Source organism: Mesorhizobium sp. L-8-10 (assembly GCF_016756635.1).
Classification (GTDB): domain Bacteria; phylum Pseudomonadota; class Alphaproteobacteria; order Rhizobiales; family Rhizobiaceae.
In genome coordinates this window covers 2,267,591-2,322,372 of sequence record NZ_AP023263.1, presented here as the reverse complement: position 1 = coordinate 2,322,372, position 54,782 = coordinate 2,267,591, and the positions used below count along the sequence as shown (strand labels likewise).

Here is a 54,782-nt window from a genome sequence, read left to right as displayed (position 1 = left end):
CGCCCATCTCGGTGTTCAGCGAGGCCGAGCGTGGGTCGAAGTTGAAAGACCCGATGAAGCCCAGCCGGCCGTCGACGGTGAAGGCCTTTGTGTGAAGGCTGGCGCCCTTTGAGCCGATCATCTGAAGCTCGAGATTGCTGACCTGGGGCCTGAGTTCAAAGAGGCGCACGCCGACCGCCAACAGGCGCGTCCGGTACCTGGAATAGGCGCCATGCACCGCAGCCACGTCGGTCGCCGCCAGGGAGTTGGTAAGCACTGACACGGCGACACCGCGTGACCTCATGCCGAGCAGTTGTTCGGTTCCTTCATCTCCCGGGATGAAATAGGGGGAGACGACTTCGAGACGGTGCTCGGTAGAGGTGATCGCAGGCATCAACTGCGACAGAAGCCAGTTCTCCCTCTTGGCGCCGGCAGCCTTTTCAGGGGGATCCGATACGACCTCCACGGCTTGCGTCCATTGGATGGCATCCGGGCCGTCGAACATATCGTTGAGCGAGGCGCGCTTGCGGACCCGCGCCGCATAGGGAGCCACGCGATCGCCGGCGGAGAGCCGTGCAAGCGACTTCCGCAGTCGGCGGAGCCTGTGTTTGCGCAGCCGGGCCAGCGCACGGATCGGGATAGCCGCGTCGCTGTTCCAGAACGCGTCGAAGACTGCCTCGGTCTCTTGTACGGCGGGTCCAAAAAGCGCGAGATCGAGGTCCTGGAAATTGGTCTCGGCGGCATCGAAATATTCGTCGCCTATGTTGCGGCCGCCCACGATCGCCACAGTTCCGTCAGCGATCCATGCCTTGTTGTGCATGCGCCTGGTAGCCGAAAAGGCGCGCAGCGTCATTTCGAGGCCACGCCGCAATGTTCCGCGTCTTGCCCGGCTCGGATTGAACAGTCGCACCGCGATGTTGGGATGGCTGTCGAGCGACAGGTAGGCCGTGTCGCTGCCGCGCGAGTTGATGTCGTCAAGAAGAAGCCGCACCCTCACGCCGCGATCGGCCGCCTTGATCACCTCGTTCACCAGGAGGCGCCCGGTGAGATCGCTGTGCCAGATGTAATACATCAGATCGAGGCTCTGCCCGGCATGTCGCGCGGTCAGCACCCTTGCGGTGAACGCGTCGAGATTCTCGGACAGCATGGCCATGCCGGTCCTGCCCTTCCTGCCCTCCGATAGCCGCATCGCGGCGCGGCCGATCTCGGTGGCCTCGGCGGGAGGCAAGGCATTGGATGGCTCACCCTTGGCGTGGGCTGCGAAAAGCCCATAGGAAAAGGCGGCAAGGAGAGAGGCGAGACCGAAGAGGGTAAGGAATGCAGCGACGGTGAGAAGGATCAGCATGGTACGCGCTGCAGCGCCGGCGCGAGATCGACCCGCGCCTTGAGCGGCAGATGATCGGATGCCATGCGCGCCAGCGGCGTATCATGGATCTCTATCGTGGTGATCAGTTCATGAGGGCTCGCCAGGATGCGATCGAGCGCAAGCAGGGGGAACCTGGATGGAAAGCTCGGTATCGCCGCGTCGATCGGCCCAAAATCCGGCAGCAGCGTTTCCAGGGAGGAACGCCGGCCGACCCGCCATTCGTTGAGATCGCCGAGCAATATGGTCGGACGCTGCCCCGCGAGGGCGTGTTCGAGCAGGTGTGCCGCCTGCAACGCGCGCGAACGGCGCAACAGGCCCAGATGGGCCGCTATCACACGGAAGACGAGCCCTTCCCTTTCGACGTCGACCACCAGCGCGCCGCGCGGCTCGACACCTGGCAGTCTCAGATGCTCGACATGGCGTATGGCAGCCGCGCGGACCAGAAGCACGTTTCCATGCCAGCCATGCCCCTTGGAGTGCATGGGCGGCTGCACAGGCACGAGATCGGTGTCTCGCTGAAGACGATGCAGGTCCAACAACCCGGCTCGGTGGCCAAAGCGTTCGTCGGCCTCCTGCAGGGCCACGATGTCGGCGTCGATCTCGCGGATAACGGACGCGACGCGTTCCGGGTCGAACAGATTGTCGACGCCAACGCATTTGTGGACGTTGTAGGAGGCGACCGCCATGCAGGCGCCGCGCGCATCGGATTTCGAGTAGCGGACCGGCGTCTTCTGCAGCGCGGCCAGCAGTGACTTCGGCAGGGTTCTGGACCGTTGTTCGATGTTCATGAGCAATCCTGCGCAAAGCCCAGAGATAGGCGATTCTCGCGATCACGCCACAGAAAAGAGCACGCCTTCCGCGAGAATGTCGAACCAACTCGATGAAGGACCGGTGTGGCAAACTGTTGACGCTCCAACATCAACCGAACGTACAAGGTTCGCGGAGGTTCAACGCCTGAGGAGACATCGGAAAATAATCGCTTCGCTTTGCGCCGCCCCTCGAAAGCGGGAACCGGTTTTGGAACCAAAGAGCGCAGAGCGAGTTTGAAGTATCGCGACGCGCTCTAGCCGCCACTCTCTTCTGCCCGCACGCCCTCCAGTGTCTTGCGCGCCTCACGAATGAGCGTCCCCAGGTCCGGTTCATCGATCAGGAACTCGGCCTGATCAGGCTCAACCCAGCCGCGAACACGCTGCGTGCTTTCACGGAACTCTTCGGCTTCCGCCTCTACTTCGAGGGCGAAGACGGTCACAGTTATGGGCACGAAAGCGTCCTTGAGCCGCTTCCAGTATCGGTAGTGTCCAATCGGGCGACCGCCGATCCTACCCGTCACACCGGCCTCCTGCTCCGCCTCTTCGGCTGCGGCCTTGGCGTCGGATCTACCCTTCATCGGCCAGCCTTTCGGCACGATGAACCGGCCCGTCTCGCGCGAGGTCACCAGCAGGAACTCCACCCCTCCCTCCGGGCGTCGCCGGAAGGGCAGCGCCGCTACCTGCCTGATCTGCTTGCCTTTCTTCGCCTGGGCTTTCGCCTTTTTCTTCTTCATTTGCCGCCGAACGATTCGCATGGACGCCGCAGAGCTGTCACCGCGGCAGTTGGACCAGGGCATAACACGAAGCAGAGATCGGGGTCGAATGCTTGGCTAAGAGATTGAGGAAAACGCCCTTCCCGGGGAAACAGGGTGCGGAACCAGCACATCATGGTCTGTCCGTCTCCTCACTCGAAAATACTTATCCGGCTCACAATATGGGAGAATACTCGCGGCGCGGATAGCGGTCGCGTCGCTCTATCCAGAGATCGCTGCAACAAAGGTCACCGTGCGAGCAGGAACGGTGGCCTCACCCCTCGGCCTTTACCGGCCAGGTGCGGCCGTAGCCGTGATGAGGGCTCGGGGTCGTGCCTCGGAACCGCAGATCGCGAGCGATCCCGGATTTTCCTAGAGCCGCTCGCGGCAGAAATTGATCGAGCCGGGTCGCGGCCTTTCAAATCATCATTGAGCCACATCTTTCTTTGGCGATCTCCGGGAACGAACTCAGACTGCCCCCCGGGAACAGAGCCTTAGGCGCGCCGGGCGGCATCGCCCGGCTCCGATGCTGCGATGCCCGGGGCACCGATCACGGGGTCACCGCTTGAAGTGCAGCGCCAGTGCATTGCAGAGCGTGCGTGTCGCCCCGATCAGATTGAAGATCGGCTGCTCCTGGACCACAACGAGATCGAGCGCGGCCCACAGGTTTTCCGAGCGCGTGGAGTCCTGCGCCTCCTGGATCGCCCTGCGCGCGGCTGCATAGCGGGCTGTCGCATTGGCGCACCATCGGATGTAGTCGTCGGTCACGACATCCCTTGGTCGACCGGATGACTGATTGTCGACCACGGCATTCGGGGCCTTGATCGCCTTGAGATACTCGTCGCGCAGATCCTTGAACCGCAGCGCGGCTTCATGCTGCGTGCCCGAGAGCCCGTCGGAGCGGCCCAGCATGGCGAGATAGCCGAGGAACGACCCGGCACGCGGGTCCCTGGCGCGCTCCTCGGAGACACCCAGCATCTTGGCGCGCATCGCCATCGCCAGCTTGTCGATCGGCTCTTCGGCTCTCGACGAACGGCCATTCGGCTCGCGGAACGGGACGTTCTTCCTTGGCCGTCCCCGTCTTGCGGCACGTTTCTGGGCTTGGCTGCGGGCCTTCATCATGGTCTCTTCCTTGTCATGCGATGGAGTTGAATGTTGGTTCCGAGTTCGCCTCCGCGGCCGAGCGTTGCTGGCAGGCGCGTTCCTGTGTCCCGGGTCTCGACGTCGAAGTTCGCCTCGCGGGCTCCCACGCGACCGGCTGGCGACGGCGCGTCGCGCCATCCGCGCTTCGGCCGCTTGCCGATCGCTGAGCCGTCTGCCGGAGGACCGTGTCGACCCTGCCGGCCAGTCGGCACGGGTGGGGCCGACCAGCATGGTACGCTTCAAGGCGGCACAGTACCCGGAGCCGCCCGTTCACATGCGAACGTCCAGCCTCGACCCGCGAGACAAATCCCGCGTGGATGAGCTTGCGCAGTGCCCTGTGGAAGACGACGGGGGTGGCGAACCCCAGATCCCCCATCGCTTCGGCGCGTCGGAGCACAAACCCCTCGCCGACAGGCGCGAGGCCCTGCAGATAGGACAGCAGTTCTTCCTGTCGTGGACCGAGACCGCTCTTCGGCAAACCTGGAGCTCCGCAGGCCAGCGCGCCGGGTGGTCCGTCACCGACAACACGATCGGGGACGTCGGGCTTGTGTGTTGCTTTCGTCGACATTCCCTATCGATAGTAGGAATTTTGTCCTTATACAAGAGGAAAATTCCTATTTGACAAATAGGATTGATTTTGGAACTGATAGGCAATGGACGAAATCCGCCAGCGCATCCGGGATGCGGTCGATGCGAAGCTGACGACCTACAAGGATCTGTCGGCCGCGATCGGTCGCAACCATGCCTATGTCCAGCAATTCGTCGAGCGAGGCACCCCGCAGGAACTGCGGCAGCGCGACGCGGAGACCATTTTGGGCGTGATCGACGGCGCTGGCAGTCGCCCCGCTCCGCGCAGAGGCTTCGCTCCGGTCCTCGTCCCTGGCGAGCAGTTGGTGAGGGGGGACCGCCGGCTTCCGGTCTATGCAGCCGCCCGCGGCGGCGACGGCCATGTCATCGTCACCTTCGACCCGGTCGAATATGTGAAGATGCCGACCATCCTGGAAAGTGTGAGGGGCGGATACGGACTGCTGATAACGGGCGACTCGATGGTTCCCGCCTATTGGCCCGGCGACACTGCGCTGATCCACCCAAGCCTCCCTGCACAGCGCGACACCGACGTCGTGCTCTATCATACCCCACCGGAGCCGAAGGGCGGGGACGAAGCCATGATCAAGCGCCTTGTCGGCATGAGCGAGCGCGAATGGACGCTGCAGCAATACCAGCCGGCCAACATTTTCAAGGAGTTCCGCGCCGACTGGCCGGTTTGTCATCGGGTCGTCGGCAAATATAACTCGCGCTGATTGCCCGATCGGAAACGGGAAGCAGCTTCGGACCGTCGGCCCGGAGAGATCCCGGGAGTGAGCGGCCGCCGGACCCTCCGGAAAGAACAGCAACATGGGCGTTCGGCCAAGCCGCACGCCCGGTTCGCACTAACCAGCCAGCAACGTCTGCTCGCCTTCCGAAAAATTGCCGTACATTGCCACGATCACAGCATCCTCATAGTCGCCCGTTGCCGGAGAACCTCTCCTCGAAAAGGCCACGACCCCGGCCTTGACCCGCGACAGCCGTTCCGCCATGCGTATGGCTTGATCGAGCCCTTGCGCCTCGACAGGCTGGTCGGCGATCAGCGACCCTCTCTTGCCGCGCTCGAAACTCTGGACGACGAAGTAGGTGAGCACTCGATCCCTCCGTTGCTTCGGCAGGACATTGGCCCCGCCCACCGAACAAATCAAGAACATAAGGGCGATATCAAGGATTGGAAATCTACCCGCGCACTGGATCGCAGACGGGGTTCTCGCCCAACGGCAGCGGGCTTCTCCTAAATGATAGGATTTTTCCTATTGACTGCAGGATAGGAAAACGCCTATCTTACGACGCCTTCGGGGAGGTGCGCTTGACGTTCTTTCTTCGCGATATTCTCGATGAAAAGCTCAGGCGCAACGAAGCCGACGCGGATCTCTTCCGCGCGGTGGTGCAGTATGAGTTCGCCTCCGGCTTGAACGCCACGGTGGAGGGCGCAGCCGCTGCCATGCGGCGTTGGGTGAAGGCGAGGCCTGCCTGGGTAAGCGATGTCCAGCAGGCCCGTCGTCTTGCGGCCCTGGCGGCCATCGAGGTGGCGCTGTCGGCACAGGGGGAGGATGCCGGCTCGTCGGTCCCAGCCATTGGCACCGGATCAGGGAAGTGGCGGATCACTGAAGGAGACCCTGCATCCGAGCTTCGGTTAGCCCAGAAGTGCGATGCCCGGCTCACTGAAGAGGGCGACGGAGCCGCTCTCTTGGTCTACCAAAGCGAGTAGCGCAGCCCGATTCGAACTTCATGCGACTGCAAGCCCGGGTCCTCACCCTGCGTGCCGGATGCTCCGGCAAATTGCGACGCGCGGTCGAAGGCGAACATCGGTCCGCCCTCGATGCTGCGGTAGCGATAGCCCAGATCGACCTTGAGGTTCTTGGTCAGGTCGTAAGCCATGCCCGCCATCAAGGCCCAGGAGAAGCGCCAGCTCTTCTCGCCGTCCGATTCGTTCGACCCGACAAAACCAGCCGGGCAATCAGCTCCCACGCAATAGGCACTGCTGTTGAGCTGGTCCCAATTGACATAGGTCATGCCGAGCCCCGCCCCGACATAAGGGGTGAAGCCGACATAGGTGCCGAGATCGACATAGCCGTTGGCCATGAGGTTGTAGGCCGTCGCATCGGCCGAATCTGCAGTTCGACAGCTCGTCCCCACCAGCAATGGCGCGCAGGGCTGCGCCGCCGACGTCGTTCCATCGAACGAAGTGCGGAAGACGTCGAAGGTCAGGTCGGCGCGTAGATAGTCGGTAAGATTATAGCCGAACCCGATACCCCCCGTGACATTGTTGCCGAGCGAGGCACTATCGAACCGGGCGGTATCATAGGTTCCGGTAAGCGCATCGAAGGTTCGGTAGTCGAAGTCACCTGCCTTGACACTGAAATTGTAGCCGACGTCGCCGCGCAGATACCAGCCCGACCCGATCTCGACCGGCACATATTCCTCCACCGGCTGATCAACGAAGACGGGCGGTTCATAGTCGGCGGCCCGCAGAGAGCCCGCAGGCAGGATTGCAATCGTCGCCGCGGCAAGAACGACAGAGGTCTTGAGGCTCATCTGCAGGAACTCCCCGATACCACCGGACGGCTTCGCCCGGATGCCCATGGAGCCATTGTTAACCATAGAGGTTAAGTGCCGGTTAACCCTGATGCCAGAAATCGTCTTTAGAAAACAAGCTGTTCGCTCTGACGTCATTCCGGCCGCAGGTCCGAGAGGCCGCGCTCGCCGAAAGAAGGCGCGCGCGTGACAAGAACAATCGCGCTACTGTTCTTGGAGGGGCACCCGCCTGCGGCTGGCAGCCCGAACAAGGGAAACGCAATCATGTATCGGCTTTGGTTCGACACGATGATGCTTGGACTGGAAGCCCAGCAGGTCATCTGGCTGCGAGCGCTGCATCTGGCCCGCGGCGGCAAAGCCGGCGAACGCGAAGCCAGGCGCATGGTCACCGAGAAAGTGATCGCCGCAACACAGGCGGCAGGAGCGATCGCAGCCGGAGCCGGCGGCAAGGACGTGGTGCGCGGCTATCGCAGAAAGGTACGGGCAAACAGGCGACGGCTGTCGCGCTGATTGTCCTCGGGACGACGCATTGATAGGGACCGCCAGGCCCCGGGGGCCGGGCGGTCATGATCGAAAGAGACCTACTTGGTATAGATCGGCTCGGGCGGCACGTAGGCCACCGGTTCGGAGCACTCGTTGCGTCCACCGAACTGGTAGCGCAGACCGGCGCGCACCTCATGTGTGTTGAAGCCGTTGTCGTAACCTGGTCCCGCCCCGATTCCGCCGAGCGTGGGCGTGGCATATTCGAACATACGCCCGCCGTTGATGTGGCTGAAGCGGTATCCGGCGTCGAGCTTGAGCCGGTCGGTCAGACAGTAGGAGGCACCGGCCATAAGGGCGTAGGCGAAACGCCAGCTTTGCGCGCCGGAATGGATATCGGTAGTACCATCGATCGTGTTTGTCAGGTCGTCCCACTGCACCCGGGCGCCGCCTATACCGGCGCCGACATAGGGTGTGATCCCATAATAGGTGCCGAGGTCGACATAGGCGTTGGCAAGCAGCAGCCACGCGCTGTAGGCGGAACTGTCCGTCGAAACGCAGGCGACGCCGCCGCAGACGCCGCTCGTACTGCCGGTGAAGTCCGACGAGAACCAGTAGTCCAGCGTCAGGTCCGTGCGGAAATATCGGTTGACCTGGTAGCCGACACCCGCGCCGATCGAGAAGGCGCCCTTGAGGTCGCCGGTATCGAAACTCCCTGTCCCGGGCTCCGGCACCACACTTCCATAGGTAATGTAGTCCGCGCCGCTGAAATCCGACCAATGATAGTCGAGGTCGCCACGTATGTACCAACCGCCGTAGTCGACTTCCTGATAGACCGGCGGCGGCGCCTCGATGATCGGCGGCTCAGCGATGTCTGCTGCGAATGCGGATCCTGCCATGCCGGCGACCAGCGCGGCCAAAAGGCCTGGTCTGGCAAATCTGTACATTGCTCTCACCTTTGCGAAGACGGACCCGTCCCCCGGCTCCGTTGGTTACAACCCGGTTTTGGATAATGAGTTGCAAAGGTTAAGGCCGGCTTAACCGTCTTTCTTAACCACGTTCGCGAAAACGCTTGCTGGGCAAGCCTTTGCCGATGGCGTGCGCGCGCTCCTCACGACCGATAGCCCACGTCAAGGTTGAGGTTTATCCGGGCGGCTTCCGGTGACGCCGACGCGAGCACGCCTTGCGATGTCCGTCCCCACAAGGAACGCCGCCGAGGACGACAGGCGTCAGGAACAGCCAGTGCCTGCTCCGAAGGCCTGCCGACCTGCTCCAGAACCATCCCAAGGGCACCTGATATTCGCAGAAGGTCGGATGCAGTCTGTTGCTCACACACTCCGTCATTGCCCCGTATGGTTGTATATTTCATCAACCTGCACTCTCACAGATTCCATGACAGCACTTCGAGAGCATCGATAGAGAAATCTCACGAAATCTCGGAATTGGTTGACAAAGACTATTTGATCGAAAACACTGGTTCATCTCAGATGTACGTTGGCGTCGTTTCGAATGCGCCATGAAATTCATCCTGGTCTGTGTTCCTGATGCGAACGGAGACGTCGGCACGGGCCTTTTCATGTGACTGTACATGTGGGTGTTGCTTGTGCGTTTCCCGTAGCCGGGCGACATGGCAGCGGCGGGAGAACTACCATGCAAATTCGTGTTGGACCGGCAAAGCGGCCAGGCCGGGAGAGAACCATCCTGGATCAGCCGCTCGGGCAAATCGGAATCGAATCCGAAGGTGACAGGGTGTCCCTGTCGTTTTGTGCCGATGGCATCTATGATACGCAGTCGCAGTATCGCTATACGATCCGGTTCTCGCGTAGAGAATTCCTTGCCATCCTGGCGGAGGACGCTTCGTAACCGAAGGTACGCAGGACAAGGCGTTCTGTGGGGATTTGCCGGCAAGGTTGGATTGATCGAGCGGCAGCGCAGATTCCGTCGGTGCCGTCACCGCCCCAGGAGCCGACGCGGCAGAAGCGCAAGGAAGCTCAACGGCTCCAGAAAGTGGGTGTGAAAATCACCAGCACGACGAGGATTTCGAGCCTGCCCAGAAGCATTGCCATCGACAGGAACCACTTCGACGAATCGGGCAAGGACGCGAAATTGCCCGCGGGGCCGATGATGTCACCAAGACCGGGACCGACATTGGTCATGGCCGTAAGCGACCCCGTAACTGCTGTGATGAGATCCAGTCCTGTCGCGCCGAGCAGGATTGCGACGATCGCCCAGATCACGAAGAACGCCGAGATGAACAGCACGACCGCCCGTTGCATGTCGGCATCGACGACACGGTCCCCGTAACGGATCGTGATTACCGAGTTGGGATAGACCAGTTTGCGCAGACCGTTCATTGTCAGTTCGAAGAGCACCAGGAAACGATATGCCTTGATCCCGCCCGCGGTGGATCCCGAACAGCCGCCAAGGAAGGTCGCGACGAAGATGCAGGCTACGGCAAACGGCCCCCATGCCGAATAGTCGCCGCTGGCATAGCCAGTCGTGGTGATGATCGACACGAAATTGAACGCGGAATGCGTCAGAGCCTCGAGGAATGGCATTTCGGCGGTTACGCGCAGATATACGGCCACGGCAAGGGCGAACGCGACACAGTATCCGGCAAAGACCCGAATCTGGGGGTCACGCAGAGCGTCGTAGCGCCCGCGAATGGCAAACAGGATCAGAATCGAAAACGGCAGCCCGCCGACAAACATGAAGACAGTAGCGATCCACAGTATGTGTGGGGAATTTGCGAACAGCCCAAACGAAGCATCGTGGGTCGACATCCCGCCGGTCGACATCGTTGTCATGGCATGGTTCAGCGCATCGAATCCGGTCATTCCTGCAAGCAGGTAGCAAATGGCGCAGGCAACCGTCAGCATTGCGTAGATGCCAAGGAGGCTGGCAGCAAAGGTTGCGAATCGTTCAAAGGGTTTATCCTCGATATCCGACGACTCGATCTTGAAATAGGTGACCCCGCCGACCTTCAGAAAAGGCAGCAGAAAAAGCCCCAGTGCTATCACGCCGAGTCCGCCCATCCATTGAAGGATGGATCGCCAGAGCAGCACGCCCGGCGGCTTGGCGTCGAGACCAGTGATCACCGTAGACCCGGTCGTGGTTATGGCCGAGACCGACTCGAAAAACGCTTCCGCAAGGCTCAACTCGAGCGACGAAATAAGCAGCGGCAGAGCCCCGGCGACGGCCATTGTCATCCACAGAAGATTGACCAGCAGGAATCCGAATCGCGTCGAGGCGGGAGGAGTATTGCCGTGCGTGGCGGCCGCTACACCCAGGGCGGCACCGGCGGTGATGGCAGCCGATGCAGCAAAGACCTGCCAGTCTTCATGGCCGTGATAGAGATCCACCGCCGCCGGCAACAGCATCGCAGCGGACAGATAGAGAGCGAACACGGCAGAGATATGGATTGCGGCGCGGGCAGCAACTCTGTTCACGGCAGACGGCAAACGGCGCTAGAAGAACAGCGACTGCACGATCGGCCAAGCAACCATGCAACAGACTCCAATGAAGACGATCATCCCGAGCAGATGGCCAATCCGTTCCGGCAAGCCTTCACTTTTGTCCTGCAGCAAATAGTCAGGATTCTTTGCCACGCTTTGCGTCCCCTGGCCCCGAACGGCCTCTTCAATTGAAATCTGTGGTACGACTTGCCCCCGATGCTCCGAGAGCGAACTGCTGCAGTTGCAACGATTCGACAATGTCCGATTTGGCCTTGCTCGACCAGAACGTCGCCTCGGCCATGCATCACGAGCGTCCTCTCGCCGGGGTCTCCCAAGGCGACCAAATGGTCTGCGTTGACACTCACGCTCTGATCTCGTCGCAGGTCAGCCGAATCCACATCCTTTCGTCGCTCCCCTTGCAAACAAGAGCAGTGTGCCGCCATTGTAGAATGGCGGCAAGGGCCGAGATCACCTTTTCATTGTTGTGCTGGCCAGCCGCAGGCCGGTTCTTCTCGCACAGCCCGCGCCTGAAGCAGCAACATCTGGCAACATCTGGAAAAGCGCGGCGGCCGCCGAGCGGAACCAGCAAAGTTCTGATCCACTCGGCGACCTGCCTTCCTCCCCTCGGAGGAGCCCACGCCCAACGTTCAGCAGCCCGATAATTCAGCCGTCGGTCGTGACCGCTTCGGCACTCTGTTCTGGAAGGTTCTCAATCGCGACCAATTCCTTCGCGCAAAGCTCGGCAGCCCCGGGAACGGCCTTATCCATACCTGTCAGCTTGAGCCATCCGCCGTTCTCTATGAACCTGTTGCGCTCCCACGACGACGTTTTCTTGAGGGCAGCCAGTTGTTCCGAGGCATTGTCGGCGGAAACGAATTTCTCCACACATACCGTGGCTACCAGTTCGGATCGAGCGTCCCTTGCCGCCTTTTCAGCCATCAGCGCGGCTGTTCCACCTGTGGTCCATCCGCCGAAGGCGAAGCCGACGACCATCGTCAGCGCGGATATTCCCACCAGTGACCAGAACCACATGGTTTTGGAAGGTCGATAACCCGACCACCGTTGCGACCAGCTTGGCGAGAGAGGTTCAGTTTCGGGCATGGCCTCACTCCTTTCACGTCATGTATCGTCATGTAACAAATCGAGACTACCACACTCCTGATTTTTTTGAACCCCTTAACCGGAAGTTTCACGGAATCGTCATCGACTGCAACCAGTGCGGGAATCGTCGTAACAAGCACCGCTGCCCTTCGCAGCTCTGGCTCGCTGCCGGAGAACTTGAGCAGCGTGGTTGTGGCGTGGTCGTGTCGCGAGCCTGACGCAAACCTGCCAGCCGGCAGTTCGGGCCAGGAGCGGTGGCGTGGCGCGCGGACAAAGCAGTAGCCGCACGACGGGATGGCGGCACCCGTCTCCGCGCTGGCGGCGACGGCACCGCCGGGCATCGTCATCTCAAGCCAGACCAGAAGACTTGTCCTCATGGGCAGCGCCGCACCGCCTATCGAACCCCCAGCGACGGCATTTGCATCGTCGGCGGAGGCGCCGCCTCTTGTCACATGAGGCAGCCCCATGAGCATGCGATGGGCCGAATAGGAAGCTCGGGCAGATAGTCGGGGTCTTGCCCCGAAAGCAGGTATCTTTCCCAGGCAGATCCCAACCCTGTTTCTTCGCCTGGATACTCCCTCAGTCGTTCACGGGCCAGCCGCTGCCTGGCTGCCCCAGATCGGAAGGTTCCGGGCGGTCGGCCTTGTCGCCTACGCCGCCGACTTTGCCTCGGCGATCACGCTGACGATGTCGTCGACGACAGCTTCGACCAGTTGCGGGTCGTCGGCCTCGGCCATGACACGGATCAGCGGTTCGGTGCCGGATGGGCGAATGACGAGCCTGCCGGAATTGCCGAGCCGGCCGCGGGCATCCTCGATCGCTGCCTTGACCGGCGCGCTTTCCAAGGGCTTGCCACCCGAGAAACGGACGTTCTTCAGAAGCTGCGGCACGGGATCGAACTTCTTGGCGACTTCGGAGACCGGCTTGCCGGCGCGCTTTACGCAGGCCAGCACCTGCAACGCCGAGACGAGGCCGTCGCCGGTTGTGGAGAAATCGGACAACACGATGTGACCGGACTGTTCGCCGCCGACATTCAGCCCGTGCGCTCGCATATGCTCGACGACGTAGCGGTCGCCGACCTGGGTGCGGTGAAGCTGCAGGCCGATATCGGTGAGGAACCGTTCGAGACCGAGATTGGACATGATCGTGGCGACGACGCCGCCGCCGGCGAGGCGGCCGTTCTGGTTCCACGACTCCGCGATCATCGCCATGATCTGGTCTCCGTCGACGATCTGGCCCAGTTCGTCGACGATGACCATGCGGTCCGCGTCACCATCGAGCGCAATGCCGATATCGGCACGCACCTCGTGCACCTTCTTCTGCAGGCCCTCGGGATGAGTCGAGCCGCACTCCCGGTTGATATTGAAGCCATCCGGCTCGTTGTTGATGGTGATCACTTCCGCGCCGAGTTCCCACAGCGCGAGCGGCGCCACCTTGTAGCCCGCGCCGTTGGCGCAATCGACCACAATGCGCAGGCCGGCGAGCGACATCGAACGCGGCAGGGTGCGCTTGGCGAATTCGATGTAGCGGTCATGCACGCCGTCGATACGCTTGGCGCGGCCGAGGCCGTCCGAATCCGCAAGCTTGATGTCGATCTCCCCGTCGATCAACGCCTCGATACGGGTTTCGATTTCGTCGGAGAGCTTGTAGCCGTCGGGACCGAACAGCTTGATGCCGTTGTCATGATAGGGATTGTGAGAGGCCGAGATCATCACGCCGATATCGGCGCGCAGCGAACGGGCGAGCATGGCGACCGCCGGTGTCGGTATCGGCCCGAGCAGGAACACATCCATGCCGGCAGCGCAGAAGCCCGACACCATGGCGTTCTCGATCATGTAACCGGAAAGACGTGTGTCCTTGCCGAGCACGACACGGTGACGATGATTGCCGCGCTGAAACGACATGCCGGCGGCCATGCCGACCTTCATGGCGACCTCGCCGGTCATCGGGAATTTGTTGGCCCGGCCCCGAATTCCATCCGTACCGAAATAACGTCTCGACATGCTGCTTTCCCCAAAAGGCGTTGCCACCCCCCCGCGCTGGTTTGCCACAACGAGCCGGCCGGAAGCCATCACTTTGTGTAAGTATTCGTTACGAATTCTTAGGAAATCGTTCCAGTCCCGACAGCTTGATACCAACAGGCCGAGGCTCATCAATTGTGAGGGTGCAGACATCCCCTTGAGGCTTGGCCCGGGCAACCCTCACCGACATCTTCGCACCGACCTCGTCAGGCCATGCCTGGCAAGTCGGGACTTGCGCCTCGTTCGCATGGCGAGATACATTCAATATACATACAATTGATTGCCACGCCGGCAATACGCTGCACGCCCGCTTGAAATGAGTGGGATTTGGCAATAAGTCATCCATACATCGGCATGAACGAAGCGATTGTATGGAAAATTTTCGTTATCTTCCATACAATATTTCAAAGGAAGGAAAGCCATGGCCACCAATGTCAGCGATATGGCGGGCGGATATCGTCCAACCGACAATCCCATGAAGACGGGCATCCTCGGACGCTGTCCGCGGTGCCAGGAGGGCAATCTTTTCACCGGTTACCTCAAGCTCGCTCCATCCTGCGAGGTATGCGGCCTCGACTATTCCTTCGCTGATCCGGCGGATGGTCCGGCCTTCTTCGCCATGACGATCGCCGCGGTACCGACCTTGGCCTTCGCCGTCTGGTTCCAGGTGACCTTCGACACACCGATCTGGCTCCATCTTTTCACCACTATGCCGCTCACGCTGCTGGCATGCCTGGCGCTGTTGCGCCCGCTGAAAGGATGGCTGGTGTGTTCGCAGTTCTTCCATAAGGCGGAAGAAGGCCGGATCGATCTCGACTTCCGGCACAAGAGCGGCTCACAGGCTGGCTAAGGCATGTCTTCCGGAAGTACGCAGCGGCTTCAGGAAGAATCCGCTGTTCAAACAAACAGATAGAGCGGCGCGCTTTATCGCATCTGGCCGATCCAGTCCTTGAGCAGCGCGACCGCCTCGGGATCCGCGATATGGCGTCCCAGTTCCGGCATCATCACGCCGGGTTCGGTGCTCTCGACGCGATAAAGGAGGATAGAGCCGCCCGGATCGCCCGGAAGGATGTCGAACTGGCGATCGCCGGACCCCTTGCCCGCCGCGACCGGCCTTTTCCTCACGCCGAATTTCACCGGATCCTTCTCGCCGAAGGTCAACCACAGCCCGGAATTGCTGGCCGGCCCCTCCCGGCGATGGCAATGGGCGCAGTTGACGTCGAGCCAGCCTCGTGCCCGCAGGTCGAGCGCGGCCGCGGCGTCGCGCCAGTCCGGGACCGCGGGCGCGTCCTTGGGAGCCGGGGCGTCGGCCAGCATACCCGCTGCCGTCCAGTGGGCCAGCTGGTTTAGCCGGCCGGTTGCATAGTCGACGTCGCGGTTCAAATTGCGCGCCTTCGGCCCGAGCGGGACGATTTCTCCATTGAAGGCGTGGCATGCCTTGCACTGGTTCTTGTTCGGTACGGAATAGGTGAAGGCGAGCGCGGATCCGTCCGCTGCGGTGGTCGATATCTCGACCTTGGCACCTGCGATCTTCAGCACGGCGTCCGTCTGTTCGGCGTTCCAGAGATAGGCGAAAGCGTGCCAGCCGTCCGTGCGGCGCAGGAGCACCCTCGTCTCGATCAGCTTGATGTCCTGGTCCGGCCGGCGATTGTCGGCGGGAAAGGCGAAGGTCTTGATCAGAGCCGTCCCCGTCGGGAAGTCGAAAGCTTCATCGTCGTCATATTGCGCCGCCTTGCCGTCGGGCAAATGGACGAACCGGAATTTCAACGCGCCGTCGGAGAACAGCGGCGTGGCAAGCTGGAACGGAACGACACCAGCCGCCGGGTTCTGCGCCTTGAGATCGTCGAAGAAGCCGAACTCGGAAAGCAGCTTCGGCGGGCTTTCGGCCAGGATCGCCTCGGCCGAAACAACGCCATGGGCATGACCGCCCGCGAGAATGCACACGAGCCAGGCACCGAGCAGGGTTTTCCATATCTCCGGTCGCGCCAGCCGCTCGGTCCATGCCGGCACCGACAGCGGCCACGGGATTGCCGCGCCCGAACGCCGCAATGGCCAGCCGAAGCCGGACCAAGCGCGCGTCACTTCCTGGTTCCGGCACAGTGCGGTCATCGCTTCTTGCCCCGTCTAGGCCCCGCTTTCCTGCGGCAGCTTGACCGGAGCAGGCTCCGGCAGGCTTCCCTTGTAGGACGCGATATCCGTGTCGGGCCACCAGCCCCAGGGCAGCATCAGTTGGGAGATCATCTTGAGATTGACGAAACTGGTGCCTTCGGCCTCCTCGACATAGATACGGTTCTCGGCTGCGGTCCACGAGAAATACTCGGGAATGGTCGTCACCCCATCCCAGACGATATCGGGCACCGGCATCCCGGAAACATCCGAGATCGTCTTGCCGACTTCGCCGTCCGGTGACGCGCCGCCCTCCCCATAGGAATTGTCGTGCACGAACACGCCGCGCGGCACGAACATGTATTTTTCGTCCTCATAGTCGTTCGGGTAGGCGGCGATGAGCACATGGGCAGTGCCGTTGCCGTCGAGCTTGTTGTTGAAGACATGCACGTTGCGGTTGGCCATCACCATGATGCCCATGCCCTTCGGCACGATCGCGACGATGTTGCCCTTCGGCGCGAAATTGGGCGTGTCGTTGTTGACTACCGCGTTGTCGAAGACACGAATGTCATGCCCACCCTGCACCGGCAGGTTGGGAAGGTCGAAGACCAGTATGCCGCCCGTATTGCGGGTGACGACGTTCTTGTACACGTCGGCCTTCATCGAATTTTCGATCTCGATGCCGGCCACATTGAACTCGGCACGCGAATTGCGCACCACGATGTTCTCGCTCTGGCCAACATAGATGCCGGCGTCGGACGCCCCTTTCACGGTCACGCCGTCGATCAGCACATTCTTGGACGAAACGGGATAAACGCCGTAGGAGCCGTTCTTCGCATCGGGCCCGTTCGTCCACTCGACGCGCAGCTTGCGGAAGGTGATCTGGTCGGAGCCCTTCGACTTCACCCCGTCGCCCTTTGCATCCTCGACCGCGAAATCCTCGAGGACGACGCGGTCCGATGTCACGAGCAGCCCTTCCCCGGAGCCGGTCTGGCTCTTGAACGAAAGCACCGTCTGGTCGGAGCCCGCGCCCTTCACCAGCACGTCGTCGATATCCAGCGACAACCCCTCGGTCAGTTCGAAACGCCCGGCGCCGATGCGAACGGTGTCGCCTGGCTTGGCCATGATCAGCGCCTCGGTCAGCCTTTCGGCAGCGCCCTCGCCGGCTTCCACCGCGATCTCCGCCGCATTTGCAACGTTGCCCGCCGATACGCCGAGCAGCAGGGCCAGCATGGTCGTCGAAACGATAGCTCTCACATCAAGTCCTCCCCTCAGTGCCGGCCCCGGCCCCCTGACCAGTGAAAAGCTGGCCTTCGTCAGCGAACGACGAAACGATGCGCTTCCGTTCTGGCCTTGTCAACAAAAATGAAATAGTTTCACTTTCTATGGATCCCACCCCGCCAGCCACCAAGATCTTGCCCGTCCAGGATCGCGCGCAGAAAACGCGCGCGGCATTGCTCGCCGCCACCGAGCGGCTGGTGGCCGAGGAAGGAGCGGACGCGGTCACCACCACGCGCGTCGCTGCAGAAACGGGCGTATCCGTCGGTACCCTCTATCGCTACTTCGCCGATCGCGATGGTCTTCTGCTGTCGGCCTATGACGCGACGGTTGCCCGCATCGTCGCCTCCTGCGCAAACGCCCTGGTTGCACTGCCGGCAGATACGCCTGTCGAGCAGGCGGCCAAAATCCTGCTCGGCGTCTATCTCGACGCCGCCGAAGCAATCCCCTCTCATTCGGGGCTGCTGAAGGCAATGCGGGCCATCAGGCCGATCGAAGCCGACAACAATGCCGAACAGAACCATATCGTCGACGATATCGTGGTGCCCTTCATTGCACGTTTTGCGCCGCAAAGCCCCAGCGACCCGCTGAGCCTGCAGGTGATCAACCTGCTGCTCGGCACATTGGTCGATCTCTATCTGGTGACGTCGGACAAGACCGCGCGGGCAAGGCTAAGGCAGGATGTCGAAGCGCACATGCTGCTTGCGCTCGACCGCGCCGTGCGGCCGGCCGACGACCGGTAGCGCGCCCCCGAAACGAAAAGATGCCGCAGCATCTTCATGCTGCGGCATCTTTTCAGGTTCGACCGGATTGGCTGGCCCAGTTCAACCCTGGGGCTGCGGTTCCATTCCGCCTTCGGGCTCCGGGCCCTTCTTGCGGCGCGGACCTGCACCGGCCTTCGGCACTGCCGAGCCACGGGATGTCGGCGTATCGTCGCCAAGATCGCGTGACGGCTTCGCGCCGGCGAGCAGTTGCTTGATCTCGTCGCCTGAAAGGGTCTCGTATTCGAGCAGGCCCTCGGCGAGCGCGATCCATTCCTTCTTCTTCTTGGTAAGGATCTGGCGCGCCGAAGCGTAGGCGTCGTCTATCAGGCGCCGCACCTCCGCGTCGATCAGTTGCGCAGTCTCCTCCGAGACGTTCTGCGTGCGCGCGACCGAATGGCCGAGGAAGACTTCTTCCTGGTTCTCGCCGTAGGCGACCTGGCCGAGCTTGTCGGAGAATCCCCAGCGGGTGACCATTGCGCGCGCGAGTTTCGTCGCCTGTTCGATGTCCGAAGCTGCACCCGAGGTGATGTTCTCCTTGCCGAACTTCATCTCCTCGGCGACGCGCCCGCCCATCATGATCGCCAGGCGCGAGACCATGTATTTGTAGCTCATCGAATAGCGGTCGCCTTCGGGCAGTTGCATCACCATGCCCAGTGCGCGGCCGCGCGGGATGATGGTTGCCTTGTGCAGCGGGTCGGCGGCCGGAACATTGAGCGCCAGGATGGCGTGGCCGGCTTCGTGATAGGCCGTCAGTTCCTTTTCCGCCTGGGTCATGGCCGTCGAGCGACGCTCGGCGCCCATCATCACCTTGTCCTTGGCGTCCTCGAACTCCTGCATCGTGACAAGGCGCTTGTTGCGCCGCGCCGCCATGAGGGCCGCCTCGTTGACGAGGTTCATCAGGTCCGCGCCCGAGAAGCCCGGCGTTCCCCGCGCCACCACCTTCAGGTCGACATTCGGCGCCAGCGGCACATTTCGGACATGGACCTTGAGAATCTTCTCGCGGCCGTTGATATCAGGATTCGGCACCACGACCTGGCGATCGAAACGGCCTGGGCGCAGCAATGCCGGGTCGAGCACGTCGGGCCGGTTGGTGGCCGCGATCAGGATGATGCCCTCATTGGCTTCGAAGCCGTCCATCTCGACCAGCAACTGGTTGAGCGTCTGCTCGCGCTCGTCGTTGCCGCCGCCCAGGCCTGCGCCACGGTGCCGGCCGACTGCGTCGATTTCGTCAATGAAGATGATGCAGGGCGCGTTCTTCTTGGCCTGGTCGAACATGTCACGGACACGGCTGGCACCGACGCCCACGAACATTTCTACGAAGTCCGAGCCGGAAATGGTGAAGAACGGCACATTCGCTTCGCCGGCGATCGCCCGGGCAAGCAGCGTCTTGCCGGTTCCGGGAGGGCCGACGAGCAGGACGCCGCGCGGGATCTTGCCGCCCAGCCGCTGGAATTTCTGCGGGTCACGCAGGAATTCGACGATCTCCTCGAGATCCTCCTTGGCCTCGTCGACACCAGCGACATCCTGGAAGGTCACGCGGCCATGCGCCTCGGTCAGCAGCTTGGCCTTCGACTTGCCGAAGCCCATGGCGCGTCCCGAGCCCGACTGCATCTGGCGCATGAAGAATATCCACACGCCCAGGATCAGGATCATCGGCAGCCACGAGATCAGGTAGCCGAAGATCGAGTTCGATCCGTCGGTCTCGGGCCGCGCATTGATGACGACGTTCTTCTCTTCGAGACGGTTGACCAGCGACGTGTCGCCCGGCGAATAGGTCTGGAAGCCGGAACTGTTGTCGACATAGGTGCCGGTGATGCGCTCGCCCGCAATCGTCACCGATTTCACGCGGCCGCTCGACACGTCCTGAAGAAACTCGGAATAGGCGATCTCGCGCGAAGTCCCCCGCTGCTGCGGTGTCTGGAACAGATTGAAAAGCGCGATCAGGAGAACGGCAATGATCGCCCAGAGCGCAAGATTACGATAATTCGGATTCATCGAGTGTCCCGTTGGGTGTCCGAAGCTCGGACACGAAAGTCCGCAAGTCTAATCAAGGCTAACATAGGGAGGGCGCTTGCCATTGCCAAGCGCGACCCGGCGTCTCGGTTAAGAGTCTTTGTCTCGGTTAAGAGGCTTTCCCGCGGACAAGAGTTCGTTCCTGAGAATTCACGGCGGTACCGCCCCCCGGTCTCGTCAGGTCCCGAGACCCTCACATTTCCCGCTTTTTGTGGCCTTCGCAAGGCGAAGCCGGAATATCCGGCGCCCCTACCAGCGCCGCGACGGCCCGCGCCAGGGGAAGATCGAATGAGGGCAGGAAACGCGCCCAGGGCGCGAGCAGCGGAGTCGCAGCCGCCAAAACCCGCTCCGCTCCGGCAGGAGTCTCTGGAGCAGATCCGGCAGCCAGCGGCCCGGCGGCGATGCTGATCTTCCGTTCACAGCCGGCCAATCGGACCGCGGGACCGGCCGCGAGCGCCTTTCGGACAAGGCTTTTCGGCTCATCGACCGACGTGAGTTCGCCGGTTCCGACGTCCTCCGGGCCGAGCGGTTCGATGATGCATCCCTCGCCGGCATCGCCTGCCTCCATACGGAAACGTCCGTCCCAGATCATGCCCTGGATCAGTGGCACGGGTGCCGGCAGACCGCGCATCTCGCGCCTCAGAAAGACGCCGGCACGCCGCGCCTCCACCACCACCCGCGACAGTGTGGCACAGTGAGAACCCGAGGCGACGCGCTCGAACAGGGCGCCGACGCGGACGAGATCGGGCAAATGCCCGACGCCTCCGGCGACGGCGAGCAGCACCCTGAAGCCATGGACCGCTGCCTCGCGATCGTCGACCGTGAAAAAGGCAGGAGCAAGCCGGATGAGGCCCGGAACTGGGAGCAAGGCATGGGAAGCGATCAACTCGCCTGCGCGGCCCGCAACCGCGCGCCGCGCCGCAGCGGCCGAAGGCACGTCGCCTGCCCCGCTCGTCCCTCCCTGCCGGACCCTGATCCTTTCGAACGCTGTGTTGCGGTTGCTCGGATCGTCGATCCAGCCGATCTGCATGGTGTCGAGATAGTCCCGCAAGGCTGCGCGCGACGTCTCGAGCAACGGTCGCAGGATCCAGACCTTGCCGTCATAGAGCGTCGCTGGCGCCATGCCGGCCATGCCGTGCCCCGCACCGCGTCGCCGACGCATGGCGATCGTCTCGGCCTGGTCGTCCGAAGTGTGGCCGCTGAAGACGACATCGGTTCCCAGGGCGATCGCCGCTCGCGCGAGCAGCCGGTAGCGTGCCTCGCGCGCCGCTGCCTGGACGCCGGTCTTAGGCTTCGGGCCTTCCCAGCGCAGCGTCTGGTGCGCGATCCCGTGATCCCCGCAGAGCCGGGCGACTGTCGCCGCCTCTTCGGCCGAGTCCGGCCGCAGCCCGTGGTCGATGGTGACCGCAAGGAGCTTTGTCCCGGACGCATTGCTTTCGAGCGCGGCCTTGAGCAGGAAAAGCAGCGCGGTCGAGTCGCTGCCGCCCGAGACGGCTGCAACCACGCCGCGCCGGCCCGTCAGGTCCAACCGCCCGAAACAGGCGTCGAACGATTTATCGCTGCCCGCCGTCATGGATGGGCGCGAGATGAAGCCGGATGCGGTGTCGGCAGGAAAACGGGCGTAGATCGGGCATCTGCCCGCGGAGCCCATTCCTCGAACCGAAACGGTCGCATCGGGATTCATCTCGCCGGTCTAGCAGGCGGCGAGGGCCTGCTCCTGCTTCACACGCTCCTTGAGCTGCGCAGAAGCACCGGGATAACGCTTGCCGACCTCGCTGAAGGTGGCGCAGGCGACGTCGCGCTGCTTCAGGCCTGCAAGCGACATGCCGAGCTTCAGCAGCATTTCCGGCGCCTTCTTCGACGACGGATATTCCTTGCTGGCGGCGAGGAAGATTTCCGCCGCATCGCGATACTTCTGCTGGCCGAGCAAGGCTTCGCCGAGCCAGAAATGCGCGTCCGCCGTCTTGGGATCGCCCGGGAAGCGCGCGATGTGATCGCGGAAGCCGGCCTCAGCGGTCTTGTAGTCGCCGGAAAGGATGAATTCGTAGGAGTTGCGATAGACCTCCTCCGGATCGTCCGTCGCCGGCAACGCGGCAACCTGGTCGCCGCTGGTACCGGGAGGCTGTGCCGTGATCTGGTCCCCGACGCTGCCGCCAGTCACATTGCCGTCGGCGTCGAACACGATGGTGCCGAAGGTTTTCGGCGACGTGCCCGCACTCGCGCCGGGTTGCGAACCGGCAACCGAATTGGCCGGCCGGTCGGTCTTCGGCGTCGTCTCCTGGGCGACGCCGGTCGTCGGATCGGTCGAGCCCGCGACCGACTGCCCGGAGCCGCCACTGGCGTCGGACCTCTTTTTTTCGAGTTCCTGGAAGCGGAACTCGTTGTCTTCCTGCATCTTGCGCATCTGTTCCTGCATCTGCAAGATTTGGAAGTTGAGCTCCTCGATCGTTCCGCTCAGCTGACGGATTTGCTCTTCGAGGGCGGTGACACGCGGATCGCCGGCCTGGGCGACACGGAAACCTTCGTTCGAACCGGCACCGAACACGCCGGGCAGGTCGGCCTTGGGCATCGGCACGGTCCGGCCGGCGCCGGCCGCGCGGGCTTCCTGGGAAAGCGCGACGCCCCCCGACAGAAGCAGCAGCGCCAGCGTGCCGCTGAGGATGGATCGCAAATGCATGTTTGTCTCGCTCTGGTATAACGGTCCCGGGCGGTCGCATCGGACGCCCGCGCTGCTTCTATCAGGATGCGAGACTTCGGCCAAATTTTGTTTCGGCGGCTGCGTCTCAGCCAGGCCGCCGCGACCGCCATGAAGAAGGCGGCACCATGGCCGCCTTTCGCGTATCGGGAGGTCTCCGCGCCTCAGCTTCCCGCGCCGTTCAGCACGGTCACGGCGCGACGGTTCTGCGACCAGCACGAGATGTCGTCGCAAACCGCCACCGGACGTTCCTTGCCATAGGAGATGGTGCGGATCCGATTGGCCTTCACGCCGCGCGCGACCAGGAAGTCGCGGGCCGCGGCGGCGCGGCGGGCGCCGAGCGCGAGGTTGTATTCGCGCGTGCCGCGCTCGTCGGCATGGCCTTCCACTGTGATGGCGTAGTTGCCATACTGGTTGAGCCACTGAGCCTGCTTGGACAGCGTCTGCTGTGCGTCCGCGCGGATCACCGAGGAGTCCGTGTCGAAGAAGATGCGGTCGCCGACATTGACGGTGAAGTCCTGCGCCGAACCCGGGGTCGCCGCGCCGAGGCCGAGGTCGGCGGCGCTGTTCGGCGTCTTCTTCGAGGCGCAGCCGGCTACGGCCAGGGTTGCCACCAGAGCCAGGACGATCGGATTCATGGTATATGCTGCGATGCGGCGCATCCCGCCTCTCCTTCGCAAATTCGAGTAGTTTCGTTGATCGTCCAGTAACCACGTTGCGGTTAACGGACACCCAACGAACAGGGTTAAATATCTATTGCCGGCTTCCGTCCCCGGTCCGGCGGTCGCTGTCCCGTCCGCCCCGACATTGCGCGCGGACCCTAGGCCGAAATACGGCCAAAACGCGGCCGATACATGAAAAAGGGCCGTTTCCGGCCCTTTTCACGCGAGCTTGGCCTCCGGCCGGACGCTATTCGAGCAATGGGGACCAGGCCGGGTCGGAGGCGAAATTGGACGTCGGAATCGCCTGCTCGTTGCGACCGGTCAAGTCGATCGAATAGAGCCGCGGCCCACCGGAGCCAGCCGCCTCGCGGAAGAACATCAGCACGCGACCGTTCGGCGCCCAGGTCGGCCCCTCCTGCTGGAAACCGCTCGACAGGATGCGTTCGCCCGACCCGTCGGTCTTCATGACGCCGATCTGGAACTCGCCGCCCGACTGCCTGGTGAAGGCGATCAGGTCGCCCCGCGGCGACCACACCGGTGTCGAATAGGTGCCGTCGCCATAGGAGATGCGCTTCTGGCCGGACCCGTCCGCACCCATCACATAGATCTGCGCCCGGCCTCCACGATCCGAGGTGAAGACGATCTGGCTGCCGTCGGGCGAATAGGACGGAGACGTATCGATCGAATTGGAATTGGTGAGCCTGGTGGTCGTTCGGCTGCGCAGATCCATGGCGAAGATGTTGGAATTGCCGTCGTCCCGGAGCAGGCTCATGATCACCTTCTGGCCGTCGGGCGAGAAACGTGGAGCGAAGGTCATGCCGGGGAAGTTGCCGACCAATTCGCGCTGACCGGTCTCGATCTGCAGCAGGTAGACCTGCGGCTGCCCGCTTTCATAGGACATATATGTGATTTCCTGCCGGCTCGGCGAGAAGCGCGGCGTGAGCGCGATCGTCCGGCCGTCCGAAAGGTAGCGGATGCCGGCGCCGTCCTGGTCCATGATGGCGAGCCGCTTCCTGCGCTGGTTCTTCGGGCCGGATTCGTCGACGAACACGACGCGGGTGTCGAAATATCCCTTCTCGCCGGTCAGGCGCTCATAGATCGCATCGGCGATGATATGGGCGACACGACGCCAGTTGGCCTTGTTGGCGAAGAACTGCTGGCCGATCAGTTGCTGGCCGGCGAACGTATCCCACAACCGCACCTCCGCGCGCAGCCGCCCGTCTGCCTCCTGCGTCACGCGTCCGACGACCAGCGCTTGAGCATTGATCACCTTCCAGTCGTCGAAACGCGGTGCGGCGTCGGGATCGGTTATCTTCTCGATGAAGGCGCCTTTGTCGATCGGCGCGAACAGGCCCGAGCGCTTGAGGTCGGCCGCCACCACCGCGGCGATCTCGGCGCCGGCCCCGTCCTGGGACACAAAATCGCTGATGGCGATCGGCAGCGGCTCCACATTGCCCTTGTTGATGTCGATCTCCACCAGCGCATGGGCCGGCGACATGGCGAAGGACGTCACGCCGCAGGCCAGCGCGCCCAGGACAAGAAGGGTCTTCATCAGTTGTTTCATTCGCAAAAGCCTCGTTGCTCCTTGGGGCGGAGGATCAGAACATTTCGCTCGGATCGAAATTGACGATCACATCCGCCCATGCATCGTACTTGTCGGCGGGGAGCGTGTAGGGCGAACAACGCACGACCGCGCGCCGCGCCGCCTCGGCTGCGGCACGCTGCACGCCGTCGGCTCCACCCCCGCCGATGATTTCCGGACTGCCTTCGAGCGCCCCGGAACGGTCGAGCTTGAACTTGACCGAAACCTTCAGCGAGTCGCCGCCCATCGCGCCGGCCGGAACGCTCCAGCAGCGCTGCACCTGGCCGCGCAGCGCGTCCATCTCGCTCTGTGAAAGCTTGGTTCCGCCGGTGTTCTTTTCGCCGCCGAGCGAGGCTTGCTGCGTCGAGCGTTTGGCGCCGCCGCCCGCTGCCTTCTCCTTGTTCAGGAGAGCCGCGACCTCGTCCGCGTTGAATTCCTTCTCTTCCGATTTCGGCTTGTTGGCCTGCTGCTTGGCCGGCTTTTCCGCATCCTTCCGCTCAGGCGCCTTGGCGGTCTGGGCCTGGGGTGGCTGCGGGCGCGCCTCTGGCGACGGCGCATTGTCGGGCAGCTTCACCGCCTCGGCCTGGGCGGTCTCCGTCACCGCCGTCTCGGGGGCGGGATCAGGGTTGACTTCCTGCTTGGGCTGGGGCTGCGGCGTCACCTCCGTCGCCGGCACCGGCTCGGGTTTCGGCTCCGGCTGCTTCACCGGCTCCGGCTTCTTGTCCTCGATCGGGCGCGGAGCCGGCTCGGGAGAAGGCGCCGCGGCGGCGGCGGCCTCGACCGGTTTCGGCTTTGCCTCGGGCGTCGGCGGCTTGTCCGTATCGATGGTGTTTTCGCCGACCTTCTGCGCGTTCTCCACGATGTCGGGCTTGGAGGTCGGAACCGGCGACGGCTTCTCCTTGGCCGGCGCCTTCTTGTCGCCTTGCTGGATCTGGGTGATCGATTCGATCGGCACGATGTCGACCGGCAGCGCCTCGACGTCGGCGACCTCGAAGGCGCGCGGCGACGACAGCGACACCAGGCCGAAGCCGAGCACCGCCGCGTGCAGTATGACCGAGGTGGTTAGGCCAGCCTTCATGCCGCTACTGGGTTTCCCGTTCCTGCAGGGTCACGAGGCCGAGATTGCGGTACCCGGCGGCGGAGATGCGCGCCATCACCTGCATCACCGTGCCGTAGTCGGCGGTCTTGTCGCCGCGCACATAGATGCGTTCCTCATAGCCGGTCTTGGCGATCGCCTCGAGCTTGGGGACCACTTCCTCCAGCCCGATCTCCGTCTCCTGCAGATAGATCTGGCCGCCCTGGTTGACCGAGACGGTGATCGGCTGGGTATCGGAATTCATCGCCTTGGCCTGGGTCTCAGGCAGGTCGATGGGGACGCCGACGGTCAGCATGGGCGCCGCCACCATGAAGATGATCAGCAGCACCAGCATCACGTCCACCAGGGGCGTGACGTTGATTTCGGACACGAGGCTGTGGTGCCGGCCGCGCCGCCTATGGCCGCGGCCGCCCCGGCCGCCGGTCTGTCCGATCGACATTCCCATCCTGCTTACCCTCAGACCTTGGCCGCGACTTTTTCATCGATTTGGCGCGAGAGTATGGCGGAGAACTCGTCCGCGAAGCCCTCCATCCTGAGCGCCAGCTTGCCGGCATCCGATGACAGCTTGTTGTAGGCAATGACCGCGGGAATGGCCGCCAGCAGGCCGATCGCCGTTGCAAGCAGCGCCTCCGCGATGCCCGGCGCCACCACGGCCAGGTTGGTCGACTTGGAGCCGGCGATCGCCTGGAACGAGGTCATGATGCCGACGACCGTACCGAAAAGGCCGATGAAGGGCGCGGCTGACCCGATTGTGGCCAGGAAGCCCAGTCGGCCCTCCAGGCCTTCCATCTCGCGGGTGAGCGCAAGATCCATGGCCTTGTCGATGCGGGTCTGCAGGGCGAGCGGCGACTTGGCGCCCTTCTCGAAACTCTTCTTCCACTCGCGCATGGCGGCCACGAAGATCGCACCCATGCCGGTGGTCTTGCGCTCCGACAGCGTGCGGTAGAGCTCTTCCAGCGACTGCCCCGACCAGAACACCTGCTCGAAGCGATTGAGCGCGCTGCGCATGCGCTTGAAGGAGATGATCTTGTCCACGATGATCGCCCAGGTCCAGATCGAGGCAGCCAGCAGGCCGAGCATGACCAGCTTCACGACCCACCCGGCCTGCCAGAACAAGGCCCAGATGGACACTGCCGCGCCCGGCTCGGCGAGAGAGAGATTTTCCATTCAACGAGTTCCTTAAGGTTCCGGGCTTTCGCTCACCGCGCGCCCTTGCGCATCATCCCCTGGTCCGTGAGCGCGAAGCCTCCGGAAGCACCCCAAATGCGCCATTGCCGGCCTTTTCGGGGCGAAATTTGGTGAAAGGAAGGCGCGTGGAAATCCGCCCGACCTTCACCGATCCTTTCATGAACCGTTAAGGTTAAGGATGGGTTAGGACCAGTGCGTTGCACTGCACGATGATGTGAGGGATTCCCGCTTCGGGAACCGCCGAGTTGCCGCACCCGATCGGCCGGAAAGCGCTCTGATCGGAAACGGCCCAAACCGGCACGGACAAACGCGGCGGCGCGCTCAGTCGGCCTCTGAGGGCATGAACGCTCCGACCCACTCCTTCGGAAAACGGCGGGGCCGACCGTGCTCGCCGATGATCGCTGCCTCGACCCGCGCCTCGATCAGGAGATCGTCGCCACGCCGGATTTGCTGCGCCATGAAGATGCGGGCGCCCGATACTTTTTCCGTGCGCGTGTCGATCGTGAGGATATCGTCGATGCGAGCGGGACTCCTGAAGTCGATCTCCATGCGCTTCACCACCCAGACCAGGCTTTCGCCGTGCTTGCCCTCGGCGAGCTCGGTGTGGTGGACGCCGGCGAGCCGCAGGAAGTCGGAACGGCCGCGTTCCAGGAATTCGAGATAGCGAGCATGATAGACGACGCCGGAGAAGTCCGTGTCGGCGTAATAGACGCGCGCCATGATTCGATGTCCGAAGGGGGTCAGCGTCCCCGAGAGGCCGGCCGTCAGTACTTCGGATTCACCATGCTCCGCCATCGTGCTTTCCTTTTCGTCCCCGAACTGACACCAATCCGGCTACCGATCCCGCCATCCGCAAAGTCGCCCGCGACCCTCGGACGGCAGGACGCTCAGTTCCAGAATGCTGCAGCTTCCGTTGCGCGCCGACCGCGCGCGGCGCTCCTACCGAACCGGATGGCATCGATGGCGTTTATGATCAAGAACTGCTTTGCAGCGATCCTGGCGCTCGCCTGGATCACGCTGCCCGCTGGCGCGGCGAGCTTTTCCGTGAAACGCGGGATCAACCTCGACATCTGGACGACCTGGCCGGGCGAAAGCCGCTGGGGCGAGAGCGACGTTCTCCTGCCCTTCCCGGAATGGCGACGCACGGTCGGCGACCCCGAGCTGAAAGCGCTGAGGAAAGCCGGTTTCGATTTCGTCCGCATGCCGGTCGATCCCGCGCCCTTCCTCTCCGGCACGACCGGCCGGCTGCGGGACAGGCTTTTCGAGGAGGTCGTCACCGCGGCGCGGCTTGTCCAGAAGGCCGGTCTGAAGGTCATCGTCGACCTTCATCTGATACCCGCCGGCGACGACCGCTCGGTCGGCATGAAGCAGGTGATGGACGACCCGGACTTGTTCGCCCGCTATGTCGAGCTCGTCAGGCAGATGGCGCGGGCATTGGCCAGGGAGGATCCGAGCCGGCTCGCGCTGGAGCTCATGAACGAACCGGTGATCGACTGCGAGGGACCCGCAGCAGGGCTGTGGCCGGATCGTCTCAAAAAGCTCTTCGCCGCCGCCCGCGCCTCGGCCACCAGGCTAACGCTCATTCTGGAAGGTGGCTGCTGGGGCAGCGCGGAGGGGCTCGCCGCACTCGACCCGTCCGACTTTCCCGACGACAACATCATCTGGTCGTTCCATTCCTACGCGCCCTTCCTCCTCACCCACCAGGGCGCGACCTGGGCCGGCGACTTCATCCGCTACGTTACCGGCATCCCCTATCCGCCGCATGAGCTGAAGGAAGACGAGCGTGACCGGATCCTCGAGAACATCCGCCGGCGCATCCGCACCGACGCGCCCCTGACGCGGCGAGGCGGAATGCTCGCCTATCTCGACGAGGAGTTCGCCAAGCTGGACACTGCGGCCAGGCTCGATGCCGCGCTCAGCCAGCCCTTCGAAACTGTCGCGGCCTGGGCCGGCGAGCATGGGGTCGAACCGCAGGACATCATCCTCGGCGAGTTCGGCATGATCCGCCAGGAATACGGAAGCGACGCCGTCATGCCCGCCGCATCGCGCGCCGCCTATGTCGGGGATATGGTCGAGCGGGCGGAAGCGCGAGGATATGGCTGGTCGGTCTGGTCCTATGGCGGCGCCTTCGGCATCGTCGACGAGTTCGGAGGCCGGAAGGCGGAACCCGACGTCATGCAGGTTGTGCGCGATCTGAAATGACGGGAGTTCCGGGCGGGCGACCAGCGAAACCGGGCCGTGTCGGCCCGGTTTCAATCAGTCCTCTTCCTGGAACAGGTTGATCTGCTGTTGGGCGACTTCGCGGGGCATTTCGAGGCCCAGATGCCTCCAGGCATTGGCGGTCAGCACCCTGCCGCGGGGCGTCCGGTTGATGAAACCCTGCTGGATCAGATAAGGCTCGATGATGTCCTCGATGGCGTCACGCGGCTCGGCGAGCCCCGCTGCGATCGTCTCGATGCCGACCGGCCCGCCGCCGAAATTCATGGCGATCATGGAGAGGTAACGCCGATCGAGCTGGTCGAGACCCAATGCGTCGACCTCGAGCCGGGACAGCGCCTCGTCGGCGATGGTGCGCGTCACATGGGCAGCGCCTGCCACGCTCGCGAAATCGCGCACCCGCCGCAGCAATCGACCCGCGATGCGCGGCGTGCCGCGCGCACGCCGTGCGATCTCGAGGGCGCCGTCCTCGCCGAGCGGCAGGCCGAGGATGCGCGCGCCCCGACGCACGATCAGATCGAGCTCCTCCACCGTATAGAAGTTCAGCCGCACCGGAATGCCGAAGCGGTCGCGCAGCGGATTGGTGAGAAGGCCGAGCCGTGTCGTCGCCGCGACCAGGGTGAAACGGGCGAGATCGATCTTGACCGAGCGTGCCGCCGGCCCCTCGCCGATGATCAGGTCGAGCTGGTAGTCCTCCATCGCCGGATAGAGGATCTCTTCCACCGCGGGGTTCAGCCGGTGGATCTCGTCGATGAACAGCACGTCGCGTTCTTCGAGATTGGTCAGAAGCGCGGCGAGGTCGCCGGCCTTGGCGATGACCGGCCCGGAGGTCGACCGGAAATTGACCCCGAGTTCGCGCGCCATGATCTGGGCGAGCGTCGTCTTGCCCAGTCCCGGAGGACCGACGAACAGCACGTGGTCGAGCGCCTCGCCACGCCCCTTGGCAGCCTCGACGAAGACCTTGAGGTTGGCGCGCGCCGCCGCCTGCCCGACGAATTCGTCTAGCGATTGCGGACGCATCGACGCATCAGCGTCCTCGCCACGCTTGTCGGAAGAGATGAGCCGGCTTGGTGAGCTCACGCGAGAAGCTCCAGAGCTGGGACGAAACTCGCTGCCCGGCGATCGAATGTGACCGTCGACGAGCAACCGGCGGCAATGCCTGCCCAACTGATGAGATAGTCGCCGATGTCGGTTTCGGGGGTATCCTCATCATGCAGGAGCCGCCCGAGTCCTTCGGCATGTTCGATGCTGATCTCTTCGCTGGCGAGCATCTCGCGCAAGGCCGCCATCACCTGTACCAAAGGGTAGTTCAGCCGCCTGTTCAGGACCCATATGGTTTCGGCGAGCGTGACGGCACTTACGAACGCCGGGTCTTCCGAACTGCGTGCAGCGAAAAACGCACGCGCCAACTCGTTCTGGACCGGATCGTCGACGACGAGAAAACGAACCAGCACATTCGTGTCGACTCCGATCATTTGCGACCGTCCCGCCACTGCCGCGTAATGCGTTCGTCCTCTTCGCCTGCAATTCCCCTGACAGCCTCATTCATCTGCTCGACCGACAGCACCTCACCGGAAGGCGGCCTGCCGAGCATGCCCGCAAGGTCTTTGACCTGCCTGTTCTTCGGCGATGCCACGACTTGGCCGTCCCTGACTGTCACGAAGAACTTGGTGCCCGGCCCCAGCTTCAAGGCGTCCCTCACCGCTTTGGGGATGGTCAGTTGCCCCTTGGACGTCATCGTCGTGAACGCACCCATTTCTTACTTCCGTCGCCGTTTCCTACCGCAGGAATCTAGTAAGAATGCCATACCGTTGCAAACGGGAGCTTCATCGGGACGCCGCGTTTCCTCCCTGTCACCGCGCCAGTTCCTTCAGTCCGAGCCGTATCAGCCTGGCCGAGTCGGCGTCCTCTCCGGCCGACTTCATCGCCGCGGCGATCGCATTTGCCGCGATGTCGCGCGAATAGCCGAGATTGGTCAGGGCTGAAACCGCGTCGGCGACCGGCGCCGGCGCCACGCCCTCTCCCAGTTCCTGCTTCAGTCCGATCGTGCCCGCGGCGGAGCCGGCGAAAGCAGGCGCCTTGTTCTTGAGCTCGGTGACGATGCGCTCTGCGACCTTCTTGCCGACCCCCGGCGCGCGCGAAACCATGGCGATGTCGCGCAGGGCGATCGCATTGGCGAGATCGGGCGGCGAAAGCGTCGACAGGACCGCCAGCGCCACCTTCGCCCCGACGCCCTGGACATTGCTCTGCAGCAACCGGAACCATTCGCGCTCCAGGGTCGACTGGAAACCGTAGAGACGGATCATATCCTCGCGCACGAAAGTTTCGATGAAGAGGATCACGGCCTCTCCCGGCCCCGGCAGGGCAGCCAGCGTTCGCGCCGAGCAGTAGGCGACGTAACCGACGCCATGCACGTCGACCACGCAATAGTCTTCGCCGATCTCGTCGAGCGTCCCTTTCAGCTTACCGATCATGGATCCCTATCCGCTGCTGTGATGCCGGAAAACAACTCGTGGGGATTGCCGGACAGAGAGGCATTCCGACGCGCCGACAAGGAACTCGATACTATCCGTCGAAAAAATGCCGCCTGATATGCTGGAGATGATTTCCCACAGTTAAGGCCGCTTATCCCGGCACCCGGAACAAGTCAAGAACAGGGGCCTCTCCATCCCCGGCCGGTGCCCCTTCGAAGCCGCCCGTCGCTTTCTCACTCACCCGGCGAGCGCCGCAAGCCTGGCCGGAACACTCTGCCTGTGATGGGCATGGCAGATGGCGATGGCCAGGGCATCGGCCGCATCATCCGTGTCGAAAGCCGATTTCGGCAGGAGAACCTTCACCATCATGTGGATCTGCTTCTTGTCGCCATGGCCGACGCCGATCACCGCCTTCTTCACGGCGTTCGGCGCATATTCCGCGACCGCGAGCCCGGCGCGGGCCGGCACCAGCATGGCGACGCCGCGGGCCTGGCCGAGCTTCAGCGTCGCCGACGCATCCTTGTTCACGAAGGTCGCCTCCACCGCCGCCTCGTCGGGCATATGGGCGTGCAGCACTTCGGCGAGCCCATCGTGAAGCTGGCATAGCCGGGATGCGAGTGCAGCCTTGTCGTCCGACCTCACGGTGCCCGACGCCACGAAGCGAAGCGAGTTTCCGAGCGACTCCACGATACCCCAGCCGGTACGTCTCAGGCCCGGATCGATGCCGACGATGCGAATCGTTTCTCTCATGGTCTCCACTCTATCGGCGTCTCGGACCCTGATGCCAGCAGAATGTGAACAAAAGGGAAACAGGCTGCGATGCCGCAATCTGCCGACGACCTTTGGTCCACCGCTTGACCTAGCCCTGCCCCTGCCTTTCGCCATCAGGTTCACGCAGACGGCGGTCATGACGATACCCGCTATCGACATAGCCGCCCTCACTCTGTTCGCCGTGGTCCTGGTGGCCGGCGTCGCGCGGGGCCTGTCGGGCTTCGGCACGGGCATGATCGTTGCACCTGTCGCGGGCGCGCTCTACGGGCCGAAGGCGGCGCTGGCGATCATCGTCATCATCGATTCGCTTCCGGCGATCCCGGTCACCTTGCCCGCCCTTCGCATCGCGCGCTGGCGCGAGGTCCTTCCCGTCGCTCTTGGCATGCTCCTGCTCTTTCCGGCGGGTGTCTATCTCCTGAGCGCGGGTGATGCCGGAGTGCTGCGCTGGCTGATCTCGATCTCGATCTTCGCCTGCGTCGTCGTCCTTTATGCCGGCTGGCGCTGGCGGGGCCCGCGCAATCCCGCGGTCTCGATCGGCGTCGGCGGCGTGGCGGGCGTGCTTTCCGGCCTGGCCTCGATACCGGGGCCGGCCGTCATCGCCTACTGGATGGCCGGCGGGCTCCCCGCCGTCATCGTACGAGCCAATCTTTTGACCCTCTTCTTCCTTGGCGAGTTCGTCTCGATCGGGAATCTATGGTTCGCCGGTCTGTTCGAGCCCGGTGTGGTGGGAATGGGCGTCATGGCGGCGCCGGTCTATTTCGCCGGCATCCTCGCGGGCTGGTGGGCCTTCGGTCTCGCCAGCGAGAACGCCTACAGGCTCGTCACATTCGGCCTGATCGTTCTGTCGGCATTGCTCGCCTTGCCGGTCTTCGACCGGTTGTTCCAGGGCATCGCGGCAGCCTTCGGCGGTTGATCAGCCGCGACCGAAAGCCGTGCTCAGAAGCGTGATCTGATCGGAAACCGGATTGGACCGGCGCAGGCTGTGCGGCGACGGCAGGTTGCCGTTGCCGCCATAGACTTCATCATCCATGCGCCGCACGAGGCTTTGCAAGCGCAGCGAACGAATGACGAGATCGCGGAACGCATCCGGCAGTTCCACCCAGCCTTCCGCGCTTTCGCTGGCCGAAGCGGTATCCAGGCGCACTTTCGCCTTTTCCGCTGCCACCTGGTCCCGGGTCATCTCGCCCGAATTGGCGGCGCGCTGAAGGAGCAGCCAGGAAGCCACCTGCATCAGTCTTGTGGTCAGCCGCATCGATTCGGCCGCATAGAGCGTCGCGGAAAGTCGGGACAGCTTCTTGGCGTCACTGCGCCCCTGGCCGTCCAGATACTCGGCGGCCTGCTCCACCAGCCCCATGCCTTCATTGTACAACGGCTTGAAGGAATTGGAGAAAACCCGGCGTTCGGCCAGGCTTATCGTCACCGCGCTGCTCATCGACGGCTCATTCATTTCTGACGCCCCTGCACTACTATGCCCGTCCGGCCGTTCCGGCCCTGTCCAGGTCCCCGCAGCTATATTACGAGCCTCAAAAATGCGCCAAGCCTCAATCGAAGGCAAGCGCATGTTTAACAAAGGGTTAATGCAGCTGTCCCAGGTCGCGGGACACAAAAAAAGAGCCGCAAAAGCGGCTCTCAGGAGTTTAACAGGGAGGCGTCAAACAGAGTGGCTCCAACCACTCGGTAAGAATCCAGATCACTGGATGCACACAGTAAACACCTGTAAAGCTTAATGAAGGGTTAACGGCATGCGCCATTTTTGAGCCAGCGCCTCACATCTGTCCCGTTAGGGTACAATCGCACGCGCTACGCCTACCGTTGGTTGTGTTACCGTGATTCGTTGCAGCTCACGGTATGGCAATTCAGGCGCGCCGCAAGACCGGAAGCGCGATCCAGGCGAAGAGCAGCATCCCCACAAAGAACAAGACCGAGGCAATCGCCGTGACCGGTTCGATCGCCGGATTCCCTGCGAGGAAGAAATAGAGCGAGACGAGCAGCGCGATGCCGCTCAGCGTCGTCAGCCAGAAATGCACAGGTGCAAGCCGCGACGCGGCAGCGGCCGGAAACAGATGATAGAAGAATGCGAACACCGACGACATCAGGAAACCCGCCACCATCGTGTGTGCGTGGACCGGCATCTGGCCGTGATCCTGGCTGATCGCCATGCTCAGGCCCAACACCATGCCGCAGATCGCGTAGATGATGGCCAGAGCGAAGAAGTTGCGTGCTACCCCTTTCATGAGAACCCCCAATTGCCCTGTGAACCCCCACGGGAACGATTCGACGTCTCGTCGACCGCCGTCCGTGGTCGGATAGTGTCATATTAGCGCTCGCTGGAAAACAGGCCTCTCATGGCAAATGCCTCAGTCTTATGCACGAGGCCTGCCGATCTCGCCGCGCCGCCAGTCGGTTCCGGTTGGTGCAGGGAGGAAAGGAAGATCATCCAGGCGGTTGCGCCTCGCCGGGCAAACCGGTTCGCCGTGCCGGCCGCGTGCAAACAGCATCCGCGTGCCCCGCGGCGTCGCTTTCCGAAACCGTGAGTTTGGGAGAGCGCGATGCGTCGATCTCAACGCGTCGTTCGTGCGCCCAGATGGACGTGCGGCCACTATGACTCCTTGGCCATCTGCCGCAGCACGAATTTCTGGATCTTCCCGGTCGACGTCTTGGGGATCTCCGCGAAGATCACCGCCTTCGGCACCTTGAACCGCGCCAGCAGCCCGCGGCAGTGTTCCATGATCTCGGCTTCGGTCGCCGATCCTCCCGGCTTCAGTTCGACATAGGCAACCGGCACCTCGCCCCATTTCTCGTCGGCGCGCGCGACCACACCGCAGGAAGCGACGGCGGGATGCTTGTAGAGCGCGTCCTCCACCTCGATCGAGGAGATGTTCTCGCCGCCAGAGATGATGATGTCCTTCGACCGGTCCTTGAGCTGGATATAGCCGTCGGGATGCATCACGCCGAGGTCGCCCGAATGGAACCAACCGCCGGCAAACGCCTCGTCGGTGGCCGGCTTGTTCTTCAGATAGCCTTTCATGACGATATTGCCGCGGAACATCACTTCGCCGATCGTCTCGCCGTCGGCAGGGGTTTCCGTCATCGTCTCCGGATCCATCACGGTCAGGCCCTCGAGTGCAGCGTAGCGCACGCCCTGGCGTGCCTTCTTCGCCGTGCGCGGGTCCTTGTCCAGCGCATCCCAGCCGGAGTGCCATTCATTGACCACGGCGGGGCCGTAGGTCTCGGTCAATCCATAGAGATGGGTGACGGCGAAGCCGGCATCGGCCATGCCGGCGAGCACGGCTTCGGGCGGCGGCGCGGCGGCGGTGTTGAAGGTCACCGTCTGCGGGAAGATGCGCTTGTCGCTTTCGGCCGCGTTGATCAGCGTGGCCATGACGATCGGGGCGCCACAGAGATGCGTGACCCCATGGTCGGCGATCGCATCATACATGGATTTGGCCCGCACCCAGCGCAGGCACACATGCGTGCCGGCCTGCACCGCGAGCGTCCATGGGAAGCACCAGCCATTGCAATGGAACATCGGCAGCGTCCAGAGATAGACTGCATGTTTTCCCATGCCGGCGTGGATCGTGTTGGCATAGGCCATCAGCGCGGCGCCCCGGTGATGATAGACCACGCCCTTCGGATTGCCCGTCGTCCCGGAAGTGTAGTTGAGCGAGATCGCATCCCATTCGTCGTCGGGCATGGACCATCGATGGCCAGGCTCGCCCGACGCCATGAAATCCTCATAATCCACGGTGCCGATGCGCTCGCCCTTCGGATAAGGAGCGTCGGCGGCATATTCGGGATCGTCGAAATCGATGACCAGCGGCTTGACCCTGGCGAGTTTCAGCGCCTCGGCGACGACGCCCGAGAACTCGCGGTCGACAATCAGGATCTTCGAATCGGCGTGGTCGAGCTGGAATGCGACGATCGCCGCGTCGAGCCGGGTATTGAGCGAGTGAAGCACCGCTTTCACCATCGGCACGCCGAAATGCGCCTCCAGCATGGGCGGCGTGTTCGACAGCATCACGCTGACCGTATCGCCCTTGCCGATCCCGTGTGCCGCGAGCGCGGAAGCGAGCCGCAGCGACCGCTCCCAGAACTCTCGGTAGCTGACGCGACGGCCGCCATGGATTATGGCCACGTGATCGGGATAGACCTTCGCCGCCCGCTCCATATAGGTAAGCGGGGTCAGAGGCTGGTGGTTGGCGCCCTGCCTGTCGAGGTCCTGCTCGTATGGATTGCTCATTCGGTCCTCCCGTTTCTCCCAAAGCATGTCTCCCGAAAGTGTGCAGCGGTTTCGGGAAAAAGACATGCGTCAAATCAAGAATCTGCGGCGCATCGCGTGAATCCTTCTTCACGCGATGCGCCGCAGGCTTTGACCACAGATTCGGCCGCCGGTCACGGCGTTACAAGGTCGAAGATTCCGTCATAGACAAGCTTGAGGGCAATCAGCCCCACGGTGGCGTAGGAGAAAGCATAAAAGACGTCGGGCCGCATGCGCCGCACGATCCAGGCGCCGGCGAGCGTGGCGAGCGGCGCCACCGGCATGAGCAGGCCCGAGATGGTGAGGTTGGTCGCATCGAACTGACCGAGCGCGAAATAAGGAACGAGCTTCACCGCATTGGTCACGGCGAAGAAGATGACGCTCGTGCCGGTGAAAATGCGCTGCTCCAGGCGCAGCGGAAGCGCATACATCTGGAACGGGGGACCGCCGACATGGGCGACGAAGCTGGTGAAGCCGGACACCGTGCCCCAGAAGGTCGCGACGAGCGCACGGGGTTTTGCGACATGGGCGGAACCGTGGCGAAACTGCTGGTAGATCCAGCGCCCGACGAAGGCGATGGCGACGACGCCGACGATGAAACGGATCATCGGAACCGTGACCACCGCGGCTGTCAGCCAGCCCAGGCCGATCCCGAGCATAGCACCGGGCAGCATCGCCTTGAGTGTCGGCAGATGATAGTTTCCACGCCAGGTCCACAGCGAGACGATGTCCATCAGCACCATGATCGGCAGCAGGATCGCCGCGGCCTGGACCGGCGACATTACCAGCGCCATCATCGGCACCCCGACGAAGCCCATGGCGCCGCCCAGCCCGCCCTTCGACAGGCCGACCAGGATCACCGCCGCGACCGCGACGGCCATGAACCAGGGATCGGAAAGGAGTGCGGGCATTCGAATGCGGGGAACGACGGCGGGAGCTTGCTGGTCTAACCCCTGGGCGCCGACTTGGCGAGAGCTTTCATGTGGGGAGGGCGCTCTGTTCAAAGCAGCGCCGGTACTTTATGCCGCAATGCAACCATGATCGGCCTGCATAGGCAAAGCCCGGATAGCCTCTGATGACTGAAGCCAGCCTGCCCGACCGTTGCCGCCTTGTCCTGATCGCTCCGCCCGAGACGGCCGCGGAGCGTTTCATAGCGGCGCTGCCTGCCGCGTTCGATGCCGGTGACGTCGCGTCGCTCATTCTGCCGCAATACGGAATGGACGAAGAAGGCTTCCAGGCTTTCGCCGAGAAAATCGTACCGCTGGCTCAAGAGAGGGGCGTCGCGGTGATGATCGCCGGCGACAGCCGCGTGGCCGGTCGCGTCCGTGCGGACGGGATCCATCTCGAGGTCGGGAAGGATGAACTGGCCGAGACGATCGAACGTCTCCAGGGCAGGATGATGGTGGGCGCCGGCGGCGCGAAGACGCGGGACGACGCGCTGGAGCTCGGCGAAACGCGCCCGGACTACATGTTCTTCGGCCGTTTCGGCTACGACAAGACGCCCGAGCCGCACCCGCGAAATCTTGCGCTCGGCCGCTGGTGGGCCGAGATGATCGAGATCCCCTGTATTGTGCTCGGGGGATCCGATGTCGCCTCGGTCGAGGCCGTGGCGGCAACGGGTGCCGAATTCGTCGCCCTGTCGAGTGCCGTCTTCGGGGAGGATGCCGGTTCCGCCGTAGCGGAGGCCAATGCGATCCTCGACCGTGCAGCACCACGTTTCGCAAGGTGACGTGGTGGCCCGTCGCCTCCTGATAGCCGGCCTGGCCTTCGCCGCCGCCATCGCCGTCGCCCATGCGACGGACGGCGACCGGACGGCGCCGTCGGCGGACAGGATCGACCCGCAGCGTTTCACCAAGAAGCTCGACCCGGCCTACGGCGCTTTTCAGCGCGGCCTCTACAAGACCGCCTACAACCTCGCGCTGGAGAAGGCCAGGCAGGGTGATGCGCCGTCGCAGGCGCTCGTCGCCGAAATCCTGTCGCGAGGCCTCGGCGTTGCCCGCGACGAGGCGGAAGCGGCCAAATGGTATCAGCGCGCCGCAGAACAAGGCGTGCCCGAAGCCCAGTTCCAATATGCGCTGCTGCAGCTCGACGGCCGCTTCGTGAAGAAGGACAAGCAGGGCGCCTTCGCCCTGATGGAGGCCGCGGCCGAAGCGGGCAACGCGCTGGCCCAGTTCAACTTCGCCCAGTTGCTGGTCGACCGCGATCCCGGCCCGAAAGGCATGGCCCGAGCCGTCATCTACTATGAGCGCGCCGCCAAGGCCGGCCTGCCTGACGCCCAATATGCCATGTCCCAGATCGATGCCGGCGGTATCGGCGGCCGGCCCAAGGATGAAGCCGCGGCGCGGCGCTGGCTGGAGCTCGCCGCCCGCCAGAATTACGACACAGCCCAGCTCGACCTTGGCACCTGGATGGTCCAGGGGCGCGGCGGAAAGAAGGATGAGGCAGGCGGCTTCCGCATGCTGAAGCGGGCGGCCGAGGGCGGCAATGTCGCGGCCCAGAACAGGGTAGCGAAGCTCTATCTCAACGGCATCGGGACCGATCCCGACGAGACTTTCGCCGCAGCCTGGTACATCCTGGCCAAGCGGGCCGGCCTCGTCGATCCCATGATGGAAGACTTCATGAACGGCTTGACCGACGCCGAGATCAAGACCGCCGTGGTGCGCGCCAATCGGCTCAGATGATCGCGTCCGCCTGCATGGTTCCTGCCTGCCCCTGCCCTCCGACAGCCTGACGATGCGTGCCCGCGCCGTCCGGTAGGATCGGCTCCGACCGGTCGGTCAGGGCGTTGAAGACCAGCGGCGGCACCCGCAGGCCCCCGTCGGCATCGTAGGACTCGCGCAACTCCGTGAACCTCCGATCCGGATCGGCCATCATGGCAGCGAGGCGATCGTAGAAGGCGAGCTCGCTCGGGGTGAGTTCGGCATCGATTCCAGCCTGCACGCCCCAGACATCCCATGGCAGCATCTCCATCTTTTCGAGCGCCGCAAGATCGCGCACCAGCGAGCCGGTGATGAACCAGAGCCCGCGCAGGTTGGCGAAGCCGATGCCGAACCTGGTCGCATCGGCCGCGCCCGAGCGGCATTGCTGCCACGCATCCGCGGCAAGCACGAACTGATCGCTGGAAAGGTCGAGCGGTTTCTCGATCCCGGGCAGCCTGGCCAACCACACAGCGTCGAGCTGGGCGTCGGCGAGAACCCAGCGGTCTTCGTCGGCCTTCCAATATTCGGCTACCCAATGATCCTCGAAGAAGGGCGCATTGAAATAGGCGGCGAAGCCGCCGCGCAGGCGCGCGGGAATTCCCTTGCTCCTCAGCATCGACACGAGCAGCAGCCCGTAATGGTGGCAGCGGCTCACCAGGCGCTTTTCTACCGGCCGCGCTTTCGAGAGCGGTCTCGCGTCGAGCGAGACGATGCGCTCGAGCATATCCGCCACGCCGCGCAGGTGGATTTCCCCCGCCCGCTCCGACGGCACCCTGAAACCGTAGAATGGCTCGGCAACCACGTCGTAGATGCAAAGGCCTTGCAGCGCCTCGGCGATCGCGCCGACATCGTCCGGCAGGGCGGCAACCAGCGAGGCATGGCGGCCTGGATCGCTCATCAGGCTGTGCGTCGCGTAATAGCCTTCATGTTCCATGACCGTCTCCTTTCCCATGCTCCGGAAGCACAGGCTAGACTTGTCTCAGGCCGGCGACTTGATCGTCCTTGCTCTCGGTAACATCTCGGCTTTGACCAGGGCGGCCTTGCCTCTCCGGGCGTTTTGTGGTCTTGGAGGCGCGAAATCGCCGTCGCGGCGAGAAAATCTCTTCCGGAAAGAAACCATGGCCAAGATCAACGGCAACGAAATCCGTCCCGGCAACGTCATCGAGCATGACGGCGGCCTCTGGGTGGCGGTCAAGACCAATGCGGTGAAGCCCGGCAAAGGCGGCGCCTACAACCAGGTCGAACTGAAGAACCTCATCAACGGCACCAAGCTGAACGAACGCTTCCGTTCGGCTGAGACGGTCGAGAAGGTGCGGCTGGAGCAGAAGGACTTCTCCTTCCTCTACGAGCAGGGCGAGTCCCTCGTATTCATGGATACCGAGAGCTACGAGCAGCTCGAGCTGAACAAGGATTTCGTCGGCGAGCGCGCGGCCTTCCTCCAGGACGGCATGATGGTCACCGTCGAACTCTACGAGGAAAAGCCGATCGGCATTTCGCTTCCGGACACGGTGACCCTCACCATCACGGAAGCCGATCCGGTCGTGAAGGGGCAGACGGCGGCTTCGTCCTACAAGCCGGCGGTGCTTGAGAACGGCATCCGGGTCCTGGTTCCGCCCTTCATCTCGTCGGGGGAGCGTATCATCGTCGACACCAACGAGATCACCTACGTCCGCCGCGCGGATTGATCCTTCCGCATCGGAGCTCAACTCATGGCGCGTTCGGCGATCATCAATGTCATGGTACAGGCGGCCATGAAGGCGGGCCGCTCGCTGGCCCGCGATTTCGGCGAGGTCCAGAATCTTCAGGTGTCCATGAAAGGACCCGGCGACTATGTCAGCCAGGCCGATCGCAAGGCCGAAGAGATCATCCATGCCGAACTGGCGAAGGCCCGGCCGGGCTACGCCTTCCTGATGGAAGAACGCGGCACGGTCGAAGGCGAGGACGCTCAGCATCGCTGGATCGTCGATCCCCTCGACGGCACGACCAACTTTCTGCATGGCATTCCGGTGTTCTCGATCTCGATCGCGCTCGAGCGGCAGGGCCAGATCGTAGCGGCCGTCATCTACAATCCGGCGATGGACGAGCTCTACACGGCTGAACGCGGCGGCGGCGCTTTCCTCAACGACCGCCGCCTGCGCGTCGCGGCCCGCACCAAGCTGTCCGACACGGTCATTGGTACCGGCGTGCCCCATCTCGGCCGCGGCCACCACGGCAACTTCCTGATCGAGCTGCGCCACGTCATGGGCGAGGTATCGGGTATCCGCCGCTTCGGCTCGGCTGCGCTCGACCTCGCTTATGTCGCGGCGGGCCGCATGGACGGCTTCTGGGAGGAGGCCCTGTCGCCCTGGGACATGGCGGCCGGCATCCTGTTGGTGCGCGAAGCCGGCGGTTTCGTCAGCGACCGCAATGGCGGCCAGACCATGCTGGACAGCGGATCGATCGTCGCCGGCAACGAGGCGATCCATCGCGCGCTGCTGAAGACCATCACCAAGCCGCTGCCGGTGCGATAACACTTTCAGCGGGCGCGACCCTGCCGCGCCTCGCCGAAGGGACGAAGCCACCGGTCTTGAAATCGCCCCCTTCGGCCTGCTGTTATGGCTAGGGCGCTAGGCAAAGGGACGGTGCATGCAAGGCGGCAAGTCGACGCGTTCGGTATTGGAGACCCCCTTCGCGGGGCGCTTTCTGCTTTCGCGCGCGGAACTCATCGCCGATGGCATCGTCCATGCGGTCGGCATCGTGCTCGCCATCTCGGCCGGGTCGATATTGCTGGCCTTCGCCGTCTTCCACACCGGCGTGTGGGAATATGTGGCGGCGATCTTCTACGTTGCCTCGCTCCTCACTGTTCTTTCCATTTCCTGCGCCTACAATCTGTGGCCCGTCTCGCGGGCGAAGTGGATCCTGCGGCGCTTCGACCATGCCGCGATCTATCTGCTGATCGCCGGAACCTACACGCCATTCCTCACTCAGCTCGATGACCCCGCAACCGCGCAACGGATGTTCGCCGTCGTCTGGGGCGCCGCTGCGACAGGGATGGCCGTGAAGCTCTTTCTGCCCGGCCGTTTCGACCAGCTTGCGATCGTCTTCTATCTCGCCATCGGCTGGAGCGGCGTGGCGGTCGCCCAGGGCCTGCTGGACACCTTGCCTGCGACGACGCTCTGGCTGATCGTCGCCGGCGGCGTGGTCTATTCGAGCGGCGTCGTCTTTTTCGTCTGGCAGGGACTGAGGTTCCAGAGCGCGGTCTGGCACGGCTTCGTCGTGGTGGCGGCCGGGCTTCATCTCGCTGCCGTCATGGATTGCCTGGTCGTCAATCGGATCTGACCCGGGTGGGTTGCGCGGCATAGTTCGGCACCATCACCCGGCGGCTTTCAATTTAGTCACAATTCCGTTTAGACTCCCGCGCGATTATCAGGCGGATCGCTCGAGGCGCGCGAATGGCATTGTTCAGGACTTTCGGGTCAGACGTCAGCATTGGAGAGTCCGGTTACGATCCGCACAAATTGTCGAGCCCGCAGGTGTTCCTGCTGTCGATGCTCGTCTTCCTGGCGATCGCCGGCTTCATCACCGCGATCCTCTACCGGCAGATCTCCGCGGCCTTCGCCACCAATCCGGGCCTCAACGGCCTGATCATCGGCGTGCTCGTCGTCGGCATCCTGCTCGCCTTCCTGCAGGTGATCCGCCTTTTCCGGGAGGTGCGATGGGTGAACTCCTTCCGCGCCGGCTCCGAGACCACCGAGCCCGTCCTTCTTGCGCCGATGAAGGTGTTGCTCAGCCGCTCGTCGTCGATGTCGCTGTCGACCAACTCCATGCGCACCATGCTCGATTCGATCGCAACGCGGCTGGACGAGACCCGCGACATCACCCGCTATCTGACCGGACTGCTGGTCTTTCTCGGGCTGCTCGGCACCTTCTGGGGCTTGCTGCAGACCATCGGCTCCATCGGCGACACGATCCGCGCGCTCGATCCCGGATCGGGCAATGCCGCCGACGTACTCGAGGCGCTGAAGGCCGGTCTGTCCGCGCCGCTCGAAGGCATGGGCACGGCCTTCTCCTCCTCGCTTTTCGGCCTCTCCGGCTCACTCGTCGTCGGCTTTCTCGATCTGCAGGCCGGGCGCGCCCAGACCCGCTTCTACACGGAACTTGAAAACTGGCTGTCCTCGGTCACCGATCTCTCGTCCGACATGGTCGGCGATGCCGGCAGCGCGGGCACGGCCGAGGAGGTGCGCGCCTTGTCCGAACGGCTGCGCAACATCCAGGAGACGGGTGGGTCCAACCAGCGGGTGGCCACGGCGATGGCCAATCTGGCCGACGGCATTTCCGGACTCGTGAAGAACATGCGCAACGAGCAGCAGCTGATGCGCGACTGGGTCGAAGCCCAGTCCGAGGAGCAGAAGGCGATGCGGCGCACGCTCGACAAGCTGGCCGAATCCCTGAAGAAGACGGAGCCGCACTGATGGCCCTCGCCCGAGGCCGCCGCGCCGACCGCCGCATAGACTACTGGCCCGGATTCGTCGATGCGCTGTCGACGCTGCTGCTATCCATCATGTTCCTGCTGTCGGTCTTCGTGCTCGCTCAATTCCTGCTGAGCCGGGAGATCTCGGGCAAGGACGAGGTGCTGAACCGCCTCAACTCGCAGATCAACGAGCTCACCCAGTTGCTGGCGCTGGAGCGCACCAACACCCAGGACACGCAGGACCAGCTCGCCAATCTCCAGGCCTCGCTCAGTGCCGCCGAGTCTGAGAAGACCAGGCTCGAGCAGTTGCTCGCGCGTGGTGCCGGCTCCGACCAGGTCGCGCAGGAAAGGATCGGCGCCCTGAGCGGCGAGCTCGATTCCGAACGCCAGCTCAGCCAGCGCGCCATGTCGCAGGTCGAGCTGCTCAACCAGCAGATCGCCGCTCTCAGGAAGCAGATCGCCGCTCTCGAGGACGCGCTTCAGGTGTCGGAGCAGCGCGATCGCGAATCCAACACCAAGATCGCCGATCTCGGCAGGCGCTTGAACGTCGCCTTGGCGCAGCGGGTGCAGGAACTCAATCGCTATCGCTCGGATTTCTTCGGCCGATTGCGCGAAATTCTCTCCGACCGGGAGAATATCCGCATCGTCGGCGACCGTTTCGTGTTCCAGTCCGAAGTGCTTTTCCCGTCGGGCTCGGATGTGATCAACGATGCCGGCCGGGTCGAGATGAAGAAGCTCGCCGACGCCATCATCGAGCTGCAGAAGGAGATCCCGCCGGAGATCAACTGGGTGCTGCGGGTAGACGGCCACACCGACGACAGGCCGCTCTCCGGTACCGGCCGCTACCGCGACAATTGGGAGCTGTCGTCGGCCCGCTCGACGGCCGTGGTGAAATTCCTCATCGAGAACGGCGTGCCGGCCAACCGGCTCGTCGCCGCCGGATTCGGGGAGTACCAGCCGCTCGACGCATCGGACACCGACGAGTCCCGGGCCAGGAACCGCCGCATCGAGCTCAAGTTGACCGAGCGTTGACGGGCGCATCGGACCGCAAGGCTCCGGCTGCGATCCAACAACCTTGAACCCTTCTTCGTTTTCGGGCCATGCCGGACCCTGCCGGCTTCGCCCGGTCGGTCACAGACCCAGCCACAAGGCCGCCACGGCAAGAGCCGCCGGCGCCGCCTGGACATAGAGGATGCGCCTGCTGACGGTCGCCGCGCCGAAGACGCCGGCCACCACGACGCATGCCAGGAAGAACAGCTTCACCGCGAAGCCGCCGTCGCCGAGCGTCAAGCCCCACACGAGACCCGCGACGAGAAAACCGTTGTAGAGACCCTGGTTCGCTGCCAGCGCCTTCGAAGCAGTTGCGAACTCCGGGGTGAGGTTGAAGACCTTGCGGCCGAGCGGCCGATCCCAGGCAATCATTTCCAGATACATGAAGTACAAGTGGAGCAGCGCCACCAGCACGATCAATATGGTCGCAACCATGAGCAACCTCTCCCTCGGATATGTTCGGTTGGAGACGGTCGCCCCAAACCTCGCCCTGCGCATCGGGCCGCGCTGCGCAGATTTGATCATGTGGGCCACCCGGTCGACAAGGTGCCGGAGACGAAATGGTCTCTGCCGCCCGCAAGAAACCGCTTGATCGAAGTCCGTCCTCGGGCCGATTGTGTGACACGGAGAGGCGCAACCACGCCGGGGAGGGATAAATGGCTGCGGAAGCGGACGCCGTCATCGTGGGCGCGGGGCTCGCCGGGCTCGTCGCCGCGGGCGAACTGGCAGACCGCGGCAAGCGCGTCGTCATCCTCGAACAGGAGGGAGAGAATTCGCTTGGCGGCCAGGCCTTCTGGTCGCTCGGCGGCCTGTTCTTCGTCGACAGCCCCGAGCAGCGGCGGCTGCGCATCAGGGACAGCCGCGAGCTCGCTTTGCAGGACTGGCTGGGCTCCGCCCAGTTCGACCGTCCTGAAGACCACTGGCCGCGTCGATTCGCGGAGAGCTTCGTCGATTTCGCCGCCGGCGAGATGCGCCCGTGGCTTCACGGCATGGGCATGCGCTGGTTTCCCGTGGTCGGCTGGGCCGAACGCGGTGGCGCCCAGGCCCACGGCCACGGCAATTCCGTGCCGCGGTTCCACATCACCTGGGGCACCGGACCGGGGGTGCTCGAGCCTTTCGTTCGCCGCGTCCGGGAGCATGCCGACAAGGGCAGCATCGAGTTCCGGTTCCGCCATCGGGTGAGCCGGCTGATCAAGACCAATGGTACCGTCACCGGCGTCGCCGGCGAGATCCTGGAACCGTCCACGGTCGAGCGCGGCGAGCAATCCGGACGCGGCGTATCAGGCGATTTCGAGATCGCGGCCGGCGCCACGATCGTCGCCTCGGGCGGCATCGGCGGCAATTTCGATCTGGTGCGCCAGAGCTGGCCGGTCGGGCGGCTGGGCCCGGCGCCCAGGACGATGATCGCCGGCGTGCCGCACCATGTCGACGGACGCATGATCGCGATCACACAGGAGGCCGGCGGCACGGTCATCAACGGCGACCGCATGTGGCATTATACGGAGGGCGTCAGGAACTGGGCGCCCATCTGGCCGAACCACGGCATCCGCATCCTGCCTGGTCCGTCCTCGCTCTGGTTCGATGCCCGTGGCAACCGCCTGCCCGCACCCTGCCTGCCCGGTTTCGACACGCTCTCGACGCTGAAGCACATACTGTCGACCGGCTACGACTACTCCTGGTTCGTGCTGACACAGAAGATCATCAAGAAGGAGTTCGCCCTTTCCGGCTCGGAGCAGAACCCGGACTTCACCTCGAAGAAATGGAGCGCCGTTCTGAAGAGCCGCCGCGGTGCCGGCGCACCGCCTCCCGTCGAGGCCTTCAAGCAAAAGGGCGAAGACTTCGTGGTCCGTGACAATCTCCGCGACCTCGTTGCCGGCATGAACGCGCTGACGGAGGAGCCGCTTCTCGATCACGACAGGCTCCTTGAGCAGATCGTGGCGCGCGACCGCGAGATCGACAATCCATTCTCCAAAGACGCACAGGTGACTGCCATCAGCGGCGCGCGCAATTATCTCGGCGACAAGCTGATCCGCACCGCCCGGCCGCACAAGATCCTCGATCCGCGGAACGGCCCGCTGATCGCGGTGAAGCTCCATATCCTCACCCGCAAGACACTCGGCGGGCTGCACACAAATCTCGACGCTCAGGTGTTGGACAAGGATGGCGAGCCGATCCCCGGCCTCTATGCGGCGGGAGAGGTCGCGGGCTTCGGTGGCGGCGGATATCACGGCTACAATGCGCTCGAAGGTACTTTCCTCGGCGGCTGCATCTTTTCCGGACGGATCGCCGGGCGCCATGCCTGCGGCTGATGATTGGCCTCGCGGAGGTCAAGTCGTCTACCGAGACATTGAGCGCAGCAATCGAATTGCGCTCTGCTTGCGAAACCTCCCTTATGACTATATCTTATGAACAATCGAGTATGATCATGAACGCAACATTTCCTAAGGAGCGCGCGACTTTTTCGATCGACAGCTCTGTGAAGAAAAGGCTCGACCGCGCTGTGCCGAAAAGCAAGCGATCGAGCTTTGTAGAGTACGCGATCGAACGGGCACTGCGGGAAGCGGAGAAACGGAAGGCATTGGCGCAAATCAGGGCCTTCAAGCCTTATCCACTTAAGGGACCCGGCGTCGTGGACACACTCGACCGGGTCCGGGTACAGCGCGGAGAACAGTTGGCTGCCAGCGATCGTGACAAATGATCGTTGTCGACGCCTCGGTCTTTGCAAAACTCTTCCTGGACGAAGCCGATCGCCCGGAAGCAGAAGCCCTTTTCGCATATGTGGCGGAGCATGACCTCATTCTGGTCGCCCCGACTTTGATTGTCTATGAAGCCTTGTCCATAGGCCTTCGACACGATGTTCCCTTCAAGAGCATCCTCGGTCTCCTGGAAAACGCCCGCGCCATCGGCCTGCAGATCCTCGAACCCAGCGCCGACGAACTAATGGTGGCGGAGCGGATCGCGACGACAGTTAACAAGGGCGGAGGTTATCCGACCCTTCAGGACAGTATCTACCACGCTATGGCCATTGAACGGGGCGGCACATTCGTCACGGCCGACCGTCGCCATGTGACAAAGGCCGGCAAATTTGCCAACGTTTCATCGTTGGCGGACTGGAAGCCTGGCTGATCCGCCCCTATTCCGCCGCGCCCCTGAAGGCGCTGGCACCGGTCTCGAACTGCAGCCTGGCGAGCCGGGCATAGACGCCGCCCCTGGCGACGAGCGAACTGTGCGTGCCTTCCTCGACGATCCGGCCGTCCTCCATCACGAGGATGCGGTCGGCCTTGAGCACGGTCGCCAGCCGATGCGCGATGACCAGCGTCGTGCGTCCCTGCATCAACCCCTCCAGGGCCGACTGGACCAGCGTCTCGCTCTCGGCATCGAGCGCCGAGGTCGCCTCGTCGAGCAGCAGGATCGGCGCGTCGCGCAGGATCGCCCGGGCAATCGCGATGCGCTGCCGCTGACCACCCGACAGGGTCACGCCCCGTTCCCCGACAGGCGTATCGAAGCCGTCCGGCAGCTTGCCGATGAATTCGTCGGCCAGCGCGGCCTTGGCGGCGGCCTCGATCTCGTCCCGGCGCGCGCCCGGCCGGCCGAAGCCTATATTGTCGCCGACGGTTGCCGCGAAGATGGTCACATCCTGGGGTACGATGGCGATGCGCGACCGAACATCCCGTGGATCGGCCTCGCGCACGTCGACGCCGTCGACCAACACCGTACCGGTATCGACATCGTAATAGCGCAGGATCAGCGAGAAGACGGTGCTCTTGCCCGCGCCAGATGGCCCGACGATGGCGACCGTCTCGCCGGGTTTCACCGCAAAGCTCATGCCATGCAGCGCCGGGCGGTCGGCCCTTACCGGATAGGAGAAATGAACGTCGAGGAATTCGACCCGGCCCGACCCTTCGGCGGGAAGCGCGCGCGGCGCGGCAGGCGCAGTAATCGCCGGCTCCTCGGCCAGAAGCTCGGTAAGCCGCTCGGCGGCGCCCGCCGCGTGGGCGAGTTCGCCCCATACTTCCGAGAGCGCGCCGAGCGCGCCTGCGGCCAACACCGAATAGAGTAGGAACTGACCGAGCGTGCCGGCAGACAGCGTGCCGGCCAGAACGTCGCGAGACCCGAACCACAGCACCGCCACCACGGAGGAGAATACCGTGAAGATGGCGAAGAAGGTCAGGAAGGAGCGGGCGAAAACCGACGAGCGCGCCGCCTCGAAGGCGCTGTCGACCGCGGCCGAGAAGCGCTTCGTCACCAGCGCCTCGTTGGTGAAGGCCTGCAGCGTGCGCACCGCGCCGATCTGCTCGCTGGCATAGGCGGTGGCCTGGGCGAGCGTATCCTGAGCCGCGCGCGACTTCCTGCGCACCGACCGGCCGAAACCGACGAGCGGCAACACGACCAGCGGGATCGCGGCGATCACCAGGCCGGAGAGCTTGGGGCTGGTCACGACCATCATGCCGACCGCGCCGAGGCCCATGATCAGGTTGCGCAAGGCGACCGAGGCGGTCGAGCCCACGGCCGCCTTGACCTGGGTGGTGTCGGCGGCCAGACGCGACACGATCTCACCGGACTGCGCAGTGTCGAAGAAGGCGGGCGACAGCGTCGTCACATGGGCGAAAACGTCGCGGCGCAGATCGGCCACGACGCGTTCGCCGAGCGTGATGACATAGTAGTAGCGGCAGGCCGAAGCGAGCGCGAGCACGGCTGCGATCGCCACCAGCATCGAGAAATAGTTGGCGATGAAGGTCGAGTCCGAGCCCGAAAAGCCATGGTCGATCATGCGGCGCACGGCGAGCGGCAGGGTGAGCGTCATGGCGGCGGCAAGCACCAGGAAGAACAGCGACGCCACGACCTTGCCGCGATAACGCAGAACATAAGGCGCAAGCCGGCTCAACGGCTTGAGCGAGCGCCTGCGGTTTGCGTCATTGTCGAAAGCTTCGGCCATTATCGTTTCCCGGACCGTATTACGGTCGTTGCGTTGGCGCACCCGAGAAATGCGGGCGACGCGGCCTTGTGCTTCAATTTCGGCTGATGTATAGGCACGCCGACCGTTTTGAAAGCCGTGGCATGAATAGCTGCGGCTTCGCCTTTTCAAAGTGGGCGCATCGCCGCAGGCAGGGCGCCGCTCGAGCAGGAACAGACCGATGAAGACCGATATCCATCCCGACTACCACATGATCAAGGTCGTCATGACCGACGGTACCGAATACATGACGCGTTCGACCTACGGCAAGGAAGGCGACACGCTGAACCTCGACATCGACCCGACCACCCATCCGGCCTGGACCGGCGGTCAGCAGACGCTTCTCGACCGCGGCGGCCGCCTGTCGAAGTTCAAGAAGCGTTACGAAGGCCTCGGCATCTAAGTTTCGACTCAACGCCCCGAACGTCAAGTCCCGCCCCGGCGGGGCTTTTTGTTTTCTGGAGCAATTCCAGCACAAGTGGAAATGCTCTTGACATCAGCCGAAATCGGCTCCCCTCGACTATCCTACCAACTCGCGTATCGCCATGCGCTTGTAAGCGGCCACGACAGCGTCGCCTTCGCTTCGCTCGACCGAAACCGCGAGCCGCATGGTCGCCTCGCCGAGCTGCCAAACCAGGAATGCGCTGGCCTTGATGGCCTCTGGGTCCTCGCCGGGCCGTAGCCGCAGCAGAAGGCGCGAGAGCAACTCCCCATTTGCCCGGCTGTCTGCGAGTTCCATCGCGCTCAGCGCCTTGTCGGCTTGCATGCCTGACCATATGTCGCGCATCACCGGTTCGGCGAGGAAGATGCCGTAATAGGTATCGACCAGCGCGCCGAAGGCGCGTCCGAGCCCCGGCAGGTCCCGCACGCTGGCGAGCCCCTCTTCAATGCAGGCGCGGCTTTCGGCGTGGTAGCGCTCGGCGAGCGCCCGGATGATCGCCCCTTTCTCCGGGAAATACTGATAGAGCGAGCCGATGGAAATGCCGGCCTTCTCGGCCAGGTCGCCCATGCGCAGCGCATCGCTGCCGTGTACGGCGATCAGCCCGCTCGCCGCGTCGAGAATGCGCCGCATGCGCTCGCGGCTTCGCTTCTGAACGGGATCGCGACGGGGCGTGAGCGCCGCTCCCTCCCTTGCCTCTGCAGCCGTCTCGTTCATCCGCCCTTTTCCCATCTTCCGAGCATCCTCTTGACGAACAGAATATGAGGATTTATCACTTTTAGCAAATATGAGGATTCCTCACATTCATCGAAGGGAGAACGATCATGATGACGGGAACGGAAACCCTTATCGTCGGTGGTACCGGAAAGACGGGTCGCCGCGTCGCAGAACGCCTCATGGCGCACGGCATGCCGGTACGCGTCGGCTCGCGAAACGGCACCCCGCCTTTCGACTGGGAGGATCGCGCGACCTGGTCAGCAGCGCTGGCGGGCACGCGAGCCTCCTATGTCACCTACTATCCGGATCTCGCCTTGCCTGATGCGGCGGAGGCGATCGCGGCCTTCGCCGACACGGCATTGCTCGCCGGTACCAGGCGGCTGGTCCTGCTTTCCGGACGCGGCGAACCGGGAGCCCAGCGCGCCGAACAGGCGCTGCAGGCCTCCGGCGCGGATGGAACGATCCTGCGCTGCAGCTGGTTCGGCCAGAATTTCAGCGAGAGCTTCTTGCTGGAGCCCATTCTCGCCGGCGATGTCGCCCTGCCCGCCGACCGTATCCGCGAACCTTTCGTCGATGCCGAGGACGTTGCCGACGTGGCCGCTGCCGCCCTCGTCGACGACAGTCACATCGGCCGGCTCTACGAACTGACCGGCCCGAGACTACTGAGCTTCGCCGAGGCGATTGCCGAGATCGCGAAGGCCAGCGGCCGTACCATCAACTATCGCGCTGTCGACGCCACCGCCTTTGTTGCCGGTCTCGAGGCCGCCGGCCTGCCGGGAGATCTCATCGAGCTCGTCCGGCTGCTCTTCACGGAAGTGCTCGACGGTAGCAACGAATATCTGACCCACGGCGTCTTCGAGGCGCTCGGCCGTCCCCCGCGCGACTTCGCCGACTATGCCAGGGCCACCGCCCCATCCGGTATCTGGGGGACCTCGAAATGACCGGCACGCTCCTTGTTCCGCTCGTTTTCTTCGCCGCGCTGGGCAGCGGTCTGGCTGCGGGTGTCTTCTTCGCCTTCTCCACCTTCGTGATGAGCGGCCTCGCCCGCCTGCCGGCGCCGTCCGGGATTGCGGCCATGAATGCCATCAATGTGACGGCAGTCACGCCCGTGTTCATGAGCCTGCTCTTCGGCACGGCCCTGGTCGCGGCTGTCATCGGCGTCCTCGCCGTGATGAACTGGAGCACGGCGGGCACTGCCTATGCGCTCGCTGGCGCGCTGCTGTATCTCGTCGGCGTGATCGTCGTCACGATCGCCTTCAACGTGCCGCTCAACGACCAGCTTGCCGCTGTTGCGCCCGACAGCGCGGCCGGGGCAGAGTTCTGGCAGCACTATCTCGCGGCCTGGGTTGGCTGGAACCATGTGCGCACCCTGGCCCCGCTCGGTTCCCTGGCGCTGTTCATCCTTGCCATGCGGACATGATCCCCGTCGCCGCTCGGTATCCGGTGAAGGCGGCTATCCGCCCGTCGCCTTCATTACCGCTTCCGCCAGGCGCTCCGTATCGCCGACCACGTGCAAGGTCTTCAGCCTAGCCGTGCCGCCGGCAACGACGCTGACATTGCCGGCCGGCACGCCGAGCGTCTTTGCCACCAGCCGTTCGAGCGCCGTGTTCGCGGCACCCTTCTCGGGTACGGCACGGACACGGGCCTTCAGATACGTCCGACCGTCCGCAGCCGTCCCCACCCCGTCGACGGCATCCTTCGATGCCTTGGGAGTGAGACGGACGAAAAGATCGATGCCGTCGGCGCGCGCACGCCAGGGAGCGGCCATGCGTGGAGGTCAGATCACCAGCGGTGCGACCGTGGTGAGGATGAACTGCCGGACGAAAAAGAGAATCAGGAGGAGGATGATCGGCGAAATATCGATGCCGCCGAGATCGGGCAGGAAGCGGCGGATGGGCCGCAGCGCCGGCTCGGTGACGCGGAACAGGAAATTGCCGATCGAGCTGACAAACTGGTTGCGCGAATTGACCACATTGAAGGCATAGAGCCAGGAGAAGATCGCCGCGGCGATCAGCAGCCACCAGTAAATGTCGAGCGCCAGAACAACGGTCTGAATAAGCGCGAGCATGAAGGGTCTCCGTTCGGGTTCGCGACATGTAGCCATTGGCGGCAGGACGGGCAAGCCCTGCAACGGCTGCTTGCCCCCAGGAAGCGCCACGCGACGCCTTGACAGTGCCGACAGCTGGCCCTAAATCCGCGCATCCGCTGGACGGGGCTGTAGCTCAGCTGGGAGAGCGCGTCGTTCGCAATGACGAGGTCAGGGGTTCGATCCCCCTCAGCTCCACCAGCGGTTTGCACTCTAGCTCCTTTGCTCAAGGGCCAACGGGCTCCCGCATCCGGGGGCGCTGTTCTGGCCTCACTTTCCTGCCGTCCATCAGGTCACGACGAGGGAGTCCGTGCTGCTCCGGCCGATGGAACTCGCGGACCTTCGTCGTGTCGAGAAAGCGTTTGGCAAACTCGAACCGGTCGCCAACCATCGATGGCTACTCAGCGTTTTGGGTTGAAACTTTGCCCCCGCCCGACCAGCAACACGCCCTGGTTTGCTTGAGGCGGCGTAGCGACCCGAAATCCCCGTCAGATATTAAGGATGCTGATGTCGTCATGGAGTTGACTTGCGATCACCTCCACAGCGGCAATTGCGTCATGCGATTGACCTTGCTCGTCCCTCCCCGGCGAACTTCATGCCCTGGCCGGGCTCGGGTCGCCCGCTCTGATGGCCGCCCCTCGCAAAGACGGATCCGATGCGGAGAGCACGGCGACCAACACCGTCAGCATGCACACTCCAGAATTTCGATCACAAGCAGCTCTGGGAGTACGGCGCGTTTTCTGTATTGGCCAGGCAGCTTCAATATCTGAACGTTGGCTCAACCCGAATCATTCTAGGCTGCATGCTCCGGGCCATGGAGCTATGCGATGATTGAGAATGCCGACGACCGCCCAGGAGAAGGGCGCAACGGGGAGAACCGGAGCAAACTGCACCATACCCACAGCCTCAAGGGATGGGTGGCGGTCGCGACGGCGTTGTCGGCAACCGCCCTGGCGCTGGTCGAAGTGCTCCGCTTCATTCGCGAGGTCTGGTAGCCAGGCCGTCGCTATTGGAGGCGCGGCATCGGCCGTCATCCGGCATCGCGCCATCGGGC

58 protein-coding genes and 1 tRNA gene (1 of these 59 cut by a window edge) are annotated in these 54,782 nt (G+C 63.6%); 22 read left to right on the top strand and 37 right to left on the bottom strand.

Annotation, left to right across the window (positions count from 1 at the left end; all coding sequences use genetic code 11):
- The 4 genes from JN280_RS10915 to JN280_RS10900 all read right to left on the bottom strand — a co-directional run.
- On the bottom strand, positions 1-1,324 hold the 5' portion of the coding sequence (locus JN280_RS10915; RefSeq protein WP_202312101.1) for a phospholipase D family protein. 215 nt of this gene lie to the left of the window's left edge; 1,324 of the gene's 1,539 nt are visible here — the first part of the coding sequence; the start codon lies at positions 1,322-1,324; its stop codon lies beyond the left edge, outside the window.
- Positions 1,318-2,133, bottom strand: a complete 816-nt coding sequence (locus JN280_RS10910) for an endonuclease/exonuclease/phosphatase family protein (protein WP_202312099.1) — start codon at positions 2,131-2,133, stop codon at positions 1,318-1,320. The genes JN280_RS10915 and JN280_RS10910 overlap by 7 nt, the downstream gene beginning before the upstream one ends.
- Positions 2,134-2,408: 275 nt before the next feature.
- Positions 2,409-2,888 (bottom strand): NUDIX hydrolase, encoded by a 480-nt coding sequence (locus JN280_RS10905; protein ID WP_202312097.1) that lies wholly within the window; start codon positions 2,886-2,888, stop codon positions 2,409-2,411.
- Between the two features lie 576 nt (positions 2,889-3,464).
- Positions 3,465-4,028: a hypothetical protein gene (locus tag JN280_RS10900; protein WP_202312095.1), complete on the bottom strand. Its 564-nt coding sequence runs from the start codon at positions 4,026-4,028 to the stop codon at positions 3,465-3,467.
- Between the two features lie 674 nt (positions 4,029-4,702).
- Between JN280_RS10900 and JN280_RS10895 the strand changes: the two genes are divergently transcribed.
- Positions 4,703-5,350, top strand: a complete 648-nt coding sequence (locus JN280_RS10895; RefSeq protein WP_202312093.1) for a S24 family peptidase — start codon at positions 4,703-4,705, stop codon at positions 5,348-5,350.
- Positions 5,351-5,479: 129 nt separating this feature from the next.
- Here JN280_RS10895 and JN280_RS10890 read toward each other — a convergent pair whose 3' ends face one another.
- A complete protein-coding gene (locus JN280_RS10890; RefSeq protein ID WP_202312091.1) occupies positions 5,480-5,728 on the bottom strand; it encodes a hypothetical protein in 249 nt (82 codons plus the stop codon).
- A 215-nt stretch (positions 5,729-5,943) separates the two neighbouring features.
- On the opposite strand from JN280_RS10890, the gene JN280_RS10885 reads away from it, so the two are divergent.
- A complete protein-coding gene (locus tag JN280_RS10885) occupies positions 5,944-6,345 on the top strand; it encodes a hypothetical protein (RefSeq protein ID WP_202312089.1) in 402 nt (133 codons plus the stop codon).
- On the opposite strand, the gene JN280_RS10880 is transcribed toward JN280_RS10885, so the two are convergent.
- Positions 6,330-7,310 (bottom strand): outer membrane protein, encoded by a 981-nt coding sequence (locus tag JN280_RS10880; RefSeq protein WP_244743201.1) that lies wholly within the window; start codon positions 7,308-7,310, stop codon positions 6,330-6,332. The genes JN280_RS10885 and JN280_RS10880 overlap by 16 nt on opposite strands.
- Before the next feature lie 126 nt (positions 7,311-7,436).
- Between JN280_RS10880 and JN280_RS10875 the strand changes: the two genes are divergently transcribed.
- The gene (locus JN280_RS10875) at positions 7,437-7,682 is read left to right on the top strand and encodes a hypothetical protein (RefSeq protein WP_202312087.1); all 246 of its coding nucleotides are present in this window, start codon (positions 7,437-7,439) and stop codon (positions 7,680-7,682) included.
- Positions 7,683-7,753: 71 nt separating this feature from the next.
- Here the strand turns inward: JN280_RS10875 and JN280_RS10870 are convergent, their stop codons facing one another.
- From JN280_RS10870 to glmM, 5 genes are all read right to left on the bottom strand, one after another.
- Entirely contained in the window at positions 7,754-8,599 is an 846-nt protein-coding gene (locus tag JN280_RS10870) for an outer membrane protein (RefSeq protein WP_202312085.1), read from the bottom strand.
- Between the two features lie 1,044 nt (positions 8,600-9,643).
- Positions 9,644-11,101 (bottom strand): TrkH family potassium uptake protein, encoded by a 1,458-nt coding sequence (locus JN280_RS10865; RefSeq protein WP_202312083.1) that lies wholly within the window; start codon positions 11,099-11,101, stop codon positions 9,644-9,646.
- 18 nt (positions 11,102-11,119) lie between these two features.
- Positions 11,120-11,260, bottom strand: coding sequence for a hypothetical protein (locus tag JN280_RS10860; protein ID WP_202312081.1), 141 nt, complete (start codon positions 11,258-11,260; stop codon positions 11,120-11,122).
- 510 nt (positions 11,261-11,770) lie between these two features.
- On the bottom strand, positions 11,771-12,208 hold the full coding sequence (locus tag JN280_RS10855; protein WP_202312079.1) for a hypothetical protein: 438 nt from the start codon (positions 12,206-12,208) through the stop codon (positions 11,771-11,773).
- A 650-nt stretch (positions 12,209-12,858) separates the two neighbouring features.
- The gene (gene glmM, locus JN280_RS10850) at positions 12,859-14,211 is read right to left on the bottom strand and encodes a phosphoglucosamine mutase (RefSeq protein WP_202314683.1); all 1,353 of its coding nucleotides are present in this window, start codon (positions 14,209-14,211) and stop codon (positions 12,859-12,861) included.
- 439 nt (positions 14,212-14,650) lie between these two features.
- Between glmM and JN280_RS10845 the strand changes: the two genes are divergently transcribed.
- Complete coding sequence (locus tag JN280_RS10845) at positions 14,651-15,079, top strand: DUF983 domain-containing protein (protein WP_244743197.1); 429 nt, start codon at positions 14,651-14,653, stop codon at positions 15,077-15,079.
- Positions 15,080-15,153: 74 nt separating this feature from the next.
- Here the strand turns inward: JN280_RS10845 and JN280_RS10840 are convergent, their stop codons facing one another.
- Together JN280_RS10840 and JN280_RS10835 are read right to left on the bottom strand one after the other, a co-directional pair.
- Complete coding sequence (locus tag JN280_RS10840) at positions 15,154-16,338, bottom strand: SO2930 family diheme c-type cytochrome (RefSeq protein WP_202312077.1); 1,185 nt, start codon at positions 16,336-16,338, stop codon at positions 15,154-15,156.
- Positions 16,339-16,353: 15 nt separating this feature from the next.
- On the bottom strand, positions 16,354-17,592 hold the full coding sequence (locus JN280_RS10835; RefSeq protein ID WP_202312075.1) for a parallel beta-helix domain-containing protein: 1,239 nt from the start codon (positions 17,590-17,592) through the stop codon (positions 16,354-16,356).
- A 128-nt stretch (positions 17,593-17,720) separates the two neighbouring features.
- On the opposite strand from JN280_RS10835, the gene JN280_RS10830 reads away from it, so the two are divergent.
- Positions 17,721-18,356 (top strand): TetR/AcrR family transcriptional regulator, encoded by a 636-nt coding sequence (locus JN280_RS10830; RefSeq protein WP_202312073.1) that lies wholly within the window; start codon positions 17,721-17,723, stop codon positions 18,354-18,356.
- A gap of 81 nt (positions 18,357-18,437) precedes the next feature.
- Here JN280_RS10830 and ftsH read toward each other — a convergent pair whose 3' ends face one another.
- The 9 genes from ftsH to ybgC form a co-directional block, all read right to left on the bottom strand.
- Entirely contained in the window at positions 18,438-20,372 is a 1,935-nt protein-coding gene (gene ftsH, locus JN280_RS10825) for an ATP-dependent zinc metalloprotease FtsH (RefSeq protein WP_202312071.1), read from the bottom strand.
- 211 nt (positions 20,373-20,583) lie between these two features.
- Positions 20,584-21,963 (bottom strand): tRNA lysidine(34) synthetase TilS, encoded by a 1,380-nt coding sequence (gene tilS / locus JN280_RS10820; RefSeq protein ID WP_202312069.1) that lies wholly within the window; start codon positions 21,961-21,963, stop codon positions 20,584-20,586.
- Between the two features lie 120 nt (positions 21,964-22,083).
- Positions 22,084-23,067, bottom strand: a complete 984-nt coding sequence (ybgF, locus tag JN280_RS10815; RefSeq protein WP_202312067.1) for a tol-pal system protein YbgF — start codon at positions 23,065-23,067, stop codon at positions 22,084-22,086.
- A gap of 182 nt (positions 23,068-23,249) precedes the next feature.
- The gene (pal, locus tag JN280_RS10810) at positions 23,250-23,747 is read right to left on the bottom strand and encodes a peptidoglycan-associated lipoprotein Pal (RefSeq protein WP_202312065.1); all 498 of its coding nucleotides are present in this window, start codon (positions 23,745-23,747) and stop codon (positions 23,250-23,252) included.
- A 247-nt stretch (positions 23,748-23,994) separates the two neighbouring features.
- Positions 23,995-25,299, bottom strand: coding sequence for a Tol-Pal system beta propeller repeat protein TolB (gene tolB / locus JN280_RS10805; RefSeq protein ID WP_244743194.1), 1,305 nt, complete (start codon positions 25,297-25,299; stop codon positions 23,995-23,997).
- Between the two features lie 46 nt (positions 25,300-25,345).
- Complete coding sequence (locus JN280_RS10800) at positions 25,346-26,407, bottom strand: hypothetical protein (RefSeq protein WP_202312061.1); 1,062 nt, start codon at positions 26,405-26,407, stop codon at positions 25,346-25,348.
- Between the two features lie 4 nt (positions 26,408-26,411).
- Positions 26,412-26,870, bottom strand: a complete 459-nt coding sequence (gene tolR, locus JN280_RS10795; protein ID WP_202312059.1) for a protein TolR — start codon at positions 26,868-26,870, stop codon at positions 26,412-26,414.
- Between the two features lie 11 nt (positions 26,871-26,881).
- A complete protein-coding gene (gene tolQ, locus JN280_RS10790; protein ID WP_202312057.1) occupies positions 26,882-27,592 on the bottom strand; it encodes a protein TolQ in 711 nt (236 codons plus the stop codon).
- A gap of 342 nt (positions 27,593-27,934) precedes the next feature.
- A complete protein-coding gene (gene ybgC, locus JN280_RS10785) occupies positions 27,935-28,408 on the bottom strand; it encodes a tol-pal system-associated acyl-CoA thioesterase (protein WP_202312055.1) in 474 nt (157 codons plus the stop codon).
- A gap of 156 nt (positions 28,409-28,564) precedes the next feature.
- Here ybgC and JN280_RS10780 point away from each other — a divergent pair, with 156 nt between their 5' ends.
- Positions 28,565-29,815, top strand: coding sequence for a glycoside hydrolase family 5 protein (locus JN280_RS10780; protein ID WP_202312053.1), 1,251 nt, complete (start codon positions 28,565-28,567; stop codon positions 29,813-29,815).
- 54 nt (positions 29,816-29,869) lie between these two features.
- On the opposite strand, the gene ruvB is transcribed toward JN280_RS10780, so the two are convergent.
- The 5 genes from ruvB to ruvC form a co-directional block, all read right to left on the bottom strand.
- The gene (gene ruvB / locus JN280_RS10775) at positions 29,870-30,910 is read right to left on the bottom strand and encodes a Holliday junction branch migration DNA helicase RuvB (protein ID WP_202312051.1); all 1,041 of its coding nucleotides are present in this window, start codon (positions 30,908-30,910) and stop codon (positions 29,870-29,872) included.
- Positions 30,907-31,305, bottom strand: a complete 399-nt coding sequence (locus JN280_RS10770) for a PIN domain-containing protein (RefSeq protein ID WP_202312049.1) — start codon at positions 31,303-31,305, stop codon at positions 30,907-30,909. The genes ruvB and JN280_RS10770 overlap by 4 nt, the downstream gene beginning before the upstream one ends.
- Entirely contained in the window at positions 31,302-31,586 is a 285-nt protein-coding gene (locus JN280_RS10765; protein ID WP_202312047.1) for an AbrB/MazE/SpoVT family DNA-binding domain-containing protein, read from the bottom strand. Before JN280_RS10765 ends, JN280_RS10770 begins: the two co-directional genes overlap by 4 nt.
- 97 nt (positions 31,587-31,683) lie before the next feature.
- Positions 31,684-32,304, bottom strand: coding sequence for a Holliday junction branch migration protein RuvA (ruvA, locus tag JN280_RS10760; RefSeq protein ID WP_202312045.1), 621 nt, complete (start codon positions 32,302-32,304; stop codon positions 31,684-31,686).
- Positions 32,305-32,541: 237 nt separating this feature from the next.
- Positions 32,542-33,054, bottom strand: a complete 513-nt coding sequence (ruvC, locus tag JN280_RS10755) for a crossover junction endodeoxyribonuclease RuvC (RefSeq protein WP_202312043.1) — start codon at positions 33,052-33,054, stop codon at positions 32,542-32,544.
- 157 nt (positions 33,055-33,211) lie between these two features.
- Here ruvC and JN280_RS10750 point away from each other — a divergent pair, with 157 nt between their 5' ends.
- A complete protein-coding gene (locus tag JN280_RS10750) occupies positions 33,212-33,988 on the top strand; it encodes a sulfite exporter TauE/SafE family protein (protein WP_202312041.1) in 777 nt (258 codons plus the stop codon).
- On the opposite strand, the gene rcdA is transcribed toward JN280_RS10750, so the two are convergent.
- The 4 genes from rcdA to JN280_RS10730 form a co-directional block, all read right to left on the bottom strand.
- On the bottom strand, positions 33,989-34,522 hold the full coding sequence (rcdA, locus tag JN280_RS10745; RefSeq protein WP_202314681.1) for a protease adaptor protein RcdA: 534 nt from the start codon (positions 34,520-34,522) through the stop codon (positions 33,989-33,991).
- A gap of 409 nt (positions 34,523-34,931) precedes the next feature.
- Entirely contained in the window at positions 34,932-35,309 is a 378-nt protein-coding gene (locus JN280_RS10740) for a hypothetical protein (RefSeq protein WP_202312039.1), read from the bottom strand.
- Positions 35,310-35,674: 365 nt separating this feature from the next.
- Complete coding sequence (locus JN280_RS10735; RefSeq protein WP_202312037.1) at positions 35,675-37,315, bottom strand: acyl-CoA synthetase; 1,641 nt, start codon at positions 37,313-37,315, stop codon at positions 35,675-35,677.
- Between the two features lie 152 nt (positions 37,316-37,467).
- On the bottom strand, positions 37,468-38,244 hold the full coding sequence (locus JN280_RS10730; protein WP_202312035.1) for a sulfite exporter TauE/SafE family protein: 777 nt from the start codon (positions 38,242-38,244) through the stop codon (positions 37,468-37,470).
- Between the two features lie 164 nt (positions 38,245-38,408).
- Between JN280_RS10730 and JN280_RS10725 the strand changes: the two genes are divergently transcribed.
- Positions 38,409-39,062 (top strand): thiamine phosphate synthase, encoded by a 654-nt coding sequence (locus JN280_RS10725; protein ID WP_202312033.1) that lies wholly within the window; start codon positions 38,409-38,411, stop codon positions 39,060-39,062.
- Entirely contained in the window at positions 39,022-40,014 is a 993-nt protein-coding gene (locus JN280_RS10720) for a tetratricopeptide repeat protein (RefSeq protein WP_202312031.1), read from the top strand. Before JN280_RS10725 ends, JN280_RS10720 begins: the two co-directional genes overlap by 41 nt.
- Here the strand turns inward: JN280_RS10720 and JN280_RS10715 are convergent.
- Entirely contained in the window at positions 40,007-40,966 is a 960-nt protein-coding gene (locus JN280_RS10715; RefSeq protein WP_244743191.1) for a transglutaminase-like domain-containing protein, read from the bottom strand. The two genes, JN280_RS10720 and JN280_RS10715, sit on opposite strands and share 8 nt — an antisense overlap.
- Before the next feature lie 184 nt (positions 40,967-41,150).
- On the opposite strand from JN280_RS10715, the gene efp reads away from it, so the two are divergent.
- The 5 genes from efp (at position 41,151) to JN280_RS10690 (ending at position 45,514) form a co-directional block, all read left to right on the top strand.
- Positions 41,151-41,717, top strand: coding sequence for an elongation factor P (gene efp, locus JN280_RS10710; protein WP_202312029.1), 567 nt, complete (start codon positions 41,151-41,153; stop codon positions 41,715-41,717).
- A 24-nt stretch (positions 41,718-41,741) separates the two neighbouring features.
- Positions 41,742-42,542, top strand: a complete 801-nt coding sequence (locus JN280_RS10705) for an inositol monophosphatase family protein (protein WP_202312028.1) — start codon at positions 41,742-41,744, stop codon at positions 42,540-42,542.
- 115 nt (positions 42,543-42,657) lie between these two features.
- Entirely contained in the window at positions 42,658-43,350 is a 693-nt protein-coding gene (gene trhA / locus JN280_RS10700) for a PAQR family membrane homeostasis protein TrhA (RefSeq protein WP_202312027.1), read from the top strand.
- A 113-nt stretch (positions 43,351-43,463) separates the two neighbouring features.
- Positions 43,464-44,483, top strand: coding sequence for a MotA/TolQ/ExbB proton channel family protein (locus JN280_RS10695; protein WP_202312026.1), 1,020 nt, complete (start codon positions 43,464-43,466; stop codon positions 44,481-44,483).
- Complete coding sequence (locus JN280_RS10690) at positions 44,483-45,514, top strand: peptidoglycan -binding protein (protein WP_202312025.1); 1,032 nt, start codon at positions 44,483-44,485, stop codon at positions 45,512-45,514. Before JN280_RS10695 ends, JN280_RS10690 begins: the two co-directional genes overlap by 1 nt.
- A gap of 99 nt (positions 45,515-45,613) precedes the next feature.
- Here JN280_RS10690 and JN280_RS10685 read toward each other — a convergent pair whose 3' ends face one another.
- Positions 45,614-45,967 (bottom strand): DUF1304 domain-containing protein, encoded by a 354-nt coding sequence (locus JN280_RS10685; protein ID WP_202312024.1) that lies wholly within the window; start codon positions 45,965-45,967, stop codon positions 45,614-45,616.
- A gap of 221 nt (positions 45,968-46,188) precedes the next feature.
- Here JN280_RS10685 and JN280_RS10680 point away from each other — a divergent pair, with 221 nt between their 5' ends.
- From JN280_RS10680 to JN280_RS10670, 3 genes are all read left to right on the top strand, one after another.
- Complete coding sequence (locus JN280_RS10680; RefSeq protein ID WP_202312022.1) at positions 46,189-47,841, top strand: FAD-binding dehydrogenase; 1,653 nt, start codon at positions 46,189-46,191, stop codon at positions 47,839-47,841.
- A 116-nt stretch (positions 47,842-47,957) separates the two neighbouring features.
- Positions 47,958-48,230, top strand: a complete 273-nt coding sequence (locus JN280_RS10675) for a hypothetical protein (protein ID WP_202312020.1) — start codon at positions 47,958-47,960, stop codon at positions 48,228-48,230.
- Positions 48,227-48,658 (top strand): type II toxin-antitoxin system VapC family toxin, encoded by a 432-nt coding sequence (locus JN280_RS10670; protein ID WP_202312018.1) that lies wholly within the window; start codon positions 48,227-48,229, stop codon positions 48,656-48,658. The genes JN280_RS10675 and JN280_RS10670 overlap by 4 nt, the downstream gene beginning before the upstream one ends.
- Positions 48,659-48,665: 7 nt before the next feature.
- Here the strand turns inward: JN280_RS10670 and JN280_RS10665 are convergent, their stop codons facing one another.
- Positions 48,666-50,468, bottom strand: a complete 1,803-nt coding sequence (locus JN280_RS10665; protein WP_202312016.1) for an ABC transporter transmembrane domain-containing protein — start codon at positions 50,466-50,468, stop codon at positions 48,666-48,668.
- 199 nt (positions 50,469-50,667) lie between these two features.
- Here JN280_RS10665 and rpmE point away from each other — a divergent pair, with 199 nt between their 5' ends.
- Positions 50,668-50,889, top strand: coding sequence for a 50S ribosomal protein L31 (rpmE, locus tag JN280_RS10660; RefSeq protein ID WP_202312014.1), 222 nt, complete (start codon positions 50,668-50,670; stop codon positions 50,887-50,889).
- Positions 50,890-51,006: 117 nt separating this feature from the next.
- On the opposite strand, the gene JN280_RS10655 is transcribed toward rpmE, so the two are convergent.
- A complete protein-coding gene (locus tag JN280_RS10655) occupies positions 51,007-51,642 on the bottom strand; it encodes a TetR/AcrR family transcriptional regulator (RefSeq protein WP_202312012.1) in 636 nt (211 codons plus the stop codon).
- 110 nt (positions 51,643-51,752) lie between these two features.
- On the opposite strand from JN280_RS10655, the gene JN280_RS10650 reads away from it, so the two are divergent.
- Both JN280_RS10650 and JN280_RS10645 read left to right on the top strand, forming a co-directional pair.
- A complete protein-coding gene (locus JN280_RS10650) occupies positions 51,753-52,583 on the top strand; it encodes an NAD(P)H-binding protein (RefSeq protein ID WP_202314680.1) in 831 nt (276 codons plus the stop codon).
- Complete coding sequence (locus tag JN280_RS10645; RefSeq protein ID WP_202312010.1) at positions 52,580-53,062, top strand: anthrone oxygenase family protein; 483 nt, start codon at positions 52,580-52,582, stop codon at positions 53,060-53,062. The genes JN280_RS10650 and JN280_RS10645 overlap by 4 nt, the downstream gene beginning before the upstream one ends.
- Positions 53,063-53,095: 33 nt before the next feature.
- Here JN280_RS10645 and JN280_RS10640 read toward each other — a convergent pair whose 3' ends face one another.
- Both JN280_RS10640 and JN280_RS10635 read right to left on the bottom strand, forming a co-directional pair.
- Positions 53,096-53,410, bottom strand: a complete 315-nt coding sequence (locus tag JN280_RS10640; RefSeq protein WP_202312008.1) for a DUF167 family protein — start codon at positions 53,408-53,410, stop codon at positions 53,096-53,098.
- A gap of 9 nt (positions 53,411-53,419) precedes the next feature.
- Positions 53,420-53,710: a YggT family protein gene (locus JN280_RS10635; RefSeq protein WP_202312007.1), complete on the bottom strand. Its 291-nt coding sequence runs from the start codon at positions 53,708-53,710 to the stop codon at positions 53,420-53,422.
- 143 nt (positions 53,711-53,853) lie between these two features.
- Here JN280_RS10635 and JN280_RS10630 point away from each other — a divergent pair.
- A tRNA-Ala gene (locus tag JN280_RS10630) sits at positions 53,854-53,929 on the top strand.
- Positions 53,930-54,555: 626 nt separating this feature from the next.
- A complete protein-coding gene (locus tag JN280_RS10625; protein ID WP_202312006.1) occupies positions 54,556-54,723 on the top strand; it encodes a hypothetical protein in 168 nt (55 codons plus the stop codon).
- Positions 54,724-54,782: the final 59 nt, after the last annotated feature.

What these genes read in the sequence shown, in the direction of transcription:
- tolR (WP_202312059.1), bottom strand. Translation starts at nt 26,870, where the DNA reads ATGGGAATGTCGATCGGACAGACCGGCGGCCGGGGCGGCCGCGGCCAT.
- JN280_RS10705 (WP_202312028.1), top strand. Translation starts at nt 41,742, where the DNA reads ATGGCGCGTTCGGCGATCATCAATGTCATGGTACAGGCGGCCATGAAG.
- JN280_RS10670 (WP_202312018.1), top strand. Translation starts at nt 48,227, where the DNA reads ATGATCGTTGTCGACGCCTCGGTCTTTGCAAAACTCTTCCTGGACGAA.
- JN280_RS10740 (WP_202312039.1), bottom strand. Translation starts at nt 35,309, where the DNA reads ATGAAAGGGGTAGCACGCAACTTCTTCGCTCTGGCCATCATCTACGCG.
- tolB (WP_244743194.1), bottom strand. Translation starts at nt 25,299, where the DNA reads ATGAAGACCCTTCTTGTCCTGGGCGCGCTGGCCTGCGGCGTGACGTCC.
- JN280_RS10780 (WP_202312053.1), top strand. Translation starts at nt 28,565, where the DNA reads ATGGCATCGATGGCGTTTATGATCAAGAACTGCTTTGCAGCGATCCTG.
- tolQ (WP_202312057.1), bottom strand. Translation starts at nt 27,592, where the DNA reads ATGGAAAATCTCTCTCTCGCCGAGCCGGGCGCGGCAGTGTCCATCTGG.
- JN280_RS10675 (WP_202312020.1), top strand. Translation starts at nt 47,958, where the DNA reads ATGAACGCAACATTTCCTAAGGAGCGCGCGACTTTTTCGATCGACAGC.
- JN280_RS10720 (WP_202312031.1), top strand. Translation starts at nt 39,022, where the DNA reads ATGCGATCCTCGACCGTGCAGCACCACGTTTCGCAAGGTGACGTGGTG.
- JN280_RS10685 (WP_202312024.1), bottom strand. Translation starts at nt 45,967, where the DNA reads ATGGTTGCGACCATATTGATCGTGCTGGTGGCGCTGCTCCACTTGTAC.
- JN280_RS10725 (WP_202312033.1), top strand. Translation starts at nt 38,409, where the DNA reads ATGACTGAAGCCAGCCTGCCCGACCGTTGCCGCCTTGTCCTGATCGCT.
- ruvA (WP_202312045.1), bottom strand. Translation starts at nt 32,304, where the DNA reads ATGATCGGTAAGCTGAAAGGGACGCTCGACGAGATCGGCGAAGACTAT.
- JN280_RS10635 (WP_202312007.1), bottom strand. Translation starts at nt 53,710, where the DNA reads ATGCTCGCGCTTATTCAGACCGTTGTTCTGGCGCTCGACATTTACTGG.
- JN280_RS10765 (WP_202312047.1), bottom strand. Translation starts at nt 31,586, where the DNA reads ATGGGTGCGTTCACGACGATGACGTCCAAGGGGCAACTGACCATCCCC.
- JN280_RS10735 (WP_202312037.1), bottom strand. Translation starts at nt 37,315, where the DNA reads ATGAGCAATCCATACGAGCAGGACCTCGACAGGCAGGGCGCCAACCAC.
- JN280_RS10840 (WP_202312077.1), bottom strand. Translation starts at nt 16,338, where the DNA reads ATGACCGCACTGTGCCGGAACCAGGAAGTGACGCGCGCTTGGTCCGGC.
- rcdA (WP_202314681.1), bottom strand. Translation starts at nt 34,522, where the DNA reads ATGAATGAGCCGTCGATGAGCAGCGCGGTGACGATAAGCCTGGCCGAA.
- JN280_RS10770 (WP_202312049.1), bottom strand. Translation starts at nt 31,305, where the DNA reads ATGATCGGAGTCGACACGAATGTGCTGGTTCGTTTTCTCGTCGTCGAC.
- JN280_RS10695 (WP_202312026.1), top strand. Translation starts at nt 43,464, where the DNA reads ATGGCATTGTTCAGGACTTTCGGGTCAGACGTCAGCATTGGAGAGTCC.
- ybgF (WP_202312067.1), bottom strand. Translation starts at nt 23,067, where the DNA reads ATGCATTTGCGATCCATCCTCAGCGGCACGCTGGCGCTGCTGCTTCTG.
- ybgC (WP_202312055.1), bottom strand. Translation starts at nt 28,408, where the DNA reads ATGGCGGAGCATGGTGAATCCGAAGTACTGACGGCCGGCCTCTCGGGG.
- efp (WP_202312029.1), top strand. Translation starts at nt 41,151, where the DNA reads ATGGCCAAGATCAACGGCAACGAAATCCGTCCCGGCAACGTCATCGAG.
- JN280_RS10625 (WP_202312006.1), top strand. Translation starts at nt 54,556, where the DNA reads ATGATTGAGAATGCCGACGACCGCCCAGGAGAAGGGCGCAACGGGGAG.
- JN280_RS10855 (WP_202312079.1), bottom strand. Translation starts at nt 12,208, where the DNA reads ATGCCCGAAACTGAACCTCTCTCGCCAAGCTGGTCGCAACGGTGGTCG.
- JN280_RS10730 (WP_202312035.1), bottom strand. Translation starts at nt 38,244, where the DNA reads ATGCCCGCACTCCTTTCCGATCCCTGGTTCATGGCCGTCGCGGTCGCG.
- JN280_RS10655 (WP_202312012.1), bottom strand. Translation starts at nt 51,642, where the DNA reads ATGAACGAGACGGCTGCAGAGGCAAGGGAGGGAGCGGCGCTCACGCCC.
- JN280_RS10875 (WP_202312087.1), top strand. Translation starts at nt 7,437, where the DNA reads ATGTATCGGCTTTGGTTCGACACGATGATGCTTGGACTGGAAGCCCAG.
- JN280_RS10830 (WP_202312073.1), top strand. Translation starts at nt 17,721, where the DNA reads ATGGATCCCACCCCGCCAGCCACCAAGATCTTGCCCGTCCAGGATCGC.
- JN280_RS10690 (WP_202312025.1), top strand. Translation starts at nt 44,483, where the DNA reads ATGGCCCTCGCCCGAGGCCGCCGCGCCGACCGCCGCATAGACTACTGG.
- JN280_RS10650 (WP_202314680.1), top strand. Translation starts at nt 51,753, where the DNA reads ATGACGGGAACGGAAACCCTTATCGTCGGTGGTACCGGAAAGACGGGT.
- JN280_RS10750 (WP_202312041.1), top strand. Translation starts at nt 33,212, where the DNA reads ATGACGATACCCGCTATCGACATAGCCGCCCTCACTCTGTTCGCCGTG.
- JN280_RS10895 (WP_202312093.1), top strand. Translation starts at nt 4,703, where the DNA reads ATGGACGAAATCCGCCAGCGCATCCGGGATGCGGTCGATGCGAAGCTG.
- JN280_RS10640 (WP_202312008.1), bottom strand. Translation starts at nt 53,410, where the DNA reads ATGGCCGCTCCCTGGCGTGCGCGCGCCGACGGCATCGATCTTTTCGTC.
- ftsH (WP_202312071.1), bottom strand. Translation starts at nt 20,372, where the DNA reads ATGAATCCGAATTATCGTAATCTTGCGCTCTGGGCGATCATTGCCGTT.
- trhA (WP_202312027.1), top strand. Translation starts at nt 42,658, where the DNA reads ATGCAAGGCGGCAAGTCGACGCGTTCGGTATTGGAGACCCCCTTCGCG.
- tilS (WP_202312069.1), bottom strand. Translation starts at nt 21,963, where the DNA reads ATGACGGCGGGCAGCGATAAATCGTTCGACGCCTGTTTCGGGCGGTTG.
- JN280_RS10800 (WP_202312061.1), bottom strand. Translation starts at nt 26,407, where the DNA reads ATGAAGGCTGGCCTAACCACCTCGGTCATACTGCACGCGGCGGTGCTC.
- JN280_RS10680 (WP_202312022.1), top strand. Translation starts at nt 46,189, where the DNA reads ATGGCTGCGGAAGCGGACGCCGTCATCGTGGGCGCGGGGCTCGCCGGG.
- JN280_RS10905 (WP_202312097.1), bottom strand. Translation starts at nt 2,888, where the DNA reads ATGAAGAAGAAAAAGGCGAAAGCCCAGGCGAAGAAAGGCAAGCAGATC.
- JN280_RS10870 (WP_202312085.1), bottom strand. Translation starts at nt 8,599, where the DNA reads ATGTACAGATTTGCCAGACCAGGCCTTTTGGCCGCGCTGGTCGCCGGC.
- JN280_RS10645 (WP_202312010.1), top strand. Translation starts at nt 52,580, where the DNA reads ATGACCGGCACGCTCCTTGTTCCGCTCGTTTTCTTCGCCGCGCTGGGC.
- JN280_RS10845 (WP_244743197.1), top strand. Translation starts at nt 14,651, where the DNA reads ATGGCCACCAATGTCAGCGATATGGCGGGCGGATATCGTCCAACCGAC.
- JN280_RS10715 (WP_244743191.1), bottom strand. Translation starts at nt 40,966, where the DNA reads ATGGAACATGAAGGCTATTACGCGACGCACAGCCTGATGAGCGATCCA.
- rpmE (WP_202312014.1), top strand. Translation starts at nt 50,668, where the DNA reads ATGAAGACCGATATCCATCCCGACTACCACATGATCAAGGTCGTCATG.
- ruvC (WP_202312043.1), bottom strand. Translation starts at nt 33,054, where the DNA reads ATGAGAGAAACGATTCGCATCGTCGGCATCGATCCGGGCCTGAGACGT.
- JN280_RS10910 (WP_202312099.1), bottom strand. Translation starts at nt 2,133, where the DNA reads ATGAACATCGAACAACGGTCCAGAACCCTGCCGAAGTCACTGCTGGCC.
- JN280_RS10665 (WP_202312016.1), bottom strand. Translation starts at nt 50,468, where the DNA reads ATGGCCGAAGCTTTCGACAATGACGCAAACCGCAGGCGCTCGCTCAAG.
- pal (WP_202312065.1), bottom strand. Translation starts at nt 23,747, where the DNA reads ATGCGCCGCATCGCAGCATATACCATGAATCCGATCGTCCTGGCTCTG.
- JN280_RS10880 (WP_244743201.1), bottom strand. Translation starts at nt 7,310, where the DNA reads ATGACGTCAGAGCGAACAGCTTGTTTTCTAAAGACGATTTCTGGCATC.
- glmM (WP_202314683.1), bottom strand. Translation starts at nt 14,211, where the DNA reads ATGTCGAGACGTTATTTCGGTACGGATGGAATTCGGGGCCGGGCCAAC.
- JN280_RS10900 (WP_202312095.1), bottom strand. Translation starts at nt 4,028, where the DNA reads ATGATGAAGGCCCGCAGCCAAGCCCAGAAACGTGCCGCAAGACGGGGA.